Consider the following 44,120-nt stretch of genomic DNA (forward strand, 5'->3'; position numbering starts at 1 on the left):
GCAACACGTCGACGGGGACGCAGAACGTCAAGGCATATACCTACGACCTGCGCGGCAACCTAAGGACATTGGTCGAGGGCTTCAGCACCAGTGACGGCGGCGCGATCACGGCGCTGCGCAACCGATCCTATGCCTATGACGCCGCGGGCCGGCTTGTCAGGACGTCATACGACACCATGACGGTGATCGCGGACGATATGGTGACGACATCCACCACCGCGCCCATCGAGCAGTTCACCTACGACCCTCGCGGCAACGTCATCAAGTCGATCGACCGGGCGGGTGCGCAGACCTTCGCCTATTACGACGATCTGGATCGCAAGATCGCCGAGATCCGCCAGCTCGGCCCCTCGACCGCGGTCTATACCAGCTACGGCTACGACAAGAACGGCAACATCGTCACCACCCGCGTTTGCGAGGGCAATGCGACGCTGCCCTCCACGCCGGGTGGCACCGCCCCCGCGGCACCGTCGGGCAGCTATCGGCAAACCGACTTCGTCTTCGACAATCTCAACCGGATGACCTCCAGCACCGTGGTGGCCTCGTCGGGCAACGCGATCACCAGCGGCAGCTGGAACGGCACCGATTACGTCCAGACCACCGCCAATCTCGTCACCCGATACGCGTATGACGCCACCGGCAACGTGACCAGGGTCACCGATCCCAATGGGGTCGTCACCTGGACCTGGTTCGACAAGCTCAACCGCAAGATCGCCACGATGGATGGCGAGGGTTATGTCACCCGCTGGACCTACAATGCCGAAGGGCTGGCCCTCAGCGAGGTTCGCTACGCCACGAAGTTCACCGGCACCCTGGTGTCGTGGACGCCGCCCAGCGTCGGCGCCACCGCCGACGATCGGGCGACCACCTACACCTACGACCTCAACGGCAATCGCCTGACGGAGAAGCGGACCGGCGTCGCGGCGTGGAGCGTCAATGCGGATACCGGCGCGCTGGCCGCGGCGGGTACCGACGCGGTCATCTCCTACACCTATAATGCGCTGGGGCAGGTGACGCTCAAGATGGTCGCGGGTGAGCAGGCGTCCGGCTATATCTACGATGACTCCGGCCGGCTGCTGTGGGAACGCAAGGGACTGTTTTCCGACCTGAACGACAGCCTGGTATCGCCATCGACCGGCTATGAATATGATGCCCTGGGCAATCTCTCCCGCACGACGCGCAGCGGCAGTCACAACGTCTATAGCGTCGACGATCGGGTCTGAGCTGCCCCCTTCTGAGTGGTCCATCGACTATGACAGTCTGGACCAGGGAAGGGACGAAGAATGCCTGCGAAGAAGCACAAGCCGGAGGAGATCATCGGCAAGCTGCGTGAGGTGGAGATCGTGCTGGGCCAAGGCGGCACGACCGCCGAAGCGTGCCGGCGGATCGCGGTCAGCGAGCAGACCTACTATCGCTGGCGCAAGGAATATGGTGGCCTGAAGACGGACCAGGCGCGTCGGATGAAGGATCTGGAGAAGGAGAACGCCCGGCTGCGGCGTGCGATTTCGGATCTGACGCTGGACAAGCTCATCCTGCAGGAGGCGGCGAAGGGAAACTTCTGAGCCCCGCGCGGCGCCGGCGCTGCATCGACCAGGTCCGGGAGGTGCTGGACGTGTCCGAGCGGCGGGTATGCCGCGTGCTCGGCCAGCACCGGTCAACGCAGCGCAAAGTGCCGTGCGGGGCAGATGATGAGCAGGCGCTCACCGACGACGTCGTCGCGCTGGCGAAGCAGTACGGGCGCTACGGCTACCGCCGGGTGACCGCGCTGCTGCACGCGGCGGGCTGGTCGGTGAACCACAAGCGGGTCGAGCGGATCTGGCGGCGTGAGGGGCTGAAAGTGCCGCAGCGCCAACCGAAACGCGGCCGGCTGTGGCTCAATGACGGCTCCTGCATCCGGCTTCGACCAGAGTATCCGGGGCATGTCTGGGCCTATGATTTCGTCGAGGAGCGTACCCACGATGGGCGCAAGTTCCGCATCCTGACCATCATCGACGAGGCCAGTCGCGAGTGCCTGGCACTGGTCGTGGCACGTCAGCTGCGCCACGAAGACGTGCTGGCCGCGTTGGCCGACCTGTTCGTCGAACGCGGTCCGCCAGCGCACATCAGGTCGGACAACGGCAGCGAGTTCATCGCCACCGCCGTCCAGACCTGGCTCGGCCAGATCGGCGTGAAGACGCTCTACATCGCCCCGGGCTCGCCATGGGAGAACGGCTATAACGAAAGCTTCAACGGGTCGCTTCGCGACGAACTGCTCAATGGCGAGATCTTCTACAGCCTCGCGGAGGCCAGGGTGCTGATCGAGGCGTGGCGCCGTCACTACAACACCGTCCGGCCGCACAGCAGCCTGGGCTACCGCCCGCCGGCCCCGGAAGCGGTGACACCGCCATTACCGGCCTCCGGTTCCGCTTCGCTCCACCTACGCCCGGCAATGGCGGCGGAGACGACAATGCACTAACTAACAAGCCGGACCACCCGGTGGGGGCTGCTCACCCCGGATACTCTGGTCGAAGCCGGATGCAGGAGCCGTCATTGAGCCACAGCCGGCCGCGTTTCGGTTGGCGCTGCGGCACTTTCAGCCCCTCACGCCGCCAGATCCGCTCGACCCGCTTGTGGTTCACCGACCAGCCCGCCGCGTGCAGCAGCGCGGTCACCCGGCGGTAGCCGTAGCGCCCGTACTGCTTCGCCAGCGCGACGACGTCGTCGGTGAGCGCCTGCTCATCATCTGCCCCGCACGGCACTTTGCGCTGCGTTGACCGGTGCTGGCCGAGCACGCGGCATACCCGCCGCTCGGACACGTCCAGCACCTCCCGGACCTGGTCGATGCAGCGCCGGCGCCGCGCGGGGCTCAGAAGTTTCCCTTCGCCGCCTCCTGCAGGATGAGCTTGTCCAGCGTCAGATCCGAAATCGCACGCCGCAGCCGGGCGTTCTCCTTCTCCAGATCCTTCATCCGACGCGCCTGGTCCGTCTTCAGGCCACCATATTCCTTGCGCCAGCGATAGTAGGTCTGCTCGCTGACCGCGATCCGCCGGCACGCTTCGGCGGTCGTGCCGCCTTGGCCCAGCACGATCTCCACCTCACGCAGCTTGCCGATGATCTCCTCCGGCTTGTGCTTCTTCGCAGGCATTCTTCGTCCCTTCCCTGGTCCAGACTGTCATAGTCGATGGACCACTCAGAAGGGGGCAGCTCATTGAACCTCGCCGGCTTCTACTACGACTACAAGAACCAGCAGTTCACGCAGGTGATCGGTCCCACCACCTTCACCCGCAGCGGCGACGGGCGGCTGTACGGCGGCGAGGCGGAACTGGCGATCCAGGCGCTGCACAATCTGCGCTTCGATGCATCGCTGGGGCTGCTGAGCACCGAATATCGCGGCAATCGCATCGATTCCGCCAACCCGGCGAGTGCCACGTTGCCGATCGACGGCAACCCCTTCCCCAATGCACCGTCGACGACCTTCTCCGCCGGGTTCGACTGGACGGCGCTGGAGGCGGGGAAGGCCAAGCTGCTGATCCATGGCGACACGTCGTACATGGGGAAATATTACTTCGATCCGTTCAAGAACTACGGGCAGTCGCCGTGCGACAAGCCGGCCGCGGGAAGCAATATCCTGCAGGCGGGTGCGTCGATCGCGTGCGGCAATCCCGCCTATTGGCTGGTCAACGGCCGCATCACCTACGACACGCCCAACTGGGCGGTCGCCGTATGGGGCAAGAACCTGACCAACAAATTCTATTATACCTATGGCCTCAACATCAATGTGTTCGGGCTGGACTATCTCAATCGCGGGACGCCGCGCACCTATGGCGTCGAAGCGACGCTGCGCTTCTGATCCGGGGAGGACGGGACATGAAGGGACTGAAGGAAAAGGTCGTCGTGGTCACCGGCGCCGCCCGCGGGATCGGGCGCGCGACGGTCGTCGCCTTCGCCGCCCAGGGATCGGTGGTCGTGGCGACCGACGTGCTCGACGACGAACTGGCGGCGCTCGTCGATGAGGTGAAGCGGAACGGTGGCCGGGTCGAGGGCGTCCATCAGGACGTCACCGACGCGGCGGCCTGGCCGCGGCTGCTGGCCGACGTGGTGGCGCGGCACGGCGGAGTCGACGTGCTGGTGAACAATGCCGGGATCGCGATCATCGGGACGATCGAGGAACAGACGCTCGACGAATGGCGCAAGACCGCCGCGGTCAACGTCGAGAGCGTGTTCCTGGGTACGCAGGCGGCGATCGCGGTGATGAAGGCGCGAGGCGGTGCGATCGTCAACGTCGCCTCGGTCGCGGGCAATGTGGGCGAGCCGCGGCTTGCGGCGTACAACGCATCCAAGGGTGCGGTGAAGCTGCTGACGATCAATGCCGCACTGCATTGCGCCAGCCACGGCTATCCGATCCGCGTCAATTCGGTCCATCCCGGCTACACCGACACGCCGCTGGTCGCGAATGCGATCGGCAGCATGCCGGAGGACGAGGCGCAGGCCTATTCCGCGGAGATCGTCGCGCACATCCCGCTCGGCCGTCTCGCCCGGCCCGAGGAGATCGCGGACCCGATCCTGTTCCTCGCCAGCGACAGCGCCAGCTACATCACCGGCAGCGGCCTGATCGTGGATGGCGGCTATATCGCCGCATGAACGGAGCAGAGGCCCGTATCGTCGCACCGCCCGACCTGCTGCCGGAACTGCTCGATCTGACCATCGCGCAGCAGGTCGCGGCCGAATGCCATGATGTCCGCATCCACCTGTTTCGAAACCGGGCGTCCCGATGACGCCTGGCTCGACCATATCCGCCCGGTGGGCGTCGGTCGGCTGGACGACGACGGCGTCTTCCGCATCCTCTCATCCCTCGAAAGGCACATGTTCGATGTTCCAGGCCATTCTCGTCGACAAGGTCGACGATCGCCATGCCGCCCGTCTCGATACCGTCGACGAAGCCGCGCTGCCGGCCGGAACGGTGACGGTCGACGTCGACTATTCCACCGTCAACTTCAAGGACGGGCTGCTGATGACCGGCGTCGTTCCGCTGATCTCGCACTTCCCGATGGTGCCGGGGATCGACATCGCAGGGCGGGTGCGGGCCAGCGACGATCCGCGCTGGCAACCGGGCGATCGCATCGTCGTCAACGGCTACGGCCTGGGCGAGCGCCACTGGGGCGGCTTGGCGCAGCGCGCGCGCGTCGACAGCGACTGGCTGGTGCGGTTGCCCGACGCGATCTCCACGCGGCAGGCGGCGGCGATCGGCACCGCGGGCTATACCGCGATGCTGTGTGTGCAGCGGCTGGAACGTCACGGCGTGAAGCCCGGCGACGGCGACGTGCTCGTGACCGGTGCGAGCGGAGGGGTCGGCAGCGTCGCGATCGCGATCCTCGCCCGGCTCGGCTATCGCGTGATCGCATCGACCGGCCGGGCACACGAAGCGGACTATCTGAAGGCGCTGGGTGCCGCCGAACTGATCGACCGCGCCACCTTGTCGGAGCCGGGCGCACCGATGCTGTCGGAGCGCTGGGCGGCGGCGATCGACACCGCGGGCAGCCACACGTTGGTCAACGTGATCGCCGGCATCCGCTACGGCGGGATCGTCGCCGCCACCAGGCTGGCACAGGGCGTGGACCTGCCGGCGACGCTCTATCCCTTCATCCTGCGCAACGTGACGCTGTCGGGGGTCGACAGCGTGATGCAGCCGATCACGGCGCGCACCGATGCCTGGGCGCGGCTGGCGACCGATCTCGACCCCGCGAAGCTGGAGATGATGGTCGAGGAGATCGGGCTCGATGGGGTGATCGAGCGCGGATCGCAGATCCTCGCCGGACAAGTGCGCGGGCGCACTTTGGTCGACGTGAACCGCTGACGAGGACGGGATCGTCGATGACGGAGATGAACCGCTCTTGGGCGGGCTCGCCATCCTTGGCGCAACTCCGGCAAACAGCGACGCTTCGAGCAGCGATCCCGAACCATCCGACATCCCGAACTATCAGGCCACGCGCAGTAAGACGGCACGGCACGATGCTGCCTATCCCTGAACGTCTGCGGGGAGGCTGGCGCGCCCGGAGGGATTCGAACCCCCGACCAAGGAGGTAGAAGCTCCTTGCTCTATCCAACTGAGCTACGGGCGCGCGCCGCCGGGGCTTAGCGCGGATTGCGGGGCGGCGAAACAGGCGGCATGATCGCGTGCATGGGGGACGACACGATCCATGCGACGCCCGCGATCAAGGCGGTGGAGGCCGATGCCGTCGATGGCGGGCGCCTGCGCTATTACGATCTTGTGATGGCAGCGTTCGTCGCGATCCTGCTGCTGTCGAACGTGCTGGGCGCGGGCAAGGTGGCGCAGATCGTGCTGCCCGGTATCGGGCCATGGCCGTTCGGCGCCGGCATCCTGTTCTTCCCGGTGAGCTATATCATCGGCGACGTGCTGACCGAAGTCTATGGCTATGCCCGCGCGCGGCGCGTGATCTGGGTCGGGTTCGCGGCCACCGTGTTCATGGCGGCGATGGCCTGGGTCGTCGTGGCGCTGCCGCCCGCGCCCGACTGGACCAACCAGGCGGCCTATGAGACGATCTTCGGCCAGGTGCCGCGGATCGTCTTTGCCAGCATGTGCGCCTTCTGGGCGGGCGAGTTCGTCAATTCCTATGTCCTCGCGCGGATGAAGGTGGCGACCGGCGGGCGGCATCTGTGGATGCGCACGATCGGCTCGACGATCGCGGGACAGGCGGTCGACAGCCTGATCTTCTACCCGCTCGCCTTCTGGGGGGCGGAGGGCTGGACCCACGCGCTGGTGATCCAGGTGCTGTTCACGCAATGGGCGCTGAAGGTCGGCTGGGAGGTGCTGCTGACCCCGCTGACCTATGTCGTGATCGGGGGGCTGAAGCGCGCCGAGGGGTTGGACGTTTACGATCGCGAGACGGACTTCACGCCGTTTCGGGCGCGGGTGTGACCGGCGCCGGGGGCTGCCCCGGCAACGTCGGCAGGTCATGGTCGATCACTGCCCAGCGCGGCGCGGCATCGGTCCAGATCGTCGACTGCGGCGGATAGAGATCGGGATCGTCGAGTGTCCCGATGCGCAGGACATAGAGGTGTTCGCGCGCGTCCGCCAAGCCGCCGATCGGCGTACCGCAGGTCGGACAGAAATGGCGTCGCATGACGTTGCCGCTGTCGGCAATGGAGACATATTCGGTCAGCAATCCCGAGAGCGCCAGCGCCTCGCGCGACACGATCAGATTGGCGGTTGCGGTTCCGGCCGCGAGATATTGGCAGAGCCGGCACCAGCATTGCCGCGCAGCGACAGGCTCTGCGGTAAGCGTGTAACGGACCGCGCCGCACAGGCAGCCGCCCGTCACCGCGTCCAAGCTCACGCCCCCACCAGCTCCATTAGCCCCTCGAACATCCGCCGACCATCGTCGCCGCCATGGGCGCCTTCGATCTTGCGTTCCGGATGCGGCATCATGCCCAGCACGTTGCCCGCCTCGCTGAGCACGCCCGCGATGTCGCGCGCGCTGCCGTTGACCGGTTCGGCATAGCGGAACGCCACCCGCCCCTCGCCTTCCAGCCGGTCGAGCGTCTCGGCATCGGCGACGTAATTGCCGTCGTGATGCGCGACGGGAAAACGGACGCGCTCACCCTTGGCGTACAGGCGCGTGAAGGTGCTGGAGGCATTCTCCACCGTCAGCGCGACGTCGCGGCACACGAAGTTCAGCCCCGCGTTGCGCATCAGCGCGCCGGGCAGCAACCCCGCCTCGGTCAGCACCTGGAAGCCGTTGCACACGCCCAGCACCGGCAGCCCCCGGCCCGCCGCCGCCGCGACCGCGGCCATGATCGGCGAGCGTGCCGCCATCGCGCCGGCGCGCAGATAGTCGCCATAGGAAAAGCCGCCCGGCACCGCGACCAGTCCGATGCCGTCGGGCAGCGCGGTGTCGCGATGCCACACCATCGCCGGCGCGGTCCCCGTCACCTGCTCCAGCGCGACCGCGATGTCGCGATCGCAATTGGAGCCGGGGAAGACGATGACGGCCGTCTTCACGCCCGCTCGACCCGGTAGTTCTCGATGACCGTATTGGCGAGCAGCTGGCGGCACATCTGGTCGACGTTCGCGTCGCTGGTGCCGTCCGCGACGTCCAGCTCGATCAGCTTGCCGACACGCGCGCCCTCGACACCGGCGAAACCGAGCCCCGACAGGGCATGTTCGATGGCCTTGCCCTGGGGGTCGAGGACGCCGGGCTTGAGCGTGACGTGGATGCGCAGTTTCATGGCCGCGCGCTATGCCGCGGGAGCGGCGGCAGGGCAATGGTGAAGACGCGCCTTTGACGTAACGTCACGCCGGACGTGAGACGCTCCACTGCCCATTCGCGTCATCCCAGCGCAAGCTGGGATCTCTTGCGGGAAGCGCTGCGGCCCATCACGAGGAGGCCCCAGCTTTCGCTGGGGCGACGGGTAGGTGGGAATCTACTTACCCCGCCGCTTACGGTGGCTTTCCATGTCCAGCACCGCGGTCTCGCCGCCCTCCGGCAACAACCCCAGCCGGCGCGCGACCTCCTGATACGCCTCGACCTCGCCGCCCAGGTCCTGGCGGAAGCGGTCCTTGTCCAGCTTCTCGTTGGTGTCCATGTCCCACAAACGGCAGCCGTCCGGGCTGATCTCGTCCGCCAGGATGATGCGGCCGTAGTCATTGTCCCAGATACGGCCAAATTCCAGCTTGAAGTCGACCAGCCGGATGCCGACGCCCGCGAACAGCCCGGAGAGGAAGTCGTTCACGCGGATCGCCAGATCGGCGATGTCGTGCATTTCCTCCTGGCTGGCCCAGCCGAAGGCGGCGATATGCTCGTCGGAGATCATCGGATCGCCGAGCGCGTCGTCCTTGTAATAATATTCGATGATCGTGCGCGGCAGCTTCGTGCCTTCCTCGATCCCCAGCCGTTTCGACAGCGATCCCGCGGCAACGTTGCGCACCACCACCTCGATCGGCACGATCTCGACCTGGCGGATCAGTTGTTCGCGCATGTTCAGCCGGCGGATGAAGTGCGTCGGCACGCCGATATGGTCGAGCAGCGTGAAGACATGCTCGCTGATGCGGTTGTTCAGCACGCCCTTGCCGTTGATCGTGCCCTTCTTCTGTGCGTTGAAGGCGGTGGCGTCGTCCTTGAAATACTGGATCAGCGTGCCCGGCTCCGGCCCTTCGTACAGGATCTTCGCCTTGCCCTCGTAGATCTGCCGCCTGCGCGCCATGGATGTGCCTTCTTCAAAACGGAACGCCCCGGCAGCGGTGGACGCAGTGCCGGGGCGCGGAATCATCAAGCGCTATACGGTAAGGGAACAAGGCGCGCAAATCGCGGCCCGGCACGCCCGAACGCCGCATCGTCGGGAGACACTACCCACTTTGGTAGTGTTTTCCCGCCGAACCGGTGTGAGTTAACCGCCGATTAGGAGGTAACGCATATCAACGCGGTTCAGGCTGCCGATAGTGGGCCGTCCTCGTGGAGGAAGAAGAATGATTGGCTGGTTTCGCGCGCATGCGCCGATTCGGCGGAAGTTCGACGTCATGGCGATCACGTACACGACGCTGGCGGCGACATCGCTGGCCGCCACCGCGCTGGCGGCGACCGGCACGCTGACGGGCACCATCCCGCTCGCGATCGCGGGTGCGGCGTTCGCGCTGACGCTGCTGGTCGCGCTCGCGACGAAGAAGATCGTGTGCGATCCCTATGTCACCACCGTGGTGCGGATGGAGGGGCTTGCCGCCGGCGACCTGACCAGCCCGATCGCCTTCACCGATCACCGGGACTGCGTCGGCCGTATGACGAAGGCGATGTCGGTCTTCCGCGAGAATGCCGAGAAGGTCGCCGCCGCCGGTCGTGCGCAGGAAGTGGTGGTCGGCGCGCTGGGCGAGGGGCTGAGCCGGATCGCCGATCGCGACCTGACCTGGCGCATCGAGAACCCCTTCCCCGCCGAGTATGAGCGGCTGCGCGACAATTACAATCGCGCGATGGACAGCGTGGGCGGCGCGCTGGGCAGCGTGTCGAGCGCCAGCAACGGCATCAACAGCGGCGCCAGCGACATCCGCCAGGCCAGCGACGAACTCTCGCAGCGCACCGAGCAGCAGGCCGCGAGCCTGGAAGAGACCGCCGCCGCGATGGACGAGATCACGTCGATCGTGCGCGAGTCGGCAGACGGCGCCGCGCGCGCCGATGCCGCCGTGGGCGAGGCCCGCCGCGAGGCGGAGCATTCGGGCGACGTGGTGCGCCGTGCGGTCGCCGCGATGGACGGGATCGAGCGGTCGTCGAACGAGATTTCGGAGATCATCAGCGTCATCGACGGCATCGCCTTCCAGACCAATCTGCTGGCGCTGAACGCCGGCGTCGAGGCGGCGCGCGCGGGTGACGCGGGCAAGGGCTTCGCGGTCGTCGCCAGCGAGGTGCGCGCGCTCGCGCAGCGCTCCGCCGATGCCGCCAAGGACGTCAAGGCGAAGATCATGTCGTCGTCCAGCCAGGTGCAGACCGGCGTCGAGATGGTCAGCGAGACCGGCAAGGCGCTGGAGCGTATCATCGCGCGGATCGCGGAGATCAGCACCCTGGTGTCGACGATCGCGGCCTCCGCGCAGCAGCAGGCCAGCGGGCTTCAGCAGATCAACACCGCGGTGTCCGAGATGGACGGCGTGACGCAGCAGAACGCCGCGATGGTGGAGGAAGCGACCGCCGCCGCGCGCAGCCTGGCGGACGAGGCGGATGCGCTGACCGCGGAGGTCGCCCGCTTCCAGCTGCGCGGTGGCGCGGCGGCGCGCCCGGCACCGAACGGGGGTGGTGCGGTGCACGAGTTGCAGGCGCGCGCCGCGACGGCCGGGCGCTCGATGATGCGCGCGCAGCAGCAGCGCCGTCGTGCCGCCGGCGGGGGTGCCGCCACCGCGACAGCGGTCAGCGTCGATGCGCAGGACGACTGGAGCGAGTTCTGATCCGTTGCGGGGTGACCCATTTCGCGAACGGTCACCCCGCCCTCGCCCTGCCGGATTAACGCATTTTTCGGCGTTGCCGCCGCATTAACGATCCCGTCCACGTTCAAGGGGGGATCCTTACCGTGTCGTCCACGTCATCGACTCTTGCGCAGAAACTGGCGCATTTCGGCTTCTCGGTCGCCGATTACCGGCTGTTCCCGACGATCCGCCGCGCGATCGATCGCTTCGCGCCCCACGCGCTGCGCAAGCTCTACGACCATATCCGCAGCCAGCCCGAGGCCAGCGCCTTCTTCGGATCGTCGCAGGCGATGGACCATGCGCGCGACAAGCAGCTGGAGCATTGGCGCAAGCTGTTCTCGGGGGCGCCCGACGACGCCTATGAGGCGCGCGCGCAGCAGATCGGCAACGTCCATGCGCGCATCGGCCTGTCGCCCAGCTGGTATATCAGCAGCTATGCCCGCGTCCTGTCCGATATCCTGCCGAAGATGCTGCGCTGGTCGCCGGCACAGCCGTTCGCGCGGCGCGAGGCGGCCGCGACATTGCTGGTCCGCACCGCGCTGATGGACATGGAAATTGCGCTGTCCGCCTATTTCACCGCCGAACAGGCCGCGCGCCGCGACGTGACCGACCGGCTCAGCCGCGCGCTGGACGCGCTGGCGCAGGGCGATTTCGGTCGTCCGCTGGAAGCGCTGCCCGCCGATTACGCGCAGATCGCGACCAATTTCGAGGAAATGCGCACCCGCGTCTGCGCCACGCTGGCCGAGGTGACGGGCGCGGCCGACCGCATCACCACCTCGTCTGGCGAGATCAACCAGGCGTCGAGCGACCTGTCGATGCGCACCGAGCAGCAGGCCGCGACGCTGGAGCAGACCGCCGCGGCGATGCAGGAGATCACCACCACCGTCGACGATACCGCGACGTCGAGCGCGCGCGCCAACCAGGCGGTCGCGACGATGCGGACCGAGATCGAGGCATCGGGCACGCTGGTGGGCGATGCGATCGGCGCGATGCGGCGGATCGAGGCGTCGTCGGGCGAAATCTCCGAGATCATCGCGGTGATCGATGGCATCGCCTTCCAGACCAACCTGCTGGCGCTGAACGCGGGCGTCGAGGCGGCACGCGCGGGCGATGCGGGCAAGGGCTTCGCGGTGGTCGCCAGCGAGGTGCGTGCGCTGGCGCAGCGTTCCGCCGATGCGGCGAAGGACGTCAAGGCGCGGATCACCGGCAGCGGCGAACAGGTGGAGGAAGGCGTCCGCCTCGTCACCCGCACCGCCGACGCGCTGGGCCAGATCGTGACGCGAATCACCGAGGTGAGCGCGCTGGTCTCCAGCATCGCGGAAGCGGCCGAGGCGCAGGCGGGCAGCCTCCGCCAGGTCAATACCGCCGTGTCCGAGATGGACGGCGTGACGCAGCAGAACGCCGCGATGGTGGAGGAAGCCACCGCCGCCGCGCGCAGCCTGGCCAGCGAGGCACAGGATCTGTCGCAGCGGGTCGCCACCTTCCGGCTGGGCGACACGGTGGAGGCGGCACGCGCGTCGGCGCCGCCGACCGCGGTGCACCGGATGCGCGCCGCGATCGCCGGCAATACCGCGCTCAAGGAAGACTGGTCGTCGTTCTGAGATCCCGGTCGGGACGTGCCGCGGGCACGTGTCGGACCGCACGATGACGAGATGAAGGCGGCGGCACCCCCGCCGCCTTACCCGTTTTGGAGGTTCCACTCGTCCCGCACCGGTACGATTAACGGCATCTTAGCTGATACCGGTCATGACGGTGGCGCGATGACACTCTCCAACGGGCGTGATCGCGGACGAACTCTTTCGGCAGGAACGCGATGGCCTTCGCTCTCTCTACCCGGCTCGATACCGATGCAGCGGCGGCGCTGCGCCAGTCGCTCAGGAAACTGGTGGACGATGCGCACCCGCTGACCGTCGACGGCAGCGAGGTGGAGCAGATCGGCCAGGCATGTCTGCAGGTGCTGGTCGCCGCGCGCCGCACCGCGACCGAACAGGGACTGGCCTTCGCGATCGAGCGCCCCAGCCCGGCGCTGGTCGAGGCCGCGACGCTGGCCGCGCTCGACATCCTCGAAGCCGCCTGAGCGACAGGAGATACCGACCATGGACCTGGACGCCATTCAGCAGATTTTCTTCCAGGAGTGCGAGGAAGGCCTCGCCGGGATGGAAGGATCGTTCGCCGCGATCCGTGCCGACGCCTATGATGCGGAGACGATCAACGGCATCTTCCGTGCGGTCCACTCGATCAAGGGCGGCGCCGGCGCCTTCGGGCACGAGCGGCTCCAGGCCTATACCCATCAGTATGAGACGCTGCTCGACCTGCTGCGCAACGGCACGCTGGCGCTGACCCCGGCGCTGGTCGACGTGATCGTCGCCGCGTTCGACATGCTGGCCGATCACGTCGCCGCGGCGCGCGACGGCGGCAGCGCGCCGAACGACGCCGCGATGCTGGCGAAGCTGATCGCCGCCGCCAGCGGCGACGCGGCCCCGGCAGCAGAACCCGCCCCCGTCGCCACGGTGGTAGAGGATGCCGCCCCGGCCGGCGTCGCGGACGATTTCGACGACCTGATGGCGCTGCTGGACGACATGGGCGGCGCGGTGCCGACCGAGGCCGGCGACGACGAGACGGATATCGCCCCCGCCGCGCCCGACTGGAACGTTCATTTCCGCCCCACCTCCAACGCCTTCGACAATGGGGCCGAGCCGCTGCTGCTGCTGCGTGAACTGGCGCGGATGGGCGGGCGCGTCATGGCGTGCGATACCGGCGCGGTCCCTGCGCTCGCCGCGATGGATCCGGCCTGCGCCTATCTGGCATGGGATGTCGCGTTGCCTGGCACCCTCGACGCCGACGACATCCGCGCGGTGTTCGAATTCAGCGACGGCGGCACGATCACGCTGACACAGGGCGTCCCGACACCCGCCCCGGTCCCGGTGCCCGAACCGGTCGCGGCCCCCGCTCCCACTCCGGCACCGGTCGTCGTCGCGGCGCCCGCGCCCGCACCGGTGGTGGCAGCACCCGTCGCGCCGGTGGCAGCCGCCACGCCGCGTCCGGCGCCTGTTCCCGCCTCCGCCCCCGCTCCCGCCGCCCCGGCGGCGGTGGTGTCGCAGACCATCCGCGTCGACCTCGACAAGCTGGACCGGCTGGTCAATCTGGTCGGCGAGCTGGTCATCACCCAGGCGATGCTGGCGCAGCGGCTGTCGGGCAACGACATGGGCGGCATCCCCGAGCTGACCGACCTCGATCACCTGACGCGCGAGTTGCAGGAATCGACCATGGCGATCCGCGCGCAGCCGATGAAGACCGTCTTCAGCCGCGTGCCGCGCATCATCCGCGAGCTGGAGGGCGAAACAGGCAAGCGCGTCCGCCTGGATATCGAGGGCGAGATGACCGAGGTCGACAAGACCGTGGTCGAGCGCATCGGCGAGCCGCTGACCCACCTGATCCGCAACGCCGTCGATCATGGGCTGGAGACGACCGACGAACGCATCGCCGCCGGCAAGTCCGCGGAGGGTGTGGTGCGCCTGTCCGCCGCGCACCAGTCGGGCCGGATCGTCATCACGGTCGCCGACGACGGCCGCGGCATCGACCGCACCCGCGTCCGCGCCAAGGCGGTCGAGCGCGGCATCATCGCCGCCGATGCGATGCTGAGCGACGAGGAGGTCGACAATCTGATCTTCGCGCCCGGCTTCTCCACCGCGGCGACCGTTTCCAACATCTCCGGGCGCGGCGTCGGCATGGACGTGGTGCGCAAGAACGTCCAGGCGCTGGGCGGGCGCATCGGCATCCAGTCGCGCATGGGCCACGGCTCCAGCTTCTCGCTCAGCCTGCCGCTGACGCTGGCGGTGGTGGACGGCATGATCGTGACCGTCGGCGACCAGACCTATGTCATCCCGCTGAGCCATATCGTCGAGAGCCTGCGCCCCAGCGACCGCGCGGTGACCGCGATCGGCCCGGACGGCGCGGTGCTCGACGTGCGCGGCTCCTATGTGCCGATCTATCCGGTGGCCGAGCAGCTGAGCCTGAACGGCGGCGAGCGCGATCCCGGCAAGGCGGTGCTGATCGTGGTCGAGGGCGCGCACGGCCAGGCCGCGCTGCTGGTCGATACGATCCAGGACCAGCGCCAGGTCGTCGTGAAGAGCCTGGAGGCCAATTACCAGGCGATCGAGGGGCTGGCCGGCGCCACCATCCTGGGCGACGGGCGCGTCGCGCTGATCATCGACGTCGATGCGCTGACCGCGCGTCGCGTGCGCCCGATCCGCGGCCTGCCGCAGCTGGCGAACGCCGCATGAGCGCCGCCGCCGCCATCACCGCCCGCCCGCCGGCGCGCGAGTTCGGGTTCGAGCCCGCGGACCACCGCGCGATCTCGAAGATGGTCTATGACGAGCTCGGCATCCTGCTGCCCGACGGCAAGGCGCAGCTGGTCTATGGCCGGCTGGCCCCGCGCGTGCGCGCCTGCGGGCTGGAGAGCATCGGCGACTATATCAAGCTGATCGAACGCGACACCGACGAGCGCGCGCGCGCCTTCGACGCGCTGACCACCAACCACACCAGCTTCTTTCGCGAGAGCCATCACTTCGACGATTTCTGCGAGCGGATGTGGCCGGGGCTGGTCGAGCGGCTGAACAAGGGCGGGCGCGTGCGGCTGTGGTCCGCGGCCTGTTCCAGCGGCGAGGAGCCCTATACCTGGCTGATGGCGGCGCTGGGCAGCGATCGCGCCGCCGCGCAGAAGCTGTTGAAGCGCGACGTGAAGCTGCTCGCCACCGACGTCTCGCCCAGCGTGCTGGAGACGGCGCGTGCGGGCCGCTACACCGCGGCGACGCTGCGCACCGTGCCGTCGGCGCTGCACAAGGCATGGGTCCGCGGCCAGGGCGACGCGCTCAGCGTCGATCCGATGCTGCGCGAGGCGATCTCCTTCCTGCCGCTCAACCTGCTGGGCGAGTGGCCGATCAAGACGCGGTTCGACACGATCTTCTGCCGCAACGTCATGATCTATTTCGACGAACCGACAAAGGCACGGCTGCAGGCACGGCTGGCCGATCGACTGGAGGTAGGGGGGATGTTCTACATCGGCCATTCCGAGCGGCTCGCGCCCGAGGTGGGGAAACGCTTCGAGTGCGTCGGCCGCACCGCGTATCTGAAGGTGGCCGCATGACGGTCCGCACGCTGATCGTCGACGATTCGGTCACGATGCAGGCGCTGATCCGCCGCACGCTGTCGAACGATCCAGGCATCGAGATCGTCGGCACCGCGGGCAGCGCGGACGAGGCGCGCGCGCAGATCAAGGCGCTCGACCCCGATGTCGTCACGCTCGACATCGAGATGCCCGGCCTGTCCGGGCTGGAGTTCCTGGAGCGGCTGATGCGGCTGCGCCCGACCCCGGTCGTCATGCTGTCCACGCTGACGTCCGAAGGCGCGGAGGCGAGCATCACCGCGCTGGAGCTGGGCGCGTTCGAATGTTTCGACAAGCTGGCGCTGCGCAACCCGGACGAGGCGATCCGCCTGCCCGGGCTGGTACGCGCCGCCTCCACCACGCGCCACCGCATGGCGCCGGTGCCGGTGCGTGCGCCGGTGTCGCAGCAGGACGATTACGTGCCCCGCGAGGGCGCGATGATCGCGGTCGGCTCGTCGACCGGCGGGGTCGAGGCATTGATCGAGCTGTTGTCGGGTTTTCCCGCCAACTGCCCGCCGACCGTCATCGTCCAGCACATGCCGCCAAGCTTCACCGCCAGCTTCTCGGCGCGGTTGAACCGGCTGTGCCGCCCCAGCGTCGAGGAGGCGCGCGCCGGTGCGCCGTTGAGCGTGGGCAAGGTCTATCTGGCGCCGGGCGGCGATCGCCATCTGGAGATCACCGGCGGCGGCACGAAGCGGATGTGCCGCCTGGTCCCCGGCCCGCGCGTCAGCGGACACCAGCCGTCGGTCGACCAGCTGTTCCATTCGGTCGCGCGCGTCGCGGGCGGTGATGCGGTCGGTGCGATCCTGACCGGGATGGGCGGCGACGGCGCGGAAGGGATGCTGGCGATGCGCAACGCCGGGTCGGTCACGATCGGTCAGGACGAGGCGACCAGCGTCGTCTATGGCATGCCCGCGGTCGCGCACCGCATCGGCGCGGTCGTCCAGCAACTGCCGCTGCGCAAGATCGCAAGCCGCCTGCTGCAGGAGTGTCGCGCATGAACGCGCTGACGCGACAGGACGGTTTCCGCCGCGTGACGGTGGCGCAGGGCGAGACCAAGGTCAGCCGCGCCGACGACGTGGTGCTGACCACCGTGCTGGGCAGCTGCGTCGCGGCCTGCTTCTACGATCCGGTGGTGCGCGTGGGCGGCCTCAACCACTATCTGCTCGCCGAGGGACATACCGACGATCCGGCATCGATGCAGCGCTACGGCCTGTATGCGATGGAAGTCCTGATCAACGAGATGCTGAAGATGGGCGCGGTGCGGCATCGCATGAAGGCGCGCATCTTCGGTGGTGCCTCGATGCATCGCGGGTTCCGCGACATCGGCGGCGCCAACATCGCGTTCGCGCGACGCTTCCTCCAGGACGAGCGGATCCCGCTGGTCGGCGAGGACGTCGGGGGGACGTGCGCGCGCCGCGTCGAGTTTCGCGCCGCGCTCGGTCTCGCGCGGTGCCGGAGTGTGGCGGACACACCGGTGCCGGTGGTGCAGCGTCCGGTCCGCCCCGTGCCCGTCGCGCCGCCGGAAACCACCGGCGACGTGGAATTCTTCTAATGATTGCCCAGAGCCCCAGGGAGCCTCGCACAGTGACCAAGACGATCATGACCGTCGACGACTCGCCCAGCATGCGGATGCTGCTGCGCGCGGCGCTGACCGACCTCGGCTACCATGTGGTCGAGGCCGAGGACGGCGTTCACGCGATCGAGACGCTGAACGATTTCGAACCGGGCGAGGAGCCCGACCTGCTCATCACCGACATCAACATGCCGCGGATGGACGGGTTCGGCCTGATCGAACACCTGCGCGACGAAGGCAACCGCACGATGCCGATCCTGGTGCTGACCACCGAAAGCAGCGACGAGAAGAAGCAGCGTGCCCGCCGCGCCGGTGCCACCGGCTGGATCGTCAAGCCCTTCCACCCCGAAAAGCTCGCCGCCGCGATCCGGCGCGTGCTGCACTGAGGATATCTGCGATGGACACCAACACCGCCTCGCGCCAGCTCATCACCTTCCAGCTTGGCGACCAGTATCTGGGCGTCGACATCATGGCGATCCGCGAGATCCGCGCCTGGTCGCCCGCGACCCCGCTGCCCAACGTGCCCGAATATGTTCGCGGCGTCGTCAACCTGCGTGGCGTCGTGCTGCCGGTGCTCGACCTGCGCTATCGCTTGGGCTGGGGCATGACGGAGCCGAGCGCACGCCATGTCATCATCGTCGTGCGCATCGGCGACCAGTTGCAGGGCATCATCGTCGACGCGGTCAACGACATCGTCTCCGTCTCGGCCGACAATATGCAGCCGCTGCCCGACATGGGCGATGCCGATGCGGCGCAGTTCCTCGACGGGCTGGCCACGATCGACCAGCGGCTGATCCTGGTGCTGGCGCTGGATCGCCTGGTCGAGCGCGTCGCGATGGCCGACGCTGCCTGATCGTTAACACTCTGATCGCTATAGTATTCGCGTAACCCCTCTAGGAGCTTCCCTCTGTCATGGCCGGAACGAAGGTATTGGTGGTCGATGATTCGCTGACCATGCGGGCGCTGATCTCCGGCGCGCTGGAGCGGATACCCGGGGTCGAGGTCGTCGGCATGGCGGACGGCGCGGCCGAAGCGCGCGAGCTGGTCGCCTCGGCTCGCCCCGACGTCATGACGCTCGACGTCGAGATGCCGGGGATGAGCGGGCTGGAATATCTGGCGGAGGTCATGGAGACGAAGCCCATGCCCGTCATCATGTTCTCGACCCGGACGCAGGACGGCGCGGCCGAATCGATCGAGGCGCTGCGCCTCGGCGCGATCGACTGCTTCCCCAAGCCGCGCGTCGCGGCCCCTGCCGAGCTGGACGCGATCATCGCGAAGCTGGCGAAGCGGCTGAAGGCGGCGAAGAAGGCGGAGCTGAAGGGGCCGAAAGCGGTCAAGGCCGGTCCGCGCCATCCGCCGATCGAGTGGAACGGCCGTCTGCTGCTGGTCGGCGGCGATGCGTCGAACACCAAGACGCTGTTCGACATGTTCGCGACCTTCCCCGCCAACTGCCCGCCGACCGTGGTGGTACAGCATCTGGGCGCGGGACTGGTCGAGAGCATGTCGGAGAAGCTGGCCGAGCAGGTCGCGCCCAAGGTGGCGATCGCGGCGGACGGCATGAAGCTGGAACAGGGCACGATCTACCTCGCTCCCGCGGGGGACGCGCATGTCGTGGTCGATCAATGGCCGAACGGTACGTTGCGGCTGCTGCCGCGCGAGCCGGTGGCGGGCGAGCGGCCGTCGATCTCGCTGCTGTTCGCCTCCGCCGCGAAGGCGGCTGCCGCCAACGCGGTCGGCGTGCTGATGCTGGACGCGAACGAGGACGGCGCTGGCGGGATGAAGGCGCTGTCGGCCGCGGGCGGCTATGCCTTCACCCCGGCGGAGGGCGGCGGGTTCACGCTGGCGCGCGGCATGGTGTCGCAGCCGGTGGCGACCGACGCGCTGACCGCCGGCGTCATGAAGCTCTGCGCCAAATGACCGCGCCCACCGGCCCCCTGACCGCGCAGGCGGCGGTGCCGCGGGCGCTGGCGCAGGCGCTGGCGGCGGAGCTGGTCCAGGCGTCGAACATGCTCGCCGACCTCGCCTATGACCTGGGCAGCGACCAGGACACGCTGCGCCGGCACATGGCGAGCCTGCAACGCATCGATCACGTCACGCAGATGCAGCTTGCCATCGCCGACCTGCTGCGCACGCCCGACGAGATGGCGGAGAACGTGGCGCATGTGACGCTGGAGGACATGGCGGTACGGCTGAAGGGGGCGCTGTCGTAATTCGTCACCCCGGATCAAGTCCGGGGTCACGAGCCAATATCTATCACCCGATCACCCAGCCGTTCCGCCTCGCCGCGGTCGTGGGTGACCATCAGGATCGGCAGCCGCTCGCCATCGCGCACCCCGCTCGATCGCGCGCGTCGCCTCCTCGCGCCGCGCCGGATCGAGCGACGACAGCGGCTCGTCGAGCAGCAGGAACGCCGGCTCGCTCAGCAGTGCGCGCCCGATCGCCACCCGCCGCGCCTCGCCGCCCGACAACGTCCGCGGCCAGCGCTCCAGCAGGTGCGCGATGTCGAGCGTCTCCGCCACCTCGACGAGCCGGGCCGCGTCGCGCGCGCCGTAGAGCAGGTTCGCGCGCACCCGCCGATGCGGGAACAGCCGCGCATCCTGAAACACATAGCCGACCTTCCTGTGATCGGGCGGCAGGTCGGTCCGCGCATCGTACAGCGTCCGTCCCGCCACCCGCACATGCCCGCGATCGGGGCGCAGCAGCCCGGCGATCATGTCGAGCAGCGTCGTCTTGCCGATCCCCGACGGGCCGGTCAGCACCGTCAGCCCGTCACTCGCGACGAAGCGCGCCGCCACCTGCGCATCGCCACGGCGCAGCGCGACATCGACATCAAAGGACACGCACGCCCCTTCCCGCGCGCCGCACCAGCGCCTCCGAGAGGATCAGCGCGACCAGCGACAGCGCGACCGAGACGCCGGCCAGCCGCCACACCTCCGCCTCGCCGCCCGGACGCTGGAGCGCGGCATAGATGGCCAGCGGCAGCGTCTGCGTCTCGCCGGGCACGTTGGAGACGAAGGTGATCGTCGCGCCGAACTCGCCGATCGACCGTGCGAACCCCAGCACTGCCCCCGCCGCCACGCCCGGCGCGGCGAGCGGCAGCGTGACGGTGGCGAAGGTGCGCCACGCGCCCGCGCCCAGCGTCCGCGCGGCCTGTTCCAGCCGCCGGTCGACCGCCTCGATCGACAGACGGATCGCACGCACCATCAGCGGCAGCGCCATGACGCCGGCGGCGATCGCCGCGCCGGTCCAGCGGAACAGGACGGTAACGCCGAACCATTGCTCCAGCACCCGCCCGATCGGGCCGGCGGGGGCAAAGGCCAGCAGCAGCAGCCACCCGGTGACGACGGGTGGCACCACCAGCGGCAGGTGGATCACGCCGTCGAGCAGGACCTTCCCCGGAAACCGCCCGCGCGCGAGCAGCCACGCCAGCCCGAACGCGACCGGCAGCGTCGCCAGCGTCGCGCTGCCGCCGATCAGCAGGGTCAGCCGCACGATCGCGGCAAGCTCGTCGCTCAAGGCCTGGCGAAGCCGCGACGGAGCAGGATCGCCTGTCCGCCCCGCGACAGCAGGAAGCGGCGGAACGCTTCCGCTTCGGGCGTCGCGGCGGTGGTCAGCCGCGCGATCGGATAGACGATCGGCGGATGGCTGCGCGGCGGAAAGATGCCCGCCACGCGCACGCCCGGCGCGGCGCGCGCATCGGTGGCATAGACGATGCCATAGGGTGCCGCCCCTCGCTCCACCAGCGCCAGCGCGGCGCGGACGTTCTCCGCGCGCACGACGCGCGGGGCTATCGCATCCCACGCCCCCAGGTGCCGCAGCGCCGCCTCGCCATATTTGCCCGCGGGGACGGAAGCCGGGTCCGCCATCGCCAGCGGCCCCGCCCCGAGCACGCGCGCCAGCGCCGCGCCACGGGTCGCCACCACCGAGCGTCCGCCGGCACGGGCGACGACGACCAGTCGGTTGCGCGCCAGCACCGCCCGCGTGCCGCGCGCGACCATGCCGCGCCGTGCGACCTCGTCCATCCAGTCGGTATCGGCCGAGACGAACAGGTCGGCCCGCGCCCCGGCAGTAATCTGCCGCGCCAGCGCCGACGACGCAGCGAAGGACAGGACCGGCCGCGGATGCCCGGCGCGCGCCCAGTCGTCGGCGGCATCGGTCAGCGCCTCCTGCAGGCTCGCCGCCGCCAGCACCAGCGGCGCGCGGGATTGGGCGCTCGCGACGGCGGGGATGAAGGCGACGAAAAGAAGCAGCAGGCGGGTCAGGAGGCGCATCGTGCGGTCTTCGCATCGTATCCGGCGCGATACAATATGCGGTTACCCAGGGAGGCGGTATCTGGTGAAACAGCACCGCCTTCACGTCACCCCGGGCTTGACCCGGGGTCCCGCTTCTTCCCGCAACGTGGGAAAAGCAAGCGGGACCCCGGCTCAAGGCCGGGGTGACGGGACGGGGATCACCCCTCGTCGCCCATCCGCAGCGCCGCGATGAACGCCTCCTGCGGGATGCTGACGCTGCCGTATTCGCGCATCTTCAGCTTCCCCTTCTTCTGCTTCTCCAGCAGCTTGCGTTTGCGCGTCGCGTCGCCGCCATAACATTTGGCGGTCACGTCCTTGCGCATCGCGCTGATCGTCTCGCGCGCGATCACCTTGCCGCCGATCGCGGCCTGGATCGGGATCTTGAACAGATGGCGGGGGATCAGTTCCTTCAACCGCTCGCACATGCCGCGCCCGCGCGTCTCGGCGGTGCCGCGGTGGACGATCATCGACAGCGCGTCGACCGGCTCCTCGTTGACGAGGATGCTCATCTTGACGAGATCGCCCTCGCGATAGCCGACCTGATGATAGTCGAAGCTGGCATAGCCCTTCGACAGCGACTTCAGCCGGTCGTAGAAGTCGAACACCACCTCGTTGAGCGGCAGTTCATAGGTCGCCTGCGCACGCCCGCCGACATAGGTCAGGTTCTTCTGGATGCCGCGCCGATCCTGACACAGCTTCAGGATGCTGCCGAGATATTCGTCGGGGACGTAGATCGTCGCCTCGATCCACGGCTCGGCGATGCTCTCGATCTTGTTGGGATCGGGCATGTCGGCGGGATTGTGCAGCTCGATATGCCCGCCGCCGTGCGTCAGCTCGATCTGATAGACCACGCTGGGCGCGGTGGTGATAAGGTCGAGGTCGTATTCGCGCGTCAGCCGCTCCTGGATGATCTCCAGATGCAGCAGCCCCAGGAACCCGCAGCGGAAGCCGAAGCCCAGTGCGGCGGACGTCTCCATCTCGAAACTGAAGCTGGCATCGTTCAGCCGCAGCTTCGAAATGCTCTCACGCAGCTTCTCGAAATCGTTGGCATCGACCGGAAACAGCCCGCAGAACACCACCGGCTGCACTTCCTTGAACCCCGGCAGCGCCTCCGCCGCGGGCTTCTTCGCATCGGTCAGCGTATCGCCGACGCGCGCCTGCGCCACGTCCTTGATCTGCGCGGTGATGAAGCCGATCTCGCCCGGCCCCAGATCGGCCAGCTGCTCGATCTTGGGGCGGAAACAGCCGACGCGGTCGATCAGATGGGTGGTGCCTGCCTGCATGAAAGTGACCTGCTGGCCCTTCCTGAGCACACCCTCCATCACGCGGACCAGGATCATGACGCCCAGATACGGGTCGTACCAGCTGTCGACCAGCATCGCCTTCAGCGGTGCGTCGGCATCCCCCTTCGGCGACGGAATCTTCGTGACGATCGCCTCCAGGATGTCGGCGATGCCGATCCCGGACTTGGCCGACGCCAGCACGGCCTCCGACGCATCGATGCCGATCACGTCCTCGATCTCGGCGCGCACCTTCTCGGGCTCGGCGGCGGGCAGGTCGATCTTGTTGATGACGGGCACGATCTCGTGATCGTGCTCGATCGACTGATAGACGTTGGCGAGCGTCTGCGCCTCCACCCCCTGCGCGGCGTCGACCACCAGCAGCGCGCCCTCGCACGCCGCCAGCGACCGCGACACTTCGTAGGCGAAGTCGACGTGGCCGGGCGTATCCATCAGGTTCAGCGTATAGGTCTCGCCATCGCTCGCCTTGTAGGCGAGGCGCACCGTCTGCGCCTTGATGGTGATGCCGCGCTCTTTCTCGATCTCCATATTGTCGAGCACCTGCTCGCTCATCTCGCGGTCGGACAGGCCGCCGGTGGCCTGAATCAACCGGTCGGCGAGCGTCGACTTGCCGTGGTCGATATGCGCGATGATGGAGAAATTGCGGATCTTGTCGAGCGGAGTGGCCATGATCCCCGCGCGCCTAGCGCAGCCTGCGCGCCGGTGCTAGGGCCGATGGGGTAGATCCGGCGGCGCGGGGGCGCGTCGGCGCGATCACATCAGGGGGGAATGCCAATGAACGGACGTTTCGTCGTCGCCGCGCTGGTCGGTGCAGGGCTGGTCGTGGCCGCACCCGCGGGCGCGCAGAAGCTGGCCAAGGCATCCAGCGGCCAGCGCCTGCAGGAGAAGACCGCGGCCGACGTGCCGCATTGCGTGCGCAAGCTGGGCACGCTGTCGATCGTCGACGGCGACGATCCCCGGCCCTGGACCCAGTACAGCCTGGCTCCGCCGTCGAAGCTGCTGAAGGTGCTGGTGCAGCGCTCCGGCTGCTTCAACCTGGTCGACCGCGGATCGGGGCTGCAAGCGGCACAGCTGGAACGCAACGTCGGCGGTGGGCTGGGTCTCCAGCGCGGCTCCAACGTCGGACAGGGTCAGATCAAGGCGGCCGATTACGTGCTGGTCGCGGAGATCCAGGGCGCCAATTCGAACGTCAGCGGCGGCGGCGCCGCGGCCGGGATCGGCGGGCTGCTGGGTGGTCGCGTCGGCGGGCTGCTGGGCGGCATCGGCAGCAAGAAGATGGAGGCCAATACCGTCCTGTCGCTCACCAACGTGCGCACCACGGAGACGATCGCGACCGAGGACGGCTATGCCGCGAAGAACAATCTGACCTTCGGCGGCGGCGGCTTCCTGGCGGTGGGCGGCGCGGTCGGCGGCGGCTACGACAATACCGACATCGGGCGCATCGTGACGCTGTCGTTCATCCAGGCCTATTCGCGCATGGTCACCAGCCTGGGTCTGGTGACCCCGGGCGATGCGGGCACCGCGCAAGCCGCGCCGAGCAAGACCTTCACCGCGCAGGCGCCGGTGGCGATGCGCGCCTCCGCGGCGGCGACGGCCAAGGCGATCCGCACGCTGCCGGTGGGCGCGATCGTCTATCCCACCGGCAACAAGAACGGCCTGTGGTGGGAGGTCGCCGACGAGAACGACAATGTCGGCTGGGTGCTGAACACCAAGCTGGCACCGTCCAACTGAGGACATGCGCCGGGCGGCGTCAGCGCGCCGCCCGGATCGCGCGCAGCGCGCTGCGATAGCGGCAGGCGCCCTCGCCGCTCACAATTGCCCAGCGGACGCCGCGGCGGTCCAGCTCCGCACGCGACCGGTCGAAGAAGCGGCGGCGATCCTCCGCGCGGCCGAACATCCGCGTGCCGTCCTCCACCCACGGCAGGTCGATGTCGAACAGCAGGTAGAGGTCCGCCGTCCCCTGCCACCGGTCGAACCAGGGGTCGCGCCGTGCGAACAGCATGTCGGCCCATACCGCCGTCATCAGCGGGTCGGTGTCCAGGATCACCGGCGCGCCGTGCGATCGGGCCACCGCCGCCTGCGCCTTCGCATCATGTTCCTGCGCGATATGGACCAGATCGGCCATGGTCATGTCGGTGCCATTCGCCTCGGCCCAGGTGCGGCCGTATTCGTCGACCACCTCCGCTCCCAGATAGCGCGCGAGCCGCGGCGCGATCGTCGACTTGCCGGTGCTCTCCGGCCCGTGGAGGCAGATCGTGCGCAGCCTCATGCCGCGCGCCGCCTTACACGCTGCCCTACACGCTGCCATGCGAGCAGCCCCGCGACCGCGATCACCAGATAGACGAGGTAGAGGAAGGCGAACAGCATCAGCCCCTTGACGAGATAGAGCGGGATCGAGGCAAGATCGACCGCGATCCACAGCCACCAGTTCTCGACCCGGCGCTGCGCCATCAGCAGCTGCGCCACGACGCTGGCGGCGGCGATCGCGGCATCCCACCACGGATAGGAGGCATCGGTGAAGCGGTGCATCGCCAATCCCCATAGCGCCGCCGCGGCAACGATCGCGGCGAGCCACGCCCCGCGCGCGCGGGGCGTCAGGTGCGTGACCACCACCTCGCCCATCGCGGCGCGCGTGCTCGCCCAGTTGCGCCAGCCATAGACATTGGCCGCGACGAAGAAGAGCTGGAGCAACGCATCGGAATACAGCCGCGCCTCGAACACCACCACGCCCAGCAGCGCGACGGACGCGATCCCGGTCGGAAAGGTCCACACGCTGCGCCACGCCGCCAGCGCGACACAGGCGATTCCCAACAGGGTCGCGATCCATTCCAGCACCGACATGACCGCGTCCGTAGAGGGAGATGGCGGCAACGCAAATCGCGATTGTGGCCATCATGCCGCCCTGCCCGCACGGTCAGCCCGCGCTTGCCTCCCCGTGCCAACCGCCTAGGATGGCCGGCAAAAGGAGATGAGAGGATGCGTCACGTCGCGGTCATCGGCTCCGGGCCGGCGGGTTACTACACCGCCGAGGCCTGCCAGAAGGCGTTCGGCGATGCGGTGCGCGTCGACATCATCGACCGGATGCCGGTGCCGTTCGGGCTGATCCGCTCCGGCGTCGCGCCCGACCATCAATCGATCAAGGGGGTCAGCCGCCGCTACGAGGCGACCGCGCTCAGCGACAATGTCCGCTTCGTCGGCCATGTCAGCGTCGGCACCGACGTGACCATTCCCGAGCTGCTCGACCTCTATGACGCGGTTGTCCTTGCGACCGGCGCGCCGCAGGACCGCCCGCTCGGCATCCCCGGCGCGGACCTGCCGGGCGTGGTCGGGTCGGCGGCGTTCGTCGGCTGGTATAACGGCCACCCCGATCACGCCGCGCTGGCGCCGGCGCTGACCGGGCCGGGCGCGGTGGTGGTGGGCGCGGGCAATGTCGCGCTCGACGTCGCGCGCATCCTTGCCAAGACCGCGGATGAATTCGCCGGATCGGATATCGTCGGGCACGCGCTCGACGCGCTGACCGGACAGGCGAGCGACGCCATCACGATCCTGGCACGGCGCGGGCCGCACCAGATCGCGATGACGCCCAAGGAACTGGGCGAGCTGGCGCATCTGTCGCGCGCCCTGCCCACCGTCGATCCCGCCGACCTGCCCCCCGCGGCCGAGGATGCCGTGCTCGACCCGGGCACGCGCAAGGCGGTGGCGCATCTGCGCGCCTTCGCCGACCATCCGCGCGCCGGCGACGATGCCCGGACGCTGCCGATCGTCTTCGACTTCTTCGCGCAGCCGGTCGCGATCGAGGGCGACGGCCGGGTCGAGCGCGTGATCGTCGAGCGCACCCGGCTGGACGAACAGGGCCGCGCGGTCGCCACGGGCGAGACCTACGCCATCCCCGCGCAGTTGGTGGTGAGTTGCATCGGCTATCAGACGCCCCGGGTCGAGGGCGTACCCTATGACGAGAAGCTGGGCCGCTTCGCCAACGACGAGGGCCGCATCGCGCCCGGGCTGTACGCGGTCGGCTGGGCACGGCGCGGACCGACCGGCACGATCGGCACCAACCGCCCCGACGGCTTCCTGATCGCGGACCATATCGCCGCCGACACCGCAGACGACAGCGCCAAGAGCGGCCGCCCCCGGCTCGACGCGCTGCTGGCGTCGCGCGGGGTCGACGTCGTCACCTTCCGCGACTGGCAGGATATCGAGAAGGCGGAAGTGGCCAACGCACGCGACGGCGCTCCGCGCGAGAAGTTCGTCGCGGTGGACGCGATGCTGGGCGCGCGAAAATAGCCGCAGATGATGGCTTGCACGCCCGCGAACCGCTGATATAAGCCGCGCCCTGCCCACGGCCGATCGGCCGCGCGGCACCCTGGTCGGGGAATAGCTCAGCCTGGTAGAGCACTGCCTTCGGGAGGCAGGGGCCGGAGGTTCGAATCCTCTTTCCCCGACCAACTTCATTTTTCATCGCTGATGAATGCGGATGACATCCCCGCTACGTCATCCCGGCCTTGAGCCGGGGTGACGAAGAACCGGCATAGATCGCATCCAGCAGCCGCGCCGTCGCGATGAACCCCTCGCCCGCCGCAGCATCGAATCGCGCGCCCGCGGCCAGCCGCCGTGCCCAGTCGATCGCGGCACGCCCGCCCCAGTCGTCCGGCGGGGTGGCCAGCACCTCGCGCGCGGTGCCGCGGAACAGCGTCGCGGTGAAGTCGTAGAAGCTGCCGTCGACGTTGCGCAGCGCCGCGCCGCCCTGGTCGCCATAGAAGGCCGCCTCGATCACCGCATCCTGCCCCGCATGCAGCCGCCACGAACAGGCGAGCCGCACCGTCACGCCGCCCGCCAGCCGCACCTGCGCGACCGCATGATCCTCCACCGCCGCGGCGTCGCCTAGCGGCTGGCCCTGTGCGGAGAGCACCGCGTCGACATGCTCCACCGCGGGCGCGCCGGTGAGCCACAGCGCGAGATCGGCGAGATGGATGCCGAGGTCCATCACGCACCCGCCCCCCGACAGCGCGCGATCGTAGAACCACGGCTTGTCCGGGCCATAGGCGTTGTGGAAGGTCAGATCGATCGCGAACACGCGCCCCAGTGCGCCGGCCCGCATATGCTCGGCGATCGCCTGCATCCCCGCGGTGAAGCGATAGGACAGGTCCACTCCCAGCAGCCGGTCGGCGCGCCGCGCGGCATCGACCACCGCCGTCACCTCCATCGCGTCACGGCCGAGCGGTTTCTGACAGAAGACCGCGGCGCCCGCCTCCAGCGCGGCGATCGATTGCGCCGCGTGCATCGCGCTCGGCGTGGCGATCACCACGCCGTCGAGGTCCAGCGCCAGCATCTCCTCCAGCAACGCGCAGGCGGTCGCATCCGGCGCCAGCGCCAGCGCCTCGCGCACCATGTCCGGCGACGGGTCCGATAGCGCGGCGGCGTGGATCGCGCCGCTGTCGATCATCGCGGCCATGCGGTGGCGGCCGATCCAGCCCACCCCCAGGAAGCCGACGCGCGGACGCTCACGCATAGGTCACCACCGCCTTCACGAACCCCGCGGGCTTGTCGCGGGTGGCGGCGATCGCCTCCCCCAGCCGGTCGAGCGGGAAGCGGTGCGTGACCAGCGCATCGAGGTCGATCCGACCCTCCGCCACCGCGGCAACGCCCTCCGCCAGCCCGCGCAACGCGACGCGCGGGTCGCGTTCGTGCGCGTTGACCACGTCGATCCCCTTCCAGTTCCAGTCCTGCATGTTCACCTGTCGCGGCCCGTCCTGATGATAGCCCGCGATCACCAGCCGGCCGCCGAAGCCGACCAGCGCGCTGGCGAGGTCGAGCGGCCATTGCTTGCCCACCGCCTCGATCACGCGCTCGCACATCGCTTCGCCGGTCAGCGCCTTGACGCGCTCGATGATCGCCCAATGATCGTCCATCGCCACCGTCTCCGCCGCGCCGAAGCGGCGGGCGAGGTCGAGCGATTCAGCACGACGCGATATCGCGATCACACGCGCGCCCGCGTCGCTCGCCAGCTTCGTCAGGATCGCGCCCAGGAAGCCGATGCCGACGATCGCCACCGTCTGCCCGGGCCGGACGTCGCTGCGGCGGAAGATGTTCATCGCGCACGCCACCGGCTCGCCGGGGATGGCATGGCCGGCGAGGCCCTGCGGCAGCACCACGAGTTGATCGGCACGCGCGACGTCATATTCGGCGAAGCTGGCGCCCGCGAGCAGCGCGACGCGATCGCCCTCCGCCACGCCCGCGACATCGGCGCCCAGCGCGTCGACCACGCCCCACCCCTCGTGCCCCATGCCGCCTGGCGTGCCGGGGAAGGTCGACCAGGGCTGCCCCTCCCACGGTTCGATATTGGAGGCGCAGACGCCGCATCCCTCCAGCCGCACGCGCACCTCGCCCGTGCCCGGTTCGGGCAGGGGAACGTCACGGATCTCGATACGCGCGGGCGCGACCAGGACGGCAGCCTTCATCACAGCTTCCACATTGCTTCCTTTTTCAGCTCCAAGCGTTTGGAAACGCTATGGAAGGATCATCCCGCCTGAACACCACACTGGATGGCAACATCGCCCGCCTGGCGCAGCGTCAGCAGCGGGTCGATCGCACCGCGCCGCTCTCCGACCGGCTCGCCGGGCGGATCACCGCCTTCACCGGATCGATGGCCTTCGTCGCACTTCACGTCGCGTTGTTCGGCGGCTGGATCGTCTGGAACCTGTGGTTCGCGCCGAAGTTCGACCCTACCTTCGTCGTGCTGGCGATGATCGCATCGGTGGAGGCGATCTTCCTCTCCACCTTCGTCCTCATCAGCCAGAATCGCATGGCCGCGCAGTCGCAGGCGCGCGCCGACCTCGACCTGCACATCAACCTGCTCGCCGAGCACGAATTGTCCCGCCTCGCCACGCTGGTGCGCGCGATCGCGGAGAAGATCGGCGTCGAGCCACCCTCCGACGTGAGCGAGATCGAGCGTGACGTCCGTCCGGAAGACGTTCTGGACACGCTGGACAAGGTTACGCCATCACCGTCGTCGGCGGGGTGACCGCGGCCGCCGGCGCGTAGCGGTCGATCGCCCAGGCGCAGAAGTCCGCGAACGCCTGCGGCTCGTGCGCGGCGGAGCTGTGGTGCGGCTGGATCCCCAGATGCTCGGGCGTGAAGCAGAAGGTGACGGTGACGTCGAACTCGGCCAGCGCCTCCATCTGGCGATCGAACCAGCCGATGGCATCGGGGCGGAAGCTGTCCGCCCAGCTGAGCCCGGTGCGCAGCTTGCGCGTGCCCAGCCGCCGCATCCATTCGACCGCATCGTCCAGCCGCGGGTCGTGATAATGGAACCATTGCATCAGCCCCATCTCGCCGGCGACGCGGGCATAGCTGTCGAGCGCGGGCTTGGGCGTACCGTCGGCGCGGATCAGCCCCATGTAGAAATGGCGATAATAGCTCGACCCCTCCGCCTCGCGGTGGCGCGTGGTGGCGCCCCATTCCTGCGGCAGGTCGAACAGCGAATACCAGAAGATGCGCGGGGCGCGCCCGATCAGCAGCTCGGCGGTCTTCTCGACGCCGAACACCTGCACCTCCTCCGCGCCGAACGAGCCGACGCCGACCTCCGTCACCCACACCGGCTTGTCGGTGACCGCCTGGATCTCCGCCAGCTTGGCGGGCCATTCGTGGATCGACCACAGGTTCCAGTCGAGCGGGAAGCCGTGCACCGCGACCACATCGACCGCGTCGAGGCAGCCGTGCCCCTCCATCCGCTTCAGCCACATCGGGTCGATCGGCGACATGCCGCCCAGCACGCGCAGCACCGCAGGGTTCGCCTCCGCGATCGCCGCCCCGGCGCGCGACACCGTATCGGCATAGCGCGACCAGTCGGGGTCGACCTCCGGATCCCAATGCGACTTGTTGTTGGGCTCGTTCCAGATCATCGCGGCTTCGATCATGCGGCGGTTCCCCCGTTGGTCGGCCCCGGGGCCGGATAGACCGCGGCCGGCCCCATGTCCGCATAGGGCACGGGGGCGACGCGGCAGAGATAGACGTCGTTCTGCGGATGCGCCTCGATCGCGAAGCCCGCGGCGCGCAGCATCGCCTCAGAGCCCGCGCGGTTGGGCGCCCACCAATTGGTCCAGTCGCCCGCGAACTTCTTCTCGATGAAATGCATCTTCGGGTAAGTGACGTCGTCGAAATACGAGGGCGGCGTCCACGTCCCCGGCAGATAGAAGGGATGATCCTCCGGCACCTCGCCGACCTCGGTCGAGCCCTGCTGCATCGTCTGGAACAGCATCAGGTCGCCCGCGACATGCTCGCGGATCAGGTCCAGCGCCAGCAGCGGGTGGCGCAGATGATAGAGCACCCCCATGAAGATCACGAGGTCGAACCGCTCGCCCAGCGCCGCGACGTCATAGACGGAAAGCCGTCGGAACTCGACACTGTCGGCATAGCCGAGCGCCTCTGCGGCAAGCTGCGCCTGCGCCAGATAGCGCTGGTCCCAGTCGATGCCGAGCACGCGCGCCGCACCGCGCCGCTTCATCTCCATCGAGTAGAAGCCCGCGTTGCAGCCGATGTCGAGCACGGTCCTGCCGGTCAGGTCGTCGGGCAGGCAGCCACCGAACTCGCCGAACTTCGTCGCCGGATAGTCGCCCAGGAAATGGTCCGGCGCGGTAACGACGCCGTCGCCCAGATCGATATTGTGAAACCACGGCGCCAGCGCCGACACGCGTTCCCGCAGGCTTTCCCGATCCGCCACCCCGCCCCATACTCCCGATACGATTGCGTCACGATCCAACGATTGTTGATGCTGACCGTTCCATAAAGCCGTTCGAAATCATCTGCTTGACATGGATCAAGCGGGGAACCGCGGGGCCGTTCGCGGCTTTGCGGTCGGGATGGAGGAAACCACCCGCCGCTGGATCGCCGCGATGCGCGACGAACGTTATGCCGATGCCTGGGCGATCGAGCAGGCGATCCTGGCGCTGCGCGATCCGGCCACGCGCGACGATCCGGCGCAGCCCTATCACCGCCGCTGGGTGTGGGACGGACGCGCGCCGGACGGACGCGACGTGCTGGTACGCTGCTATCAGGGGCTGGGCGACACGATCCAGTTCGCGCGCTACCTGCCGCTACTGGCGGCGCGCGCGCGATCGGTGACGGTGGAGGCGCCGGCGCGGCTCCACCCGCTGCTGCGTGCGATCGCGGACGTGGCGCTTCTGGCGTTCGATCCGGCGAACCCCGCGCCGCCCGCGGACCTCGATATCGAGATGACCGAACTGGCCTCGGCGTTGCGGATGCCGCCGTTGGCGGTGCCGGTGCCGTATCTGGCCCACACGCCCGCCGCGCTGCCACGCGGGACGATCGGGCTATGCTGGGCCGCCGGCGACTGGGACCGCGACCGCTGGGTGCCGGAGGCGCTGCTGGCACCGGTCGCACGCGCCGGTCCCAGCCTGTCGCTGGTCGCCGCGCCCACCGCGCTGCCGGTGCTCAACCCCGATGGCTGCGCGTTCGACCTGTCGGCCACCGCCGCGCTGGTCGCGGGCTGCGCGCTGGTCGTTACCGTCGATACGATGATCGCGCATCTGGCGGGGGCGATGGGCAAGCCGGTGTGGCTGATGCTGAAGGCGGAGCCGGACTGGCGCTGGAATCCGCAGGCGCGCACCAGCGGCTGGTATCCCTCCGCCCGCCTCTATGTCCAGCCGCGCAGCGGCGACTGGCACGCGGTGACGCGCGCGATCGCGCGCGACCTGCCCGGTTTCTTCCACCACGATGTCGCGGAGAGCGATCATGGCCAGCCTGCCCAATCCGTCGGTGCCCGTCTCCTGGGGTGAGTTGCTCGACAAGATCACGATCCTGGAAATCAAGCGCGAGCGCATCGCGCGCGACGAGGCACGCGCCAACGTGATGCGCGAACATTCGCTGCTGTCGCGCGCGGGGGGCGGGCGTGCTGGGCGACGGGCGCGTGCGCCAGCTGTTCGGCCGGCTGAAGGCGGTCAACACCGACCTGTGGGAGATCGAGGATGCGATCCGCCGCGAGGAGGCCGCCGCGACATTTGGCGACACCTTCATCCGCCTCGCGCGCGCCGTCTATCGCCGCAACGACGAACGCGCCGCGCTGAAGCGTGAGATCAACCTCGCGCTGGACAGCGAGCTGATCGAGGAAAAGAGCTACGCCGACCTCACCCCCGCTCGTTGAGCGCGACGAGGCAGGCGCCCTCCCCCTCCAGCTCCAGCGTCGTGATCGATCCCGGATCGCAGCCGAGCTGAAAAATTCGGGTGAGGTCCAGCCCCAGATAATGCGCGACGACGCCGCGGATCACGTCGCAATGCGTGACGCACAGGCTCACGCCGGGCGGCCGCGCCGCGACGAACGCGACCGCACGCGCGACCGCCTCCGCCATCGTCTCGCCGCCGGGACAGCGCGCGACGTCGCGCGCGGCGTTCCAGTGCCGCCAGTCGGGATCGTCCTCCAGCGCCGCGAAGGTCCGCCCGGTGAAGGCGCCGAAATCGACTTCGTCGAGCGCCGGCTCGATCAGCACGCGCTGCCCCAGCCGATCGGCGAGCGGCCGCGCGGTCTGCTGCGTGCGTCGTCGCGGGCTGGCATGGATCGCCACCGGATCGACACTCCGCCATCGCTGCGCAAGTGCCGTCGCCTGCCCCATTCCCATCGCGTCGAGCGCGATGTCGGACCGTCCGCTGAGTACGCGACCCACCTCCGCATGTTGCCCGTGACGGACCAGCAACACCGTTCGTTTCACCGTCGAGCAACCTGCATCATTGCTTTCGATCAACCATAAAAGTTACGCTATCCCAACATCTTATGGAACAATGCTGCTAAGAGGATGTTCATCCTGCGTTCTTGACCGAGGGATCGTCTAGGGCTTGCCGATGCGTTCGGCGACCCCCGCGTGACCCTATTCGGTCGCGGAGGGGAAAAGCGGGTGGAGACGATCCTGATTACCGGCGGCGCGGGCTTCATCGGCCGCTTCGTTGCGGACGAACTGCTGGCGCGCGGCAACAAGGTGCGCGTGCTCGACAGCCTGATCGAGCAGGTCCACGGCGATTGCGACCGCCCGCCGCTGCTGAACGACGAGGTCGAGCTGATCCGCGGCGACGTGCGCAACGGCGATGTCGTGCGCAAGGCACTCGACGGCGTCGACAGCGTCATCCACCTTGCCGCGGAAGTAGGCGTCGGCCAGTCGATGTACGAGGTGGAACGCTATACCTCCACCAACGACGTCGGCACCGCCGTCCTCTTCGAGAAGCTCATCGACCGCCCCGTTCGACGCGTCGTCACCGCCTCGTCCATGTCGATCTATGGCGAGGGGCTGTATCGCGATGCCGATGGCGCGCTGGTGCAGGACGCCGAGCGCAAGGGACTGCGCGATGGCCTCACCAACTGGGAGCCGGTCGATGCACAGGGTCGCCCGCTGACCCCGATCGCGACGCCCGAGTGGAAGCAGCCCAATCTCGCCTCGATCTACGCGCTCAACAAGTACGTGCAGGAGCGCACGACGCACATCATGGCCGCGCCCTATGGGATCGAGGGCGTGTGCCTGCGGCTGTTCAACGTCTATGGCCCCGGCCAGGCGCTTTCCAACCCCTATACCGGCGTGCTGGCGATCTTCGCGTCGCGGTTGCTCAACGGGCAGCAGCCGATGATCTTCGAGGATGGCGAGCAGCGCCGCGACTTCGTCCATGTCACCGACGTGGCGCGCGCCTTCGCCGATGCGCTGACGCTGCCGCAGGCGGTGGGCGGGACGTTCAACATCGGATCGGGGCACGACCGCTCCGTGACCGAGGTCGCGACCGAGCTGGCCCACGCGATGGGCAAGAACGACATCGCGCCCGAGATCGTCGGCAAGGCGCGGATCGGCGACATCCGCCACTGTTTCTGCGACACGACGCTGGCGCAGGAGCGGCTGGGCTTCGCCGCGCGGCAGGACTTTCGCGAGGGCCTCGCCGAACTGGCGGAATGGGTCGCGCAGCAGACCGCCGAGGACAAGGTCGCGACGATGCGCGCCGAGCTGGAAAAGCGCGGGCTGGTGGCATGACCGCTCCGGTTCTGGTGACAGGGGGGGCGGGGTTCATCGGGTCGAACCTCGCCGACCGGCTGGCGGGCGACGGGCATGACGTGCTGGTCTATGACGCACTGGCGCGCACCGGCGTGGAGCGCAACCTCGCCTGGCTGCGCGCGCGGCACGGCGAGCGCATCCGCTTCGTCCACGCCGACCTGCGCGACGATGCCGCGCTGACCGAGGCGGCGGCTGGCGCGAGCGCGGTGTTCCACTTCGCCGCGCAGGTGGCGGTGACGACCAGCCTGGAGGACCCGCGCGAGGATCATGCGATCAACGTCACCGGCACGCTGACGCTGCTGGAGGCGCTGCGCCGCCATGCGCCGCAGGTGCCGCTGATCTTTGCCTCGACCAACAAGGTCTATGGCGATCTCGCCGATCTCGACTTCGTGCTGGAGGGCGACGCGTATCGCCCGGTCGACCCGCAGGTGCGCGCGCATGGCATCGGCGAGGCACGCCCGCTCGATTTCCACACCCCCTATGGCGTATCGAAGGGCGCGGCGGACCAATATGTGCTGGATTATGCGCGCAGCTACGGGCTGAAGACCTGCGTCTTCCGCATGAGCTGCATCTACGGCCAGCGGCAGATGGGGACCGAGGATCAGGGCTGGGTCGCGCACTTTCTGATCCGCGCGCTGACCGGCGAGCCGATCACCCTCTATGGCGACGGGCATCAGGTGCGCGACGTGCTGGACGTGCGCGATGCCGTCGCGGCCTATCTGGCGGCGTGGAAGCGGATCGACGCGGTGACCGGGCGCGCGTTCAACCTGGGCGGGGGCGTCGACAATGCGATCAGCCTGCGCGTGCTGCTGGACCATATCGCGACGCTGACGGACCGTGCGCCGCGCGTGGATTTCGCCGACTGGCGCGCGGGCGACCAGCGCTATTTCGTCGCCGACACGCGCGCTGCCGCCGCCGCGCTCGACCTGCCGGCGCGGCGCGACTGGCGTGACGGGGTCGCGGCGCTGGCGCAATGGCTGGAGCGCGAACGCAGCGCCGTGCCCGAGGACCGCGTCGGGGTCGCCGCATGACCCGGCTGCTGATGACGGCCGATACCGTGGGCGGCGTGTGGCAATATGCCACCGACCTCGCGCATGGTCTGACTGCCGCCGGGATGATGGTGGAGATCGCGGTGCTGGGGCCGCCGCCGGGCGAGGCGCAGCGCGCCGCCGCCGCAGGCCTGACGGTGATCGACACCGGGCTGCCGCTCGACTGGCTGGCGAGCGATGCCGCCGCGGTGGAGCGCACCGCGACCGCGATCGCCGCGCTGGCATCCGCGCGCGGGGCCGATCTGGTACAGCTCAACCAGCCCGCGCTGGCGATCGCGGCGTTCGACCGTCCGGTGGTGGCGGTGGCGCATAGCTGCGTCGCGAGTTGGTGGGCGGCGGTCGAGCACGGTCCCCTGCCCGACGCTTTCCGCTGGCAGACCGATCTGGTCGCACGCGGCCTCGCTCGCGCCGATGCGGTGGTCTGCCCCTCGCGCCACCATGCCGACACGGTGGCGCGGCTCTACGCGCTGCCGCACGCGCCGCTCGCGATCCACAATGCGCGCGAGCGGGCGGCGGCGACCGGCGCGCTGCACGACTTCGCCTTCACCGCGGGGCGGCTGTGGGACCGTGGCAAGAACGTCGCCACGCTCGATCGCGCCGCCGCGCGGCTGGGCGTGCCATTCAAGGCCGCGGGCGCGGTTGCGGGGCCGCACGGCGAGCGCGTGACCGCGACCAACCTGCACCTGCTGGGTCATGTCGGCGATGCGACGATCACGGGCTGCCTGTCGGCGCGCCCCGTCTTCGCGTCCGCCGCGCGCTATGAGCCGTTCGGGCTGGCGGTGCTGGAGGCGGCGCTGGCGGGGTGCGCGCTGCTGCTGTCCGACATCCCGACCTTCCGTGAATTATGGGACGGCGTCGCGATGTTCGTCGACCCCGACGATGCCGCCGGCTTCGCCGATGCGATCGAGATGCTGCTCGCCGACCCGCGGCGTATCTCGATCGGTCAGGCGGCGCGTGAGCGCGCGCTGGGCTATTCCGCGGAGCGGCAGGTGGCGGCGATGATCGCGCTCTACGCCCGGTTGCTGCCCGCGACGCGGCAGGGTGGCGGCATGAGGATCGTCTATTTCACCCACAGCCTCGCCTCGTGCTGGAACCACGGCAACGCGCACTTCCTGCGCGGCGTGCTGTCGGAGATGATCGCGCGCGGGCACGACGTCCGCGTCTTCGCGCCGGAGAACAGCTGGAGCCTGACCAACCTGATCGCGGACCATGGGCCGGGGGCGCTCGACGCCTATCGCGCCGCCTATCCGGAGCTGGGTTCGGTCTGCTACCCCGAAGATGCCGATGTCGAGGCGATGGTTGACGGTGCCGATGTCGTCATCGCGCACGAATGGAACGCGCATGCGCTGGTCGCGCGGCTGGGCACGCTGCGCAAGCGCGGCGCGCGCTTCACGCTGCTGTTCCACGACACGCATCATCGCGCGGTCAGCGCGCCCGGGGAGATGCGCGCCTACGACCTGTCCGGCTACGACGGCGTGCTCGCCTTCGGCGAGACGCTGTCGGAGGTGTATCGCGGCTGGGGCTGGAACGGGCGCGTCTGGACTTGGCACGAGGCCGCCGACACACGCCGCTTCGTGCCGCTGGAGGGCGAGCGCGACGGGCTGATCTGGATCGGCAACTGGGGCGACGGCGAGCGGACCGCGGAGATCGAGCATTTCCTGCTCGCACCCGCACGCGATGCGGGCCTGTCGCTCGACGTCCACGGCGTGCGCTATCCGGCCGAGGCGAAGGCGATGCTGGCGCGCTACGGCGCGCATTATCGCGGCTGGGCACCCAATGCCGCCGCGCCCGCGCTGTTCGCGCGCGCGCTGGCGACCGTCCACGTCCCGCGGCGCTATTATGCGACGATCCTGCCCGGTATCCCGACGATCCGCGTGTTCGAGGCGCTGGCCTGCGGCATCTCGCTCGTCTCCGCCCCGTGGCAGGATAGCGAGGGGCTGTTCCGCCCCGGACAAGACTTCCTCACCGCGCGCGACGGCGCGGAGATGACCCGCCACCTGCGCGACCTGCGCGAGGATGCGGGGCTGCGCGCCGCGCTCGCCGCATCGGGACGCGAGACGATCCTCGCGCGCCACACCTGCGCGCATCGCGTCGACGAACTGCTGGCGATCCTCGCCCGGCTCGACGCCCACCCCCAGCAACGGAGCGCCGCGGCGTGAAGATCGCCTTCTACGGATCCAGCCTGCTGTCCTCCTACTGGAACGGCGCGGCCACTTATTATCGCGGCATCCTGCGTGCGCTGGCGGCACGCGGGCACGACATCACCTTCTACGAACCCGATGCCTTCGACCGGCAGCAGCATCGCGACATCGACCCGCCCGATTACGCGAAGGTCGTGGTCTATCCCGCAACCGACGATGGCCTGCGCGGCGTGCTGGCGCAGGCGGGCGCGGCGGATGTGGTGGTGAAGGCCAATGGCGTCGGCGTGTTCGATCGCGAATTGCTGGAGGGCGTGATCGCCGGCGCGCGCGACGATGCGCTGACGATCTTCTGGGACGTCGACGCCGCCGCGACGCTGGACGAGATGCGCGCCGACGCGGCGCACCCGGTGCGCGCCGCGCTGCCCGCGCTCGACATGGTGCTGACCTATGGCGGTGGCGATCCGGTGGTGGACGCCTATCGCGAGTTCGGCGCGGCACAATGCGTGCCGGTCTATAACGCGCTCGATCCCCAAACGCATCATCCGGTGGCGCCCGACGAACGCTTCGCATGCGACCTCGCCTTCCTGGGCAACCGCCTGCCCGACCGCGAGGCGCGGGTGGAGGAATTCTTCCTGCGCCCCGCCGCGGCGATGCCGGAGCGCGCGTTTCTGATCGGCGGCAACGGCTGGGACACGAAGGCGATGCCCGGCAACGTCCGCCACCGCGGCCATGTCTTCACCGCCGAGCACAATGCCTTCAACTGCACCCCCAAAGCGGTGCTGAACGTCGCACGCGATTCGATGGCCGATGTCGGCTTCTCGCCCGCGACGCGCGTGTTCGAGGCGGCGGGCGCGGCGGCCTGCCTCATCACCGATGCGTGGGAGGGGATCGAACTGTTCCTGACCCCCGATCGCGAGGTGTTGGTGGCGCGCGACGGACAGGATGTGGCGGAGCATCTCGCCGCGCTCACGCCGGAACGCGCACAGGCCATCGGCCAGGCGTCGATGGCGCGGGTGCGGCGCGAACATACCTACGATTTGCGCGGCGAGCAGGTGGACGTGTTGCTGCGCACCCACGCCAAGCGGCTGGTGGCGGCATGAAGCTGATCGTCCTCGGCCTCTCGCTGTCCTCCTCCTGGGGCAACGGCCATGCCACCACCTTCCGCGCGCTGCTGAAGGCATTCGCGGCGCGCGGGCATGACGTCCATTTCCTGGAGCGCGACGTTCCCTGGTATGCCGCGCATCGCGACGAACCCGCACCCGATTACTGCCGGCTGGACCTCTACCCGACGCTCGACGCGCTGGACGCATGGCACGACACGATCGCGGCCGCGGATGCGGTGATCGTCGGTTCCTACGTGCCCGACGGCGTCGCGGTGGCACGCCGCGTGCAGGACTGGGCGCGCGGCGTCACCGCCTTCTACGACATCGACACGCCGGTGACGCTCGCGGCGCTGGAACGCGGCGACTGCGATTATCTCTCGCCAGAGGTCATTCCCGGGTTCGACGTCTATCTCTCCTTCACCGGCGGGCCGACGCTGGCGCGGATCGAGCATCAGTATCGCAGCCCCGCCGCGCGCGCGCTCTATTGCTCGGTCGACACCGACCGCTATCGCCCCACCGGCGCCGACAAGCGCTGGGACCTGTCCTATCTCGGCACCTACAGCCCCGACCGCCAGCCGACGCTGGAGCGGCTGTTGATCGACGCGGCACGCCGCGCACCCGACCGCCGCTTCGTCGTCGCGGGGCCGCAATATCCTGCCGCCATCGACTGGCCCGCCAATGTCGAGCGGATCGAGCATCTGCCGCCGGCCGACCACCCCGACTTCTACTCCGCCAGCCGTGCCACGCTGAACGTGACGCGTGCGGACATGATCGCGGCCGGCTGGTCGCCCTCGGTGCGGCTGTTCGAGGCGGCGGCGTGCGGCACCCCGATCGTGTCGGATCGCTGGGAGGGCATCGACGAGCTGCTGGTGCCCGGCCGCGAGATCGTGCTGGCCGACACCACCGACGACGCGCTGGCCGCGCTGGCGCGCGACGGACCTGCCTGTGCTGGGCCAGGCGGCGCGCGCCCGCGTGCTGGCGGAACATGGCGCCGACACCCGCGCCGCCGAACTGGAACGCCACCTGACCGAGGCGATGGCCGCGACGCCGCGCGCCCGCACTTACGCATGATTTCCCGACAGAAGGAGCCACCATCCATGGGTCAACAGCTACCGATCGCACTGGTCGCCGGGGGCGCGGGGGTTCATCGGCTCGCATCTGTGCCGTGCGCTGACCGAGCGCGGGTTTGAGGTGCTGTTGCCTCGACAACCTCCAGACCGCGCGCCCGTCCAACCTGCGCCTGCTGGAGGCGCTGCCGGGCTTCACCTTCGTCGAGGCCGATATCGTCAACACGCTGCCCGAGGCGGTGACGCGCCACGCCGGGCGGATCACCCGCATCTACAATTGCGCCTGCGCGGCCTCCCCGCCGCAATATCAGGCCGATCCCGAGCATACGATGCTGACCAACGTGGTCGGTACGCACCACCTGCTGCGCCTCGCCGAGCAGAGCGGCGCGCGCTTCCTGCTGACCTCCACCAGCGAGGTGTACGGCGATCCGGAGGTGCATCCGCAGGTGGAGGGGCTATCGCGGCTGGGTCAGCTGCACCGGCCCGCGCGCCTGCTATGACGAAGGCAAGCGCGCGGCGGAGGCGATGACCTTCGACTATGCCCGCATGGCGCGTGCCGAGGTGCGCGTCGCGCGCATCTTCAACACCTATGGCCCGCACATGCACCCCGACGACGGGGCGCGTGGTGTCCAACCTGGTCTGCCAGGCGCTGACGGGGAACGACATCACCGTCTATGGCGACGGCACGCAGACGCGCAGCTTCTGCTACGTCAGCGACATGGTGGAGGGGCTGATCCGCCTGATGGAAAGCGACATCGACGGGATGGAGCCGGTCAACCTCGGCAACCCCGACGAATTCACGATCGGCGAGCTGCTCGACAAGGTGCTGGCGCTGGTGCCAACCGACGGACAGGTGATCCACACGCCGCTGCCGCAGGACGACCCCCGCCGCCGCCGCCCCCGACATCACGCGCGCGCGCGCGCTGCTGGGGTGGGAACCGAGGGTGCGGATCGACGACGGCCTGCCCCGCACCGCGGCGTGGTTCGCGGACGAACTGGGGGTCGAGGTGGCGCTGCCGGTGGCGGCGGAATAAGCGCCGGCCTTTCCGTCATTGCGAGCGTAGCGAAGCAATCCAGGGCGTCACGCTCTGGGCTCTGGATTGCTTCGCTATGCTCGCAATGACGGCCCGATTTTGCTCACTCATCCCCGTAATACATCTCGCCGATGCGGATCTCCTCGCGCCCCTGGCTGACGCGGTGCGCGTTGGTGTCGCGCAGCGAATAGACGCAGCCGCAATATTCCTGCTGATAGAAATGTTCGCGCTTGCTGATCTCGATCATCCGCGCCGCACCGCCGCCCTTGCGCCAGTTGAACGTCCAATAGGCGATGCCGGGATAATGCGCCGCCGCGCGCTCGCCGCAGTCGTTGATCTGCGCCATGTTCTTCCAGCGCGAGATGCCGACGCGACGAGGTGATGACCGGGAAGCCGTTCTCATGCGCATACAGCGCGGTACGCTCGAACCGCATGTCGAAGCACATCGTGCAGCGCGCACCGCGTTCCGGCTCGGACTCCATCCCCTTGGCGCGGCGGAACCAGTTGACCGTGTCGTAATCGGCATCGACGAAGGGGATGTCGTGCTTCTCGGCGAAGCGGATATTCTCTTCCTTGCGGAGGATATATTCCTCCTTGGTGGTGTTGGGATTGTAGAAGAAGATCGTATAGTCGATCCCGCTGGCGGTCATCGCCTCCATCACCTCGCCCGAGCAGGGCGCGCAGCAGGAATGGAGCAGCACCTTCTTCTCGCCATCGGGCGGGGTCAGGATCGGTCGCTGAACGGGTTGGGCAAGGTTCTCGGTCATCGCGCGCGCATAGCCGATCGTGGCCGAAAAGTCATCGGTCGCCTATATGCGCCACCGTGCCGCGCAAGATCATCCATATCGACATGGACGCCTTCTATGCCAGCGTCGAGCAGCGCGATGCGCCGGAACTGCGCGGGCGCCCGGTCGCGGTCGGCGGCGCGCGCGCACGCGGCGTGGTCGCGGCGGCGAGCTACGAGGCGCGTGCCTTCGGAGTGCGCTCCGCCATGCCCTCGGTCACCGCGATGCGGCGCTGCCCCGACCTCGTCTTCGTCAAGCCGCGGTTCGAGGTGTATAGCGCGATCAGCCGCCAGATCCGCGCGATCTTCGCGGATTATACCGACCTGATCGAGCCGCTGTCGCTCGACGAAGCCTATCTGGACGTGACCGAGGATCGCCATGGACTGGGGTCGGCACAGGCCATCGCCGAACAGATCCGCGCGCGCATCAAGGCGGAGACGCAACTGACCGCGTCCGCCGGGGTCAGCTACAACAAGTTCATCGCCAAGCTGGCGTCGGACCAGAACAAGCCCGACGGCATCTGCGTCATCCCGCCCGCCAAAGGCGCCGCCTTTGTCGCCGCACTGCCGGTCAAGCGCTTCCATGGCGTCGGCCCCGTCACCACCACCAGGATGGCGCGGCTGGGGATCGAGACGGGGGCCGATCTGCGCGCACGCAGCATCGACATGCTGCGCCGGCATTTCGGCAGCTATGCCGATTACCTGTTCGCCGCCCGCGCGCGGCGAGGACGAGCGGCCGGTCCGCGCGCACCGCGTCGCCAAGCTCGGTCGGCGCCGAACGCACGTTCGAGAGCAACCTGTCCGATCCGGCCGCGATCCACGACGCCCTGGCGCATGTCGCGGACGCCGCATGGACGCGGATCGAGCGCAACGAGGCGGCGCGGCCGCACCGTCACGCTCAAGGTCCGCCGCGCCGATTTCCAGACGATCACGCGCGCGCGATCGGTGGCCCGCGGGGATCGCGGACAAGGCGCATTTCCTCGCCACCGGAGCGGCGCTGCTCGCGCCGCTCCTGCCGGTCGCGGGGCGGATCCGGCTGCTGGGGCTGACGCTGTCGGGCATGATCCGCGACGAGGAGGATGCGCAACCCGCGCTGCCGCTGTAGAGAGACCGTCATGAAACCACCGATCGGCCCCTCCACCCGCCTGTGCATGTCGCTGGCCGCGCGTCCCGGCACGTTCGGGTCGCGCTTCCACAACCATCTTTATGCCGCGCTGGGGCTAGATTACCTCTACAAGGCGTTCACCACGACCGACCTGCCCGGCGCGATCGCCGGCATCCGTGCGCTGGGCATTCGCGGCTGCGCGATCTCGATGCCGTTCAAGGAAGCGGTGATCCCGCTGCTCGACGAGCTGCGCGCTTCCGCCGCCGCGATCGAGAGCGTCAACACCATCGTCAACGACGATGGCCATCTGTCGGGCTACAACACCGATTACAGCGCGGTCGCGACGCTGGTCGCACCGCTTCCCCGCCTGCCTTTCCTGCTGCGCGGCAGCGGCGGCATGGCGAAGGCGGGTGGCGACCGCGATGGTCGACGCCGGTTTCGCGGCGGGCACGATCGCCGCGCGCAATGCCGACCGGGGGGGCCGCACTGGCCGCGAAGCTGGACTGCGAATGGGTCGCCGACGCGAC

At 68.8% G+C, this 44,120-nt stretch carries 45 protein-coding genes, 2 tRNA genes and 6 pseudogenes (1 of these 53 running past the window's edge); 34 read left to right on the forward strand and 19 right to left on the reverse strand.

Going from position 1 to position 44,120, the window contains the following annotated elements:
- Together PGN14_RS11955 and PGN14_RS11960 are read left to right on the forward strand one after the other, a co-directional pair.
- On the forward strand, positions 1–1,223 hold the 3' end of the coding sequence (locus PGN14_RS11955) for a hypothetical protein (protein WP_335299737.1). The gene continues 3,946 nt to the left of window position 1, outside the view; only the last 1,223 of its 5,169 coding nucleotides appear in the window; the start codon falls outside the window, past its left edge; the stop codon is at positions 1,221–1,223.
- Between the two features lie 60 nt (positions 1,224–1,283).
- Positions 1,284–2,455 (forward strand): IS3 family transposase gene (locus PGN14_RS11960; RefSeq protein WP_335299738.1). Its coding sequence is split into 2 segments (ribosomal slippage): positions 1,284–1,548 and positions 1,548–2,455, totalling 1,173 coding nucleotides; the frame shifts between segments, so codons are not numbered across the junction.
- A gap of 34 nt (positions 2,456–2,489) precedes the next feature.
- Here the strand turns inward: PGN14_RS11960 and PGN14_RS11965 are convergent.
- Positions 2,490–3,124, reverse strand: a pseudogene (locus PGN14_RS11965) (IS3 family transposase); the annotation flags it as partial.
- A gap of 63 nt (positions 3,125–3,187) precedes the next feature.
- Here PGN14_RS11965 and PGN14_RS11970 point away from each other — a divergent pair.
- The 4 genes from PGN14_RS11970 (at position 3,188) to acuI (ending at position 5,833) form a co-directional block, all read left to right on the forward strand.
- Positions 3,188–3,829 carry a TonB-dependent receptor domain-containing protein gene (locus PGN14_RS11970; RefSeq protein ID WP_335299739.1) on the forward strand — a complete coding sequence of 214 codons (642 nt, stop codon included), beginning with the start codon at positions 3,188–3,190 and terminating at the stop codon, positions 3,827–3,829.
- 17 nt (positions 3,830–3,846) lie between these two features.
- Positions 3,847–4,620 carry an SDR family NAD(P)-dependent oxidoreductase gene (locus PGN14_RS11975; RefSeq protein WP_335299740.1) on the forward strand — a complete coding sequence of 258 codons (774 nt, stop codon included), beginning with the start codon at positions 3,847–3,849 and terminating at the stop codon, positions 4,618–4,620.
- Positions 4,617–4,754 carry a hypothetical protein gene (locus PGN14_RS11980; RefSeq protein ID WP_335299741.1) on the forward strand — a complete coding sequence of 46 codons (138 nt, stop codon included), beginning with the start codon at positions 4,617–4,619 and terminating at the stop codon, positions 4,752–4,754. Before PGN14_RS11975 ends, PGN14_RS11980 begins: the two co-directional genes overlap by 4 nt.
- Before the next feature lie 95 nt (positions 4,755–4,849).
- The gene (gene acuI, locus PGN14_RS11985; RefSeq protein WP_335299742.1) at positions 4,850–5,833 is read left to right on the forward strand and encodes an acrylyl-CoA reductase (NADPH); all 984 of its coding nucleotides are present in this window, start codon (positions 4,850–4,852) and stop codon (positions 5,831–5,833) included.
- Positions 5,834–6,021: 188 nt separating this feature from the next.
- Here acuI and PGN14_RS11990 read toward each other — a convergent pair.
- Positions 6,022–6,098 (reverse strand) — tRNA-Arg (locus tag PGN14_RS11990).
- 59 nt (positions 6,099–6,157) lie between these two features.
- On the opposite strand from PGN14_RS11990, the gene PGN14_RS11995 reads away from it, so the two are divergent.
- A complete protein-coding gene (locus PGN14_RS11995) occupies positions 6,158–6,916 on the forward strand; it encodes a queuosine precursor transporter (protein ID WP_335299743.1) in 759 nt (252 codons plus the stop codon).
- Here the strand turns inward: PGN14_RS11995 and PGN14_RS12000 are convergent.
- The 4 genes from PGN14_RS12000 to purC form a co-directional block, all read right to left on the reverse strand.
- The gene (locus PGN14_RS12000; RefSeq protein WP_443019503.1) at positions 6,891–7,328 is read right to left on the reverse strand and encodes a GFA family protein; all 438 of its coding nucleotides are present in this window, start codon (positions 7,326–7,328) and stop codon (positions 6,891–6,893) included. The two genes, PGN14_RS11995 and PGN14_RS12000, sit on opposite strands and share 26 nt — an antisense overlap.
- Positions 7,329–7,330: 2 nt before the next feature.
- Positions 7,331–7,999: a phosphoribosylformylglycinamidine synthase subunit PurQ gene (gene purQ / locus PGN14_RS12005; protein ID WP_335299744.1), complete on the reverse strand. Its 669-nt coding sequence runs from the start codon at positions 7,997–7,999 to the stop codon at positions 7,331–7,333.
- Complete coding sequence (gene purS, locus PGN14_RS12010; RefSeq protein WP_335299745.1) at positions 7,996–8,226, reverse strand: phosphoribosylformylglycinamidine synthase subunit PurS; 231 nt, start codon at positions 8,224–8,226, stop codon at positions 7,996–7,998. Before purS ends, purQ begins: the two co-directional genes overlap by 4 nt.
- Before the next feature lie 195 nt (positions 8,227–8,421).
- Positions 8,422–9,201, reverse strand: a complete 780-nt coding sequence (purC, locus tag PGN14_RS12015; RefSeq protein ID WP_335299746.1) for a phosphoribosylaminoimidazolesuccinocarboxamide synthase — start codon at positions 9,199–9,201, stop codon at positions 8,422–8,424.
- Between the two features lie 262 nt (positions 9,202–9,463).
- On the opposite strand from purC, the gene PGN14_RS12020 reads away from it, so the two are divergent.
- From PGN14_RS12020 to PGN14_RS12070, 11 genes are all read left to right on the forward strand, one after another.
- A complete protein-coding gene (locus PGN14_RS12020; protein ID WP_443019504.1) occupies positions 9,464–10,921 on the forward strand; it encodes a methyl-accepting chemotaxis protein in 1,458 nt (485 codons plus the stop codon).
- A gap of 122 nt (positions 10,922–11,043) precedes the next feature.
- The gene (locus tag PGN14_RS12025; RefSeq protein WP_335299748.1) at positions 11,044–12,540 is read left to right on the forward strand and encodes a methyl-accepting chemotaxis protein; all 1,497 of its coding nucleotides are present in this window, start codon (positions 11,044–11,046) and stop codon (positions 12,538–12,540) included.
- Between the two features lie 212 nt (positions 12,541–12,752).
- The gene (locus PGN14_RS12030; protein WP_335299749.1) at positions 12,753–13,016 is read left to right on the forward strand and encodes an STAS domain-containing protein; all 264 of its coding nucleotides are present in this window, start codon (positions 12,753–12,755) and stop codon (positions 13,014–13,016) included.
- A 19-nt stretch (positions 13,017–13,035) separates the two neighbouring features.
- Positions 13,036–15,222 (forward strand): chemotaxis protein CheA, encoded by a 2,187-nt coding sequence (locus PGN14_RS12035; protein WP_335299750.1) that lies wholly within the window; start codon positions 13,036–13,038, stop codon positions 15,220–15,222.
- Complete coding sequence (locus PGN14_RS12040; RefSeq protein WP_335299751.1) at positions 15,219–16,085, forward strand: CheR family methyltransferase; 867 nt, start codon at positions 15,219–15,221, stop codon at positions 16,083–16,085. Before PGN14_RS12035 ends, PGN14_RS12040 begins: the two co-directional genes overlap by 4 nt.
- Entirely contained in the window at positions 16,082–17,104 is a 1,023-nt protein-coding gene (locus PGN14_RS12045) for a protein-glutamate methylesterase/protein-glutamine glutaminase (protein WP_335299752.1), read from the forward strand. Before PGN14_RS12040 ends, PGN14_RS12045 begins: the two co-directional genes overlap by 4 nt.
- Complete coding sequence (locus tag PGN14_RS12050; protein ID WP_335299753.1) at positions 17,101–17,658, forward strand: chemotaxis protein CheD; 558 nt, start codon at positions 17,101–17,103, stop codon at positions 17,656–17,658. The genes PGN14_RS12045 and PGN14_RS12050 overlap by 4 nt, the downstream gene beginning before the upstream one ends.
- Positions 17,659–17,690: 32 nt before the next feature.
- The gene (locus PGN14_RS12055) at positions 17,691–18,065 is read left to right on the forward strand and encodes a response regulator (RefSeq protein ID WP_335299754.1); all 375 of its coding nucleotides are present in this window, start codon (positions 17,691–17,693) and stop codon (positions 18,063–18,065) included.
- Between the two features lie 11 nt (positions 18,066–18,076).
- On the forward strand, positions 18,077–18,532 hold the full coding sequence (locus PGN14_RS12060) for a chemotaxis protein CheW (protein ID WP_335299755.1): 456 nt from the start codon (positions 18,077–18,079) through the stop codon (positions 18,530–18,532).
- A 59-nt stretch (positions 18,533–18,591) separates the two neighbouring features.
- Positions 18,592–19,596, forward strand: coding sequence for a chemotaxis protein CheB (locus tag PGN14_RS12065; protein ID WP_335299756.1), 1,005 nt, complete (start codon positions 18,592–18,594; stop codon positions 19,594–19,596).
- On the forward strand, positions 19,593–19,889 hold the full coding sequence (locus PGN14_RS12070) for a hypothetical protein (RefSeq protein WP_335299757.1): 297 nt from the start codon (positions 19,593–19,595) through the stop codon (positions 19,887–19,889). Before PGN14_RS12065 ends, PGN14_RS12070 begins: the two co-directional genes overlap by 4 nt.
- A gap of 26 nt (positions 19,890–19,915) precedes the next feature.
- Here PGN14_RS12070 and PGN14_RS12075 read toward each other — a convergent pair.
- From PGN14_RS12075 to lepA, 4 genes and pseudogenes are all read right to left on the reverse strand, one after another.
- Positions 19,916–20,519 (reverse strand): annotated as a pseudogene (locus tag PGN14_RS12075) (ATP-binding cassette domain-containing protein).
- The gene (modB, locus tag PGN14_RS12080; protein ID WP_335299758.1) at positions 20,509–21,195 is read right to left on the reverse strand and encodes a molybdate ABC transporter permease subunit; all 687 of its coding nucleotides are present in this window, start codon (positions 21,193–21,195) and stop codon (positions 20,509–20,511) included. Before modB ends, PGN14_RS12075 begins: the two are co-directional and overlap by 11 nt.
- Positions 21,192–21,950 carry a molybdate ABC transporter substrate-binding protein gene (gene modA, locus PGN14_RS12085; RefSeq protein WP_335299759.1) on the reverse strand — a complete coding sequence of 253 codons (759 nt, stop codon included), beginning with the start codon at positions 21,948–21,950 and terminating at the stop codon, positions 21,192–21,194. The genes modB and modA overlap by 4 nt, the downstream gene beginning before the upstream one ends.
- Positions 21,951–22,129: 179 nt before the next feature.
- A complete protein-coding gene (lepA, locus tag PGN14_RS12090) occupies positions 22,130–23,941 on the reverse strand; it encodes a translation elongation factor 4 (protein ID WP_335299760.1) in 1,812 nt (603 codons plus the stop codon).
- 105 nt (positions 23,942–24,046) lie between these two features.
- Between lepA and PGN14_RS12095 the strand changes: the two genes are divergently transcribed.
- Positions 24,047–25,003 carry a CsgG/HfaB family protein gene (locus PGN14_RS12095; protein ID WP_335299761.1) on the forward strand — a complete coding sequence of 319 codons (957 nt, stop codon included), beginning with the start codon at positions 24,047–24,049 and terminating at the stop codon, positions 25,001–25,003.
- A gap of 19 nt (positions 25,004–25,022) precedes the next feature.
- Here PGN14_RS12095 and PGN14_RS12100 read toward each other — a convergent pair whose 3' ends face one another.
- Both PGN14_RS12100 and pnuC read right to left on the reverse strand, forming a co-directional pair.
- Complete coding sequence (locus PGN14_RS12100) at positions 25,023–25,541, reverse strand: AAA family ATPase (protein ID WP_335299762.1); 519 nt, start codon at positions 25,539–25,541, stop codon at positions 25,023–25,025.
- Positions 25,538–26,113 (reverse strand): nicotinamide riboside transporter PnuC, encoded by a 576-nt coding sequence (gene pnuC / locus PGN14_RS12105; protein ID WP_335299763.1) that lies wholly within the window; start codon positions 26,111–26,113, stop codon positions 25,538–25,540. Before pnuC ends, PGN14_RS12100 begins: the two co-directional genes overlap by 4 nt.
- A 135-nt stretch (positions 26,114–26,248) precedes the next feature.
- On the opposite strand from pnuC, the gene PGN14_RS12110 reads away from it, so the two are divergent.
- The gene (locus PGN14_RS12110) at positions 26,249–27,556 is read left to right on the forward strand and encodes an FAD-dependent oxidoreductase (RefSeq protein WP_335299764.1); all 1,308 of its coding nucleotides are present in this window, start codon (positions 26,249–26,251) and stop codon (positions 27,554–27,556) included.
- An 84-nt stretch (positions 27,557–27,640) separates the two neighbouring features.
- Positions 27,641–27,717: transfer RNA gene (locus PGN14_RS12115), tRNA-Pro, on the forward strand.
- Positions 27,718–27,758: 41 nt separating this feature from the next.
- Here the strand turns inward: PGN14_RS12115 and PGN14_RS12120 are convergent.
- Positions 27,759–28,781 (reverse strand): Gfo/Idh/MocA family protein, encoded by a 1,023-nt coding sequence (locus tag PGN14_RS12120; protein ID WP_335299765.1) that lies wholly within the window; start codon positions 28,779–28,781, stop codon positions 27,759–27,761.
- On the reverse strand, positions 28,774–29,730 hold the full coding sequence (locus tag PGN14_RS12125; RefSeq protein ID WP_335299766.1) for an MDR/zinc-dependent alcohol dehydrogenase-like family protein: 957 nt from the start codon (positions 29,728–29,730) through the stop codon (positions 28,774–28,776). The genes PGN14_RS12120 and PGN14_RS12125 overlap by 8 nt, the downstream gene beginning before the upstream one ends.
- 50 nt (positions 29,731–29,780) lie before the next feature.
- Between PGN14_RS12125 and PGN14_RS12130 the strand changes: the two genes are divergently transcribed.
- Entirely contained in the window at positions 29,781–30,293 is a 513-nt protein-coding gene (locus tag PGN14_RS12130) for a DUF1003 domain-containing protein (RefSeq protein WP_335299767.1), read from the forward strand.
- Here the strand turns inward: PGN14_RS12130 and PGN14_RS12135 are convergent.
- Entirely contained in the window at positions 30,265–31,188 is a 924-nt protein-coding gene (locus PGN14_RS12135) for a glycosyl hydrolase (protein WP_335299768.1), read from the reverse strand. The genes PGN14_RS12130 and PGN14_RS12135 overlap by 29 nt on opposite strands.
- Positions 31,185–32,030: a TIGR04290 family methyltransferase gene (locus PGN14_RS12140; RefSeq protein ID WP_335299769.1), complete on the reverse strand. Its 846-nt coding sequence runs from the start codon at positions 32,028–32,030 to the stop codon at positions 31,185–31,187. Before PGN14_RS12140 ends, PGN14_RS12135 begins: the two co-directional genes overlap by 4 nt.
- A gap of 52 nt (positions 32,031–32,082) precedes the next feature.
- Between PGN14_RS12140 and PGN14_RS12145 the strand changes: the two genes are divergently transcribed.
- Positions 32,083–33,066: a glycosyltransferase family 9 protein gene (locus tag PGN14_RS12145; protein ID WP_335299770.1), complete on the forward strand. Its 984-nt coding sequence runs from the start codon at positions 32,083–32,085 to the stop codon at positions 33,064–33,066.
- A 113-nt stretch (positions 33,067–33,179) separates the two neighbouring features.
- Positions 33,180–33,431 carry a DUF6165 family protein gene (locus tag PGN14_RS12150; RefSeq protein WP_335299771.1) on the forward strand — a complete coding sequence of 84 codons (252 nt, stop codon included), beginning with the start codon at positions 33,180–33,182 and terminating at the stop codon, positions 33,429–33,431.
- On the opposite strand, the gene PGN14_RS12155 is transcribed toward PGN14_RS12150, so the two are convergent.
- On the reverse strand, positions 33,415–33,948 hold the full coding sequence (locus tag PGN14_RS12155) for a histidine phosphatase family protein (RefSeq protein ID WP_335299772.1): 534 nt from the start codon (positions 33,946–33,948) through the stop codon (positions 33,415–33,417). The genes PGN14_RS12150 and PGN14_RS12155 overlap by 17 nt on opposite strands.
- Positions 33,949–34,176: 228 nt before the next feature.
- Between PGN14_RS12155 and PGN14_RS12160 the strand changes: the two genes are divergently transcribed.
- The 7 genes and pseudogenes from PGN14_RS12160 (at position 34,177) to PGN14_RS12190 (ending at position 41,793) form a co-directional block, all read left to right on the forward strand.
- Positions 34,177–35,289 (forward strand): NAD-dependent epimerase/dehydratase family protein, encoded by a 1,113-nt coding sequence (locus PGN14_RS12160; protein ID WP_335299773.1) that lies wholly within the window; start codon positions 34,177–34,179, stop codon positions 35,287–35,289.
- Positions 35,286–36,341: an SDR family NAD(P)-dependent oxidoreductase gene (locus tag PGN14_RS12165; protein ID WP_335299774.1), complete on the forward strand. Its 1,056-nt coding sequence runs from the start codon at positions 35,286–35,288 to the stop codon at positions 36,339–36,341. Before PGN14_RS12160 ends, PGN14_RS12165 begins: the two co-directional genes overlap by 4 nt.
- Positions 36,338–38,518: a glycosyltransferase family protein gene (locus PGN14_RS12170; RefSeq protein ID WP_335299775.1), complete on the forward strand. Its 2,181-nt coding sequence runs from the start codon at positions 36,338–36,340 to the stop codon at positions 38,516–38,518. Before PGN14_RS12165 ends, PGN14_RS12170 begins: the two co-directional genes overlap by 4 nt.
- Positions 38,515–39,600, forward strand: coding sequence for a CgeB family protein (locus PGN14_RS12175; protein ID WP_335299776.1), 1,086 nt, complete (start codon positions 38,515–38,517; stop codon positions 39,598–39,600). The genes PGN14_RS12170 and PGN14_RS12175 overlap by 4 nt, the downstream gene beginning before the upstream one ends.
- Complete coding sequence (locus tag PGN14_RS12180; RefSeq protein ID WP_335299777.1) at positions 39,597–40,793, forward strand: CgeB family protein; 1,197 nt, start codon at positions 39,597–39,599, stop codon at positions 40,791–40,793. The genes PGN14_RS12175 and PGN14_RS12180 overlap by 4 nt, the downstream gene beginning before the upstream one ends.
- Positions 40,790–41,170 carry a GDP-mannose 4,6-dehydratase gene (locus PGN14_RS12185; RefSeq protein WP_335299778.1) on the forward strand — a complete coding sequence of 127 codons (381 nt, stop codon included), beginning with the start codon at positions 40,790–40,792 and terminating at the stop codon, positions 41,168–41,170. Before PGN14_RS12180 ends, PGN14_RS12185 begins: the two co-directional genes overlap by 4 nt.
- Before the next feature lie 25 nt (positions 41,171–41,195).
- Positions 41,196–41,793, forward strand: a pseudogene (locus tag PGN14_RS12190) (NAD-dependent epimerase/dehydratase family protein).
- Between the two features lie 14 nt (positions 41,794–41,807).
- Here the strand turns inward: PGN14_RS12190 and PGN14_RS16870 are convergent.
- The gene (locus tag PGN14_RS16870) at positions 41,808–42,107 is read right to left on the reverse strand and encodes an epoxyqueuosine reductase QueH (protein ID WP_443019505.1); all 300 of its coding nucleotides are present in this window, start codon (positions 42,105–42,107) and stop codon (positions 41,808–41,810) included.
- Positions 42,108–42,135: 28 nt separating this feature from the next.
- A pseudogene (locus PGN14_RS16875) lies at positions 42,136–42,471 on the reverse strand (epoxyqueuosine reductase QueH); the annotation flags it as partial.
- A gap of 83 nt (positions 42,472–42,554) precedes the next feature.
- Here PGN14_RS16875 and dinB point away from each other — a divergent pair.
- The 3 genes and pseudogenes from dinB to PGN14_RS12210 all read left to right on the forward strand — a co-directional run.
- Positions 42,555–43,376, forward strand: a pseudogene (dinB, locus tag PGN14_RS12200) (DNA polymerase IV); the annotation flags it as partial.
- On the forward strand, positions 43,304–43,537 hold the full coding sequence (locus tag PGN14_RS12205; protein WP_335299795.1) for a hypothetical protein: 234 nt from the start codon (positions 43,304–43,306) through the stop codon (positions 43,535–43,537). The pseudogene dinB and the gene PGN14_RS12205, both read left to right, overlap by 73 nt.
- Before the next feature lie 66 nt (positions 43,538–43,603).
- A pseudogene (locus PGN14_RS12210) lies at positions 43,604–44,120 on the forward strand (shikimate 5-dehydrogenase); the annotation flags it as partial.

This window comes from Sphingomonas adhaesiva (assembly GCF_036946305.1).
GTDB classification, from domain to species: Bacteria; Pseudomonadota; Alphaproteobacteria; order Sphingomonadales; family Sphingomonadaceae; genus Sphingomonas; species Sphingomonas adhaesiva_B.

Excerpts from the sequence above, each read along its gene's own strand:
- PGN14_RS11975 (WP_335299740.1), top strand. The coding sequence starts at position 3,847 with ATGAAGGGACTGAAGGAAAAGGTCGTCGTGGTCACCGGCGCCGCCCGC.
- PGN14_RS11980 (WP_335299741.1), top strand. The coding sequence starts at position 4,617 with ATGAACGGAGCAGAGGCCCGTATCGTCGCACCGCCCGACCTGCTGCCG.
- acuI (WP_335299742.1), top strand. The coding sequence starts at position 4,850 with ATGTTCCAGGCCATTCTCGTCGACAAGGTCGACGATCGCCATGCCGCC.
- PGN14_RS11995 (WP_335299743.1), top strand. The coding sequence starts at position 6,158 with ATGGGGGACGACACGATCCATGCGACGCCCGCGATCAAGGCGGTGGAG.
- purS (WP_335299745.1), bottom strand. The coding sequence starts at position 8,226 with ATGAAACTGCGCATCCACGTCACGCTCAAGCCCGGCGTCCTCGACCCC.
- purC (WP_335299746.1), bottom strand. The coding sequence starts at position 9,201 with ATGGCGCGCAGGCGGCAGATCTACGAGGGCAAGGCGAAGATCCTGTAC.
- PGN14_RS12020 (WP_443019504.1), top strand. The coding sequence starts at position 9,464 with ATGATTGGCTGGTTTCGCGCGCATGCGCCGATTCGGCGGAAGTTCGAC.
- PGN14_RS12030 (WP_335299749.1), top strand. The coding sequence starts at position 12,753 with ATGGCCTTCGCTCTCTCTACCCGGCTCGATACCGATGCAGCGGCGGCG.
- PGN14_RS12035 (WP_335299750.1), top strand. The coding sequence starts at position 13,036 with ATGGACCTGGACGCCATTCAGCAGATTTTCTTCCAGGAGTGCGAGGAA.
- PGN14_RS12040 (WP_335299751.1), top strand. The coding sequence starts at position 15,219 with ATGAGCGCCGCCGCCGCCATCACCGCCCGCCCGCCGGCGCGCGAGTTC.
- PGN14_RS12045 (WP_335299752.1), top strand. The coding sequence starts at position 16,082 with ATGACGGTCCGCACGCTGATCGTCGACGATTCGGTCACGATGCAGGCG.
- PGN14_RS12050 (WP_335299753.1), top strand. The coding sequence starts at position 17,101 with ATGAACGCGCTGACGCGACAGGACGGTTTCCGCCGCGTGACGGTGGCG.
- PGN14_RS12060 (WP_335299755.1), top strand. The coding sequence starts at position 18,077 with ATGGACACCAACACCGCCTCGCGCCAGCTCATCACCTTCCAGCTTGGC.
- PGN14_RS12065 (WP_335299756.1), top strand. The coding sequence starts at position 18,592 with ATGGCCGGAACGAAGGTATTGGTGGTCGATGATTCGCTGACCATGCGG.
- PGN14_RS12070 (WP_335299757.1), top strand. The coding sequence starts at position 19,593 with ATGACCGCGCCCACCGGCCCCCTGACCGCGCAGGCGGCGGTGCCGCGG.
- modA (WP_335299759.1), bottom strand. The coding sequence starts at position 21,950 with ATGCGCCTCCTGACCCGCCTGCTGCTTCTTTTCGTCGCCTTCATCCCC.
- lepA (WP_335299760.1), bottom strand. The coding sequence starts at position 23,941 with ATGGCCACTCCGCTCGACAAGATCCGCAATTTCTCCATCATCGCGCAT.
- PGN14_RS12095 (WP_335299761.1), top strand. The coding sequence starts at position 24,047 with ATGAACGGACGTTTCGTCGTCGCCGCGCTGGTCGGTGCAGGGCTGGTC.
- PGN14_RS12100 (WP_335299762.1), bottom strand. The coding sequence starts at position 25,541 with ATGAGGCTGCGCACGATCTGCCTCCACGGGCCGGAGAGCACCGGCAAG.
- pnuC (WP_335299763.1), bottom strand. The coding sequence starts at position 26,113 with ATGTCGGTGCTGGAATGGATCGCGACCCTGTTGGGAATCGCCTGTGTC.
- PGN14_RS12110 (WP_335299764.1), top strand. The coding sequence starts at position 26,249 with ATGCGTCACGTCGCGGTCATCGGCTCCGGGCCGGCGGGTTACTACACC.
- PGN14_RS12120 (WP_335299765.1), bottom strand. The coding sequence starts at position 28,781 with ATGCGTGAGCGTCCGCGCGTCGGCTTCCTGGGGGTGGGCTGGATCGGC.
- PGN14_RS12125 (WP_335299766.1), bottom strand. The coding sequence starts at position 29,730 with ATGAAGGCTGCCGTCCTGGTCGCGCCCGCGCGTATCGAGATCCGTGAC.
- PGN14_RS12130 (WP_335299767.1), top strand. The coding sequence starts at position 29,781 with ATGGAAGGATCATCCCGCCTGAACACCACACTGGATGGCAACATCGCC.
- PGN14_RS12135 (WP_335299768.1), bottom strand. The coding sequence starts at position 31,188 with ATGATCGAAGCCGCGATGATCTGGAACGAGCCCAACAACAAGTCGCAT.
- PGN14_RS12145 (WP_335299770.1), top strand. The coding sequence starts at position 32,083 with ATGGATCAAGCGGGGAACCGCGGGGCCGTTCGCGGCTTTGCGGTCGGG.
- PGN14_RS12165 (WP_335299774.1), top strand. The coding sequence starts at position 35,286 with ATGACCGCTCCGGTTCTGGTGACAGGGGGGGCGGGGTTCATCGGGTCG.
- PGN14_RS12170 (WP_335299775.1), top strand. The coding sequence starts at position 36,338 with ATGACCCGGCTGCTGATGACGGCCGATACCGTGGGCGGCGTGTGGCAA.
- PGN14_RS12180 (WP_335299777.1), top strand. The coding sequence starts at position 39,597 with ATGAAGCTGATCGTCCTCGGCCTCTCGCTGTCCTCCTCCTGGGGCAAC.
- PGN14_RS16870 (WP_443019505.1), bottom strand. The coding sequence starts at position 42,107 with ATGAGAACGGCTTCCCGGTCATCACCTCGTCGCGTCGGCATCTCGCGC.